General features: G+C 42.9%; 50 protein-coding genes and 1 other annotated feature (1 of these 51 running past the window's edge). Of the genes, 6 read left to right on the forward strand and 44 right to left on the reverse strand.

Features of this window, described 5'->3' with window-relative positions; genetic code table 11:
• Positions 1-25 precede the first annotated feature (25 nt).
• The 23 genes from glmM to LJD61_RS18575 all read right to left on the reverse strand — a co-directional run bounded on the left by glmM (position 26) and on the right by LJD61_RS18575 (position 27,612).
• Entirely contained in the window at positions 26-1,375 is a 1,350-nt protein-coding gene (glmM, locus tag LJD61_RS18465; protein ID WP_255229043.1) for a phosphoglucosamine mutase, read from the reverse strand.
• 261 nt (positions 1,376-1,636) lie between these two features.
• Positions 1,637-3,328: an arginine--tRNA ligase gene (gene argS / locus LJD61_RS18470; RefSeq protein ID WP_255229044.1), complete on the reverse strand. Its 1,692-nt coding sequence runs from the start codon at positions 3,326-3,328 to the stop codon at positions 1,637-1,639.
• Positions 3,329-3,745: 417 nt separating this feature from the next.
• Positions 3,746-3,928: a binding site (T-box leader), on the reverse strand.
• Positions 3,929-4,064: 136 nt separating this feature from the next.
• The gene (locus LJD61_RS18475) at positions 4,065-5,753 is read right to left on the reverse strand and encodes an OPT/YSL family transporter (protein ID WP_255229045.1); all 1,689 of its coding nucleotides are present in this window, start codon (positions 5,751-5,753) and stop codon (positions 4,065-4,067) included.
• Between the two features lie 21 nt (positions 5,754-5,774).
• Positions 5,775-7,955, reverse strand: coding sequence for a CocE/NonD family hydrolase (locus tag LJD61_RS18480; protein ID WP_255229046.1), 2,181 nt, complete (start codon positions 7,953-7,955; stop codon positions 5,775-5,777).
• A 33-nt stretch (positions 7,956-7,988) separates the two neighbouring features.
• Positions 7,989-9,053 (reverse strand): mandelate racemase/muconate lactonizing enzyme family protein, encoded by a 1,065-nt coding sequence (locus LJD61_RS18485; RefSeq protein ID WP_255229047.1) that lies wholly within the window; start codon positions 9,051-9,053, stop codon positions 7,989-7,991.
• A gap of 208 nt (positions 9,054-9,261) precedes the next feature.
• Entirely contained in the window at positions 9,262-9,813 is a 552-nt protein-coding gene (locus LJD61_RS18490; RefSeq protein WP_255229048.1) for a helix-turn-helix domain-containing protein, read from the reverse strand.
• A gap of 226 nt (positions 9,814-10,039) precedes the next feature.
• Complete coding sequence (locus tag LJD61_RS18495; RefSeq protein WP_255229049.1) at positions 10,040-10,576, reverse strand: 2-oxoacid:acceptor oxidoreductase family protein; 537 nt, start codon at positions 10,574-10,576, stop codon at positions 10,040-10,042.
• Positions 10,577-11,323: a thiamine pyrophosphate-dependent enzyme gene (locus LJD61_RS18500; RefSeq protein WP_255229050.1), complete on the reverse strand. Its 747-nt coding sequence runs from the start codon at positions 11,321-11,323 to the stop codon at positions 10,577-10,579.
• Positions 11,323-12,390, reverse strand: a complete 1,068-nt coding sequence (locus LJD61_RS18505; RefSeq protein WP_255229051.1) for a 3-methyl-2-oxobutanoate dehydrogenase subunit VorB — start codon at positions 12,388-12,390, stop codon at positions 11,323-11,325. The genes LJD61_RS18500 and LJD61_RS18505 overlap by 1 nt, the downstream gene beginning before the upstream one ends.
• 19 nt (positions 12,391-12,409) lie before the next feature.
• Positions 12,410-12,622, reverse strand: a complete 213-nt coding sequence (locus tag LJD61_RS18510) for a 4Fe-4S binding protein (RefSeq protein ID WP_255229052.1) — start codon at positions 12,620-12,622, stop codon at positions 12,410-12,412.
• A 13-nt stretch (positions 12,623-12,635) separates the two neighbouring features.
• Positions 12,636-13,313 carry a P-loop NTPase family protein gene (locus tag LJD61_RS18515; RefSeq protein WP_255229053.1) on the reverse strand — a complete coding sequence of 226 codons (678 nt, stop codon included), beginning with the start codon at positions 13,311-13,313 and terminating at the stop codon, positions 12,636-12,638.
• Between the two features lie 107 nt (positions 13,314-13,420).
• Positions 13,421-14,500 (reverse strand): butyrate kinase, encoded by a 1,080-nt coding sequence (buk, locus tag LJD61_RS18520; protein WP_255229054.1) that lies wholly within the window; start codon positions 14,498-14,500, stop codon positions 13,421-13,423.
• Between the two features lie 266 nt (positions 14,501-14,766).
• Positions 14,767-15,663 (reverse strand): phosphate butyryltransferase, encoded by an 897-nt coding sequence (gene ptb, locus LJD61_RS18525; protein ID WP_255229055.1) that lies wholly within the window; start codon positions 15,661-15,663, stop codon positions 14,767-14,769.
• Positions 15,664-15,668: 5 nt separating this feature from the next.
• Positions 15,669-16,751 (reverse strand): butyrate kinase, encoded by a 1,083-nt coding sequence (buk, locus tag LJD61_RS18530; protein WP_255229056.1) that lies wholly within the window; start codon positions 16,749-16,751, stop codon positions 15,669-15,671.
• A gap of 186 nt (positions 16,752-16,937) precedes the next feature.
• Positions 16,938-18,335 carry a sigma-54 interaction domain-containing protein gene (locus LJD61_RS18535; RefSeq protein ID WP_255229057.1) on the reverse strand — a complete coding sequence of 466 codons (1,398 nt, stop codon included), beginning with the start codon at positions 18,333-18,335 and terminating at the stop codon, positions 16,938-16,940.
• Positions 18,320-19,951, reverse strand: coding sequence for an NAD(P)/FAD-dependent oxidoreductase (locus LJD61_RS18540; protein ID WP_255229058.1), 1,632 nt, complete (start codon positions 19,949-19,951; stop codon positions 18,320-18,322). The genes LJD61_RS18535 and LJD61_RS18540 overlap by 16 nt, the downstream gene beginning before the upstream one ends.
• A 9-nt stretch (positions 19,952-19,960) precedes the next feature.
• The gene (locus LJD61_RS18545) at positions 19,961-21,166 is read right to left on the reverse strand and encodes a CdaR family protein (protein ID WP_255229059.1); all 1,206 of its coding nucleotides are present in this window, start codon (positions 21,164-21,166) and stop codon (positions 19,961-19,963) included.
• The gene (cdaA, locus tag LJD61_RS18550) at positions 21,159-21,980 is read right to left on the reverse strand and encodes a diadenylate cyclase CdaA (protein WP_255229060.1); all 822 of its coding nucleotides are present in this window, start codon (positions 21,978-21,980) and stop codon (positions 21,159-21,161) included. The genes LJD61_RS18545 and cdaA overlap by 8 nt, the downstream gene beginning before the upstream one ends.
• Positions 21,981-22,185: 205 nt before the next feature.
• Complete coding sequence (locus tag LJD61_RS18555) at positions 22,186-22,518, reverse strand: hypothetical protein (protein WP_255229061.1); 333 nt, start codon at positions 22,516-22,518, stop codon at positions 22,186-22,188.
• A gap of 16 nt (positions 22,519-22,534) precedes the next feature.
• Complete coding sequence (locus tag LJD61_RS18560) at positions 22,535-22,792, reverse strand: hypothetical protein (RefSeq protein ID WP_255229062.1); 258 nt, start codon at positions 22,790-22,792, stop codon at positions 22,535-22,537.
• Between the two features lie 463 nt (positions 22,793-23,255).
• On the reverse strand, positions 23,256-25,346 hold the full coding sequence (locus LJD61_RS18565) for a CocE/NonD family hydrolase (protein ID WP_255229064.1): 2,091 nt from the start codon (positions 25,344-25,346) through the stop codon (positions 23,256-23,258).
• Between the two features lie 14 nt (positions 25,347-25,360).
• A complete protein-coding gene (locus LJD61_RS18570) occupies positions 25,361-26,521 on the reverse strand; it encodes a DUF819 family protein (RefSeq protein WP_255229065.1) in 1,161 nt (386 codons plus the stop codon).
• Between the two features lie 23 nt (positions 26,522-26,544).
• Positions 26,545-27,612: a mandelate racemase/muconate lactonizing enzyme family protein gene (locus tag LJD61_RS18575; protein WP_255229066.1), complete on the reverse strand. Its 1,068-nt coding sequence runs from the start codon at positions 27,610-27,612 to the stop codon at positions 26,545-26,547.
• Between the two features lie 208 nt (positions 27,613-27,820).
• Here LJD61_RS18575 and LJD61_RS18580 point away from each other — a divergent pair, with 208 nt between their 5' ends.
• Positions 27,821-28,381, forward strand: coding sequence for a helix-turn-helix domain-containing protein (locus LJD61_RS18580; RefSeq protein ID WP_255229067.1), 561 nt, complete (start codon positions 27,821-27,823; stop codon positions 28,379-28,381).
• Positions 28,382-28,552: 171 nt separating this feature from the next.
• Here LJD61_RS18580 and LJD61_RS18585 read toward each other — a convergent pair whose 3' ends face one another.
• The 4 genes from LJD61_RS18585 to LJD61_RS18600 all read right to left on the reverse strand — a co-directional run bounded on the left by LJD61_RS18585 (position 28,553) and on the right by LJD61_RS18600 (position 32,145).
• Complete coding sequence (locus tag LJD61_RS18585; RefSeq protein ID WP_255229068.1) at positions 28,553-29,182, reverse strand: DUF1847 domain-containing protein; 630 nt, start codon at positions 29,180-29,182, stop codon at positions 28,553-28,555.
• Positions 29,183-29,207: 25 nt separating this feature from the next.
• Positions 29,208-30,011 carry an ABC transporter ATP-binding protein gene (locus tag LJD61_RS18590; protein WP_255229069.1) on the reverse strand — a complete coding sequence of 268 codons (804 nt, stop codon included), beginning with the start codon at positions 30,009-30,011 and terminating at the stop codon, positions 29,208-29,210.
• A 56-nt stretch (positions 30,012-30,067) separates the two neighbouring features.
• Positions 30,068-30,913, reverse strand: a complete 846-nt coding sequence (locus tag LJD61_RS18595) for an ABC transporter permease (RefSeq protein WP_255229070.1) — start codon at positions 30,911-30,913, stop codon at positions 30,068-30,070.
• 89 nt (positions 30,914-31,002) lie between these two features.
• Complete coding sequence (locus LJD61_RS18600; protein ID WP_255229071.1) at positions 31,003-32,145, reverse strand: ABC transporter substrate-binding protein; 1,143 nt, start codon at positions 32,143-32,145, stop codon at positions 31,003-31,005.
• A gap of 319 nt (positions 32,146-32,464) precedes the next feature.
• Between LJD61_RS18600 and LJD61_RS18605 the strand changes: the two genes are divergently transcribed.
• Positions 32,465-32,878, forward strand: a complete 414-nt coding sequence (locus LJD61_RS18605) for a hypothetical protein (protein WP_255229072.1) — start codon at positions 32,465-32,467, stop codon at positions 32,876-32,878.
• 2 nt (positions 32,879-32,880) lie between these two features.
• Here LJD61_RS18605 and aroD read toward each other — a convergent pair whose 3' ends face one another.
• From aroD to LJD61_RS18640, 7 genes are all read right to left on the reverse strand, one after another.
• Complete coding sequence (gene aroD / locus LJD61_RS18610) at positions 32,881-33,654, reverse strand: type I 3-dehydroquinate dehydratase (RefSeq protein WP_255229073.1); 774 nt, start codon at positions 33,652-33,654, stop codon at positions 32,881-32,883.
• A gap of 23 nt (positions 33,655-33,677) precedes the next feature.
• Positions 33,678-34,859 carry an NAD(P)-dependent malic enzyme gene (locus LJD61_RS18615; protein ID WP_255229074.1) on the reverse strand — a complete coding sequence of 394 codons (1,182 nt, stop codon included), beginning with the start codon at positions 34,857-34,859 and terminating at the stop codon, positions 33,678-33,680.
• Between the two features lie 5 nt (positions 34,860-34,864).
• Positions 34,865-35,422 carry a Fe-S-containing hydro-lyase gene (locus tag LJD61_RS18620; RefSeq protein WP_255229075.1) on the reverse strand — a complete coding sequence of 186 codons (558 nt, stop codon included), beginning with the start codon at positions 35,420-35,422 and terminating at the stop codon, positions 34,865-34,867.
• 22 nt (positions 35,423-35,444) lie between these two features.
• Positions 35,445-36,290: a fumarate hydratase gene (locus LJD61_RS18625; protein WP_255229076.1), complete on the reverse strand. Its 846-nt coding sequence runs from the start codon at positions 36,288-36,290 to the stop codon at positions 35,445-35,447.
• Between the two features lie 120 nt (positions 36,291-36,410).
• Entirely contained in the window at positions 36,411-37,682 is a 1,272-nt protein-coding gene (locus LJD61_RS18630; RefSeq protein WP_255229077.1) for a M14 family metallopeptidase, read from the reverse strand.
• Positions 37,683-37,993: 311 nt separating this feature from the next.
• Positions 37,994-39,469, reverse strand: a complete 1,476-nt coding sequence (locus LJD61_RS18635; protein ID WP_255229078.1) for a Na+/H+ antiporter NhaC family protein — start codon at positions 39,467-39,469, stop codon at positions 37,994-37,996.
• 52 nt (positions 39,470-39,521) lie between these two features.
• On the reverse strand, positions 39,522-40,265 hold the full coding sequence (locus LJD61_RS18640) for an SDR family NAD(P)-dependent oxidoreductase (RefSeq protein WP_255229079.1): 744 nt from the start codon (positions 40,263-40,265) through the stop codon (positions 39,522-39,524).
• Between the two features lie 269 nt (positions 40,266-40,534).
• Here LJD61_RS18640 and alr point away from each other — a divergent pair, with 269 nt between their 5' ends.
• Positions 40,535-41,614 carry an alanine racemase gene (gene alr / locus LJD61_RS18645; RefSeq protein WP_255229080.1) on the forward strand — a complete coding sequence of 360 codons (1,080 nt, stop codon included), beginning with the start codon at positions 40,535-40,537 and terminating at the stop codon, positions 41,612-41,614.
• 72 nt (positions 41,615-41,686) lie between these two features.
• Here the strand turns inward: alr and LJD61_RS18650 are convergent, their stop codons facing one another.
• The 3 genes from LJD61_RS18650 to nhaC form a co-directional block, all read right to left on the reverse strand.
• Positions 41,687-43,312 carry an amidohydrolase gene (locus tag LJD61_RS18650; RefSeq protein ID WP_255229081.1) on the reverse strand — a complete coding sequence of 542 codons (1,626 nt, stop codon included), beginning with the start codon at positions 43,310-43,312 and terminating at the stop codon, positions 41,687-41,689.
• A 12-nt stretch (positions 43,313-43,324) separates the two neighbouring features.
• Complete coding sequence (locus LJD61_RS18655) at positions 43,325-44,926, reverse strand: amidohydrolase (RefSeq protein WP_255229082.1); 1,602 nt, start codon at positions 44,924-44,926, stop codon at positions 43,325-43,327.
• A gap of 163 nt (positions 44,927-45,089) precedes the next feature.
• Positions 45,090-46,526: a Na+/H+ antiporter NhaC gene (gene nhaC / locus LJD61_RS18660; RefSeq protein WP_255229083.1), complete on the reverse strand. Its 1,437-nt coding sequence runs from the start codon at positions 46,524-46,526 to the stop codon at positions 45,090-45,092.
• Positions 46,527-47,009: 483 nt separating this feature from the next.
• Here nhaC and LJD61_RS18665 point away from each other — a divergent pair, with 483 nt between their 5' ends.
• On the forward strand, positions 47,010-47,504 hold the full coding sequence (locus tag LJD61_RS18665; RefSeq protein ID WP_255229084.1) for a hypothetical protein: 495 nt from the start codon (positions 47,010-47,012) through the stop codon (positions 47,502-47,504).
• Positions 47,505-47,590: 86 nt separating this feature from the next.
• The gene (locus LJD61_RS18670; RefSeq protein ID WP_255229085.1) at positions 47,591-49,225 is read left to right on the forward strand and encodes a carbon starvation CstA family protein; all 1,635 of its coding nucleotides are present in this window, start codon (positions 47,591-47,593) and stop codon (positions 49,223-49,225) included.
• Positions 49,226-49,255: 30 nt separating this feature from the next.
• Here LJD61_RS18670 and LJD61_RS18675 read toward each other — a convergent pair whose 3' ends face one another.
• The 6 genes from LJD61_RS18675 to LJD61_RS18700 all read right to left on the reverse strand — a co-directional run bounded on the left by LJD61_RS18675 (position 49,256) and on the right by LJD61_RS18700 (position 55,790).
• The gene (locus tag LJD61_RS18675) at positions 49,256-50,041 is read right to left on the reverse strand and encodes an undecaprenyl-diphosphate phosphatase (RefSeq protein ID WP_255229086.1); all 786 of its coding nucleotides are present in this window, start codon (positions 50,039-50,041) and stop codon (positions 49,256-49,258) included.
• 191 nt (positions 50,042-50,232) lie between these two features.
• The gene (locus tag LJD61_RS18680) at positions 50,233-51,750 is read right to left on the reverse strand and encodes an SH3 domain-containing protein (protein WP_255229087.1); all 1,518 of its coding nucleotides are present in this window, start codon (positions 51,748-51,750) and stop codon (positions 50,233-50,235) included.
• Between the two features lie 128 nt (positions 51,751-51,878).
• Positions 51,879-52,829, reverse strand: coding sequence for a polyprenyl synthetase family protein (locus tag LJD61_RS18685; RefSeq protein WP_255229088.1), 951 nt, complete (start codon positions 52,827-52,829; stop codon positions 51,879-51,881).
• A 3-nt stretch (positions 52,830-52,832) separates the two neighbouring features.
• Positions 52,833-53,357, reverse strand: coding sequence for a Gx transporter family protein (locus LJD61_RS18690; RefSeq protein WP_408615865.1), 525 nt, complete (start codon positions 53,355-53,357; stop codon positions 52,833-52,835).
• Positions 53,358-53,360: 3 nt separating this feature from the next.
• Positions 53,361-53,750, reverse strand: coding sequence for a NusG domain II-containing protein (locus LJD61_RS18695; protein ID WP_255229097.1), 390 nt, complete (start codon positions 53,748-53,750; stop codon positions 53,361-53,363).
• A gap of 270 nt (positions 53,751-54,020) precedes the next feature.
• Positions 54,021-55,790 carry an FAD-dependent oxidoreductase gene (locus LJD61_RS18700; protein WP_255229090.1) on the reverse strand — a complete coding sequence of 590 codons (1,770 nt, stop codon included), beginning with the start codon at positions 55,788-55,790 and terminating at the stop codon, positions 54,021-54,023.
• 545 nt (positions 55,791-56,335) lie between these two features.
• Here LJD61_RS18700 and LJD61_RS18705 point away from each other — a divergent pair.
• Positions 56,336-57,385, forward strand: coding sequence for an FAD:protein FMN transferase (locus LJD61_RS18705; protein WP_255229091.1), 1,050 nt, complete (start codon positions 56,336-56,338; stop codon positions 57,383-57,385).
• A 250-nt stretch (positions 57,386-57,635) separates the two neighbouring features.
• Here LJD61_RS18705 and spoVAE read toward each other — a convergent pair whose 3' ends face one another.
• Positions 57,636-57,671 carry the 3' end of a stage V sporulation protein AE gene (gene spoVAE / locus LJD61_RS18710; protein WP_255229092.1) on the reverse strand. It continues 318 nt past the right edge of the window, so the window shows 36 of its 354 coding nt (coding positions 319-354); its start codon lies off the right edge, out of view; the stop codon is at positions 57,636-57,638.

Consider the following 57,671-nt stretch of genomic DNA (forward strand, 5'->3'; position numbering starts at 1 on the left):
TGAAAAGGGCGCCCCTTGAGGCACCCTATGACAATTTCCTTTCTATCAATGCTGCCAAGTCTTCGGCCATTTTCTGTATGACATTCTGATCCTCGCCCTCCAGCATAACCCTTACCAGGGGTTCTGTCCCCGAGGGCCTGATCACCACTCTGCCCGCATTCTTCATTTGGGCTTCGATGTTTTCTATGGCTGCTTTTATTTCCGCATCTTCCATATATTTAGTCTTATACTCATTTTTTATTCTGGCATTTACCAGAACCTGAGGCAGCTCTGTCATGATGCTTTTCAGTTCGGACAGTCTCTTTCTCGTCTCCTTTACTACGGATACCAGCTGCAGGGCCGTCAGGAGACCGTCACCGGTGGTATTGTGATCAAGGAAGATTATGTGTCCCGATTGTTCACCACCCAGGTTATAGCCGCTTTTCATCATTTCCTCCAGCACATATCTGTCTCCGACCTTTGTCCTGACTATATTGCACTGTTCATTCCTGCAGGCTATCTCCAGGCCCATATTGCTCATTATGGTGGCTACCACCGTATCCTTTTTGAGCTTGCCCTTTGACTTCAGGTGCTTTGCGATTATCGCCATCACATGGTCGCCGTTGACTATTTCGCCTTTATCATCTACAGCGATGAGTCTGTCTGCATCTCCGTCGAAAGCCAGGCCCAGATGGGAGCCGGATTCTACAACCATCCTTTGAAGGCTCTCGGGATGGGTGGAGCCGCAGCTTTTGTTTATATTTATGCCGTCAGGGCTGTTATTGATGACCAGTATTTCGGCTCCCAGCTCTGCAAAGGCAGTGGGTGCCGCAATGTATGATGCGCCGTTGGCACAGTCCAGCACGATCTTCAGTCCTTTGAGGTCTGCTTCTATAGTGCTTTTCAGGAAGTCTACATATGTATGGACTGCATTCTTGATTTCGGTTCTTTTGCCTATGCATTCACCCGTTGGGTTGGGCAAGGCTTCCATATTCTTCTCTATAATTTCTTGTATTTTATCTTCCAATTCATCCGACAGCTTATATCCCTTGCCGTTGAAAAACTTGATTCCATTGTATTCAAAAGGATTGTGAGAAGCGGATATCACTACGCCTGCATCCAAACCCATCTGTCTGGTCAAATAAGCTACGGCAGGAGTGGGCATCACGTCCAATACCACAGCCTCTCCGCCCATAGAGCATATGCCTGCTACCAGAGCTGCTTCCAGCATGTCGCCGGATATCCTCGTGTCCTTTCCCACAGCTATCCTTGGCTTGTGCTTGTTTTCCTGGGTCAATACATAGGCCCCGGCTCTGCCAAGCTTATATGCCAGGCTGGAATTCAATTCACTGTTGGCTATGCCTCTTACGCCATCAGTTCCGAATAGTCGGCTCATATTTTGTCCCCCTTCTATTTTAGGCTTACTTTACAATAATACCACAAAACCATATATAACGCATTAAATATTCCACATAGCTGTTATGCTGACTGATAACGATTGCAGAGTTCCGAAGCAAGACTTTGTGATGCACTCTTATATCAGTCAGGATAACATTATTGTTGTAAAATCTTTTTCACGTTATATATTTAAGTTCGCAATCAACAATTTTGCATAACCTTCATTCCTAATTCCTAACTCCTCATTCCTCATTCCCTTTTACATGCTTTCAGGTGTTTGTATTCCCAATAAGCCCAATCCTGTGGACAGTACGCTGCATACTGCTTTTGTCAATGCCAGCCTGGCTTCCTTTACCTTTTCGTCGGCGGTCAATATGGGATGGGTATTGTAGAATTTGTTGTAAGCCTTAGCAAGGTCGGTCACATACCTGGTTATTACAAAGGGCTCATACCTGTCTCCCGCTTGTTCTACGGTTCCCTTAAAGAAGCCCAGCAGCTTCACCATATTATATTCGTCTTCGGTCTTCAGGTAAGATAAATCCGGATTTTCTCCGATATTTCCCGCTTTTTTCAGTATGCTCTTTCCCCGGACATAGCTGTAGAGCACATAGGGCCCTGACTCGCCTTCAAAGCTGAGCATGTCTTCCCAGGAGAATATTATATCCCTGTCCATATTGTTCTTCAGGAATGTATAGATTATTGCCCCCATGCCTACTTTTTTGGCTACTTCTTCCTTGTCCTCCAGGTTGGGATTCTTGCTGTTTATTATCTCCAGAGTCTTTTCTACGGCTTCATCCACAACTTCCTTGGCATATATTACATCGCCCTTCCTTGAAGCAAGCTTGCGGTCTGCAAACTTTACCAAGGAGGTTCCCACATGCACGCAGTTTTGGGCCCATTCAAAGCCTGCAAGCTGGAGTACGGAGAAAAACTGCTTGAAATGGAGGGCCTGGGTGTTTCCTACCACATAGAGGGATTTATAGAAATCATAGGTCCTCTTCCTGTATATAGCCGCTGCCAGATCCCTTGTAGCATATATGGTAGCTCCGTCGGATTTCAGTATCAGGCAGGGAGGCAGATTGAATTGCTCCAGATCAACAATCTGAGCTCCGTTGCTTTCCTTGAGCAGATTCTTGTCCTTGAGTATCTGCACGACCTCTGGCATCTTATCGCTGTAGAAACTTTCCCCGGCATAGGAGTCAAATTCTATATTGAAGTCTTTATACAGCTTCCTGAATTCCGTGAGGCTCAGCTCCCTGAACTTTTCCCACAGCGCTACGGCTTCCGGTTCTCCGTCTTCAAGCTGCTTGAAATATGCCCTTGCCTCATCCTCCAGTGAAGGGTCTTTTTCGGCTTCTTCATGGAACTTTACATAAATCTTCAGAAGCTCGTTTATGGGGTCCTTCGCTATCACTTCATCTACGCCCCATCGTTTATAGGCGGAGATGAGCTTGCCGAATTGGGTTCCGTAGTCCCCCAAGTGATTCAGCTTTACTGTGTTGTATCCCAGGTGCTTGAATATCTTTTCTATAGAGTTTCCCGTTATGGTGTTTACCAGATGTCCGATATGGAAAGGCTTTGCAATGTTGGGGGATGAGAATTCCACCAGCACCGTCTTGCCCTCTCCTTTATCGGAGCTGCCGTATTTCTCTCCCTGCTCCAGTATCTGGGCTATCGTATGCTTGATGAACCCTTCCTTGTTTATGAAAAAGTTCAGGTATCCTCCTGCAGCCTCGGCCTTTTCCAATGTATCGTCCTTTTCCACCTTTTCGGCCAGTTCTCTGGCTATCATATTGGGCGCTTTCCTCATGACCTTTGCCAGCTGAAAGCATGGAAAGGCATAGTCTCCCATGTTTGGCTGAGGCGGGATCTCCATCAGTTCCAATATTTTTTCTGTTTCCATTTCTGTCATGCTGCTGATTTTCTTTGCTATTTCTAATTTAAAATCCATATTGCTTCCTCCTTATTTTCTATGGTGTATTCCTTTGGGGTCAGTCTATGGTCTCTGGTCGCCTGTCTCCGGTATTAGAGTATTTCTTTGGGGTCTTGAGGGATGCTGTTTTGCTGACTGATAACGACTACAAAAGTTGCGGGACTAAGACTTTGTAAGCTTGCATAGGGTTGCGTCAAAACTAACAAACTCTAGGCCCCTTCACATTGAACGAGACTTCATTCAGTGGAGTTTTAACTCCACTGAATGTTAGTCGAGTCCATGCTGGACTTAGTCGCCCTTAGGCACACGCCGCCTATAGCGGTGTGAGTCTTAGGGCGAGTTAGTTCAGTGCTGCACTCTTTTATCAGTCAGCACAACAGATGCACCAATGAGTTATTAGTAAAATCAATAAAAATTAAAAGTCCTCCGTCTCAATAAAGAGACGGAGGATCCGCGGTACCACTCTAATTGGCATAAATGCCCACCTTATTCCATAACGCCGGATTGCGATTTCATCTCCACGGCTCTTTTCATTAACGTCTGACTGCCCGGCTTCCACTCTGTCCGGACTCGCTTAAGTCCTTTACGTCGATTACTTTTCCGATTCATAGATTTGTGCATATATTATTAACTATTTTATTTAATTATATCTAAATAGTCAACATTCAATCTATAATATTGCAACAAATCTGCTGTTTTTTATCAAAAAATCATTTTTATCCGGCTAGTTCATCCGATAATTTGCGGCAGCAGCTTATTTTATCAGAAGCAGTATGGTTGTGACTATGATGACCAATCCTTCTCCCACCATCATTCCGGAAGCGGCATTAGTCCATGTTTCACCGATTTCCCTGCCGTATTTTTTGTCTGTAAAACCTCTTATAAACCCGCCTATGGCAGTGATAATAAAAAATCCCGGATTCAGATAGGTGGTCAATGCCAAAGCTGTTGCAGGCAAACCAAGAAGAGCCAGAGCCCCGCCAACGATTCCGCCTATTCCCATTCTGGGAAGGCTGATCACCGAGCCCAGCCCATCCCCGGTGACGGCATTAGCCAACCCGTAATACATATGGGCAAAGGGGAAGGGTGCTTCAGCCGTACCTATTCCTCGTGTGGTTATGAATGTATATATTATTACCGAACCTATTAAAATGCCTGGAATAAAGCCTATGAACTGGCATATAGCCTGCTTTCTCACCGAGGCGCCGATCAGCTGGCCGGTTTTGAAGTCGCTTATCGTATCGCCGCCCAGAGATGTCATGCATGTACCTAGGCCTACCAGAAGCAAGGCTGCCACAGGCTTGTTGACCAATGTTACGATGGTAAGTATGAGGAACATATCAAATACTTCGGCAAAATTTATGCCTGCTTCGGCTGTTGCCCTGATGCTTACCACAGACATTATCAGCATGCACAAAACAGTGACCAGCACAAAGATGGGGTTTACCTTGAATTCCATATAGTAAAAAATCATGGCCGCTATGACAGCGCAGATGATTATTATCATGAGCGTTCTGACAGGCAATTCGTTATCGCTCCCCCTGATGTCGGAGGTTTTTATCTTAAAGGAGTTGATGAGCGATTTGCGCTGCTTTATGACCGGAACCAAAGAGCCCACAATCGCCATTCCCAGCACCAGAGACAAATTGAAGTCCTGCATGGATTTGTAGTTGACTTGAGGGTCTAAAAACCAGCCCAGGCTTGTCCCTATCGGAGCGAGGATCAGGTGAGCCGCAAGCGCACCGATGAGCAGCAGTGAAGTCATTTTCATGCTCAATATGTATCCCATGCCAAGCGCCATAGGCATTATGATCAAGTCAAGATAACAGCCTTTGGGCAAAAATTTCGACAAATCCACTTGAGCAGGAATCATATTGAACACCTTTTGGCAAAGAGAAAAAACGAAAATAAATATCATGAATATGATGAACAGCTTTAATTCATACTTGGGAGGATTTTCTGCTTTTTCTACTATATCCTTCGTTATTATCGAGCCGGGAAACTTTAAAGACGGATCTTCCACCAGTTGTTTCCTCAGTATGGAAATAAAGCACAATCCTATGATGTTTCCAAGAAACAATATCGTCAGGAAAACTCTCCAATTGAACTCATAGCCGGAAATAATGGCAGCGGTAAAGGTACCGATAAGCGCTGTGGAAGACAATGCAACCGCAGAAGCAATGGTATGGACCATATTTACTTCATACTTGGTCGCCTTTCCGCCGAAGAGAGGCATCAGTATTATCCCCATCAAAGCTGCGACAGGGCCAGCCGGGAAATTGATACCCGTCATCATAAGCATGTACAGCGCAATGGCAAGCATAAGTATTCCGATCAATATCCCCCAGATGATCGCCCTTGGAGTCAGCTCTTTTCTGTTTCTCGGCTCCTGCTCCTGAGGAGGCCGGAGTTCGTTATCCACTTGTCTCCTAGTTTCATCCATTGTTTTTCCCTCCTTCTAAATCTATAAACTAAAGCTATCTATGAAGTTTTCATTGAGTACAGGTATTTCAATACGGCTGCGATACTCCCCGGAGTGGTATATCTTCTGATTTGCAACGATGTATTCCGTATCTTTCCCCGCTTCGCTGCCTGTATTGTGATTCGGGAAAGTGAGATACTTGGCGCTTGAAGTCACCTGCACTCTTATCCGATGTCCCTTCTTAAAGGTATAGGCAGTCTTTAAAAGGCCTATCCTGTATTCATAGACCTTATCCGGGCAGAGCAGCTCCGGCTTTTCAAAAGAATCTCTGTATTTTGCCTTGATCAATCCATCCGATATCCTCATCGAGTTTCCTTCCTCGTCTACATCAGTGACCCTTACGACCCAATCGGTATCCTTTGCGCTGCTTGATGCATAGATGACCGCACACATATCTCCCGCAACCGTCAAATCTTTTTTCATAGGTGCAGAAGAATATGTCAGGACATCGCTTCTTTTTTCAACTTCTCTGTAGTTGGCGGGAAGAGAGAACTCATTTTCAGACAGATCTGCCATATGGACTGCAGGGTCCTTCGGATCATATGCATACTCATCATATTGCTTTTGGCTTCTCCCATGCTCCGGATTCAGCCTGCCGTCGTCTATATCCTGCCCTGCATTGCCCGAGCTTCCGAAATACAGGTTTACGCTTTGTACGTCCTGAGGCGGCCATGTCTCCGACTTTATCCATTTATTGTCTCCCAGGATATAGTAGTCAACTGCCGGCTCCTTTTCTATTCCGTTTTTTATTCCCTTGAGGTACCTGTCAAACCATTTGACCACCAGCAAGTCCATATCATATCTTATTGCATCGATTCCCAGCGGCATACCCTTCAGGTTCCTGGCCGTGTTGAATTGATGCCTCCAGGGGCCAAGGATGAGCTTTTGATTTTCCCTTTTGTATTTTTTTACAACATTCCAGCCTTGGGTCGAACCTGCACTGTCGTCATCAAACCACCCCGAAACAGACAAGGTCGGTACGTTAATCTTTTCTCCTTTGCTTTCCCAATCTGCTTTTTTCCAGTATTCATCATTGCTTTCATGCTCAATCCACTCATCCCAGTATCCGACCTTTGCTCCGAAGACCTTCTCAGGGATATCCTTGATAGGCCTGATATTGATGATTTCATCCCAGTCGCTTCTATTGGCTGCATTAATGTTTGCCGTCTTCCCGCTTGTCAATGCTATCCAGGCCAAAATTCCCGACATATAGCAGCCGCCTTTGCGGATGCAATCTACAAATGGAGTACCTGCCGTGACAAAGCTTACCATGGCCTTTAGGTTAGGATTTCCGCTTGCGGCGGCAGCCCATTGTACGAAGCCTCCATAAGAGCCTCCGATAGTGCCGACGCCTCCATCCGACCAGGGCTGCTCGGATATCCACGTTATGGCTGCATCTCCGTCTTCCATTTCATTTATGAAGGGCTGGAACATCCCTTCCGAGTCTCCCCTGCCCCTGACATCCTGTATCACCAAAGCATACCCCATCTGCACATACTTGATGGAAGCCTTCATAAACAGCATTCTTCCATATGGAGTTCTGATAAAGATGGCCGGCACTTTCTTTTTCCCGTATATTTCGGAAGGCATCCAGATATCAGTAGACAGCTTGATGCCATCCTTCATCGGGACCATAAAGCTTCCCAGGTGCTTAACCGTATATACCGGCTTTGATATCAGCTCTTCATTCCAATAGCTTAAAGGAGACAATTGTTCACAGCCATGCTTTACAAGTATGGAGCTTCTATCACCTGCCATACATATGAAGCCGATCACTCTGCCATTTTCAATCATTAAATCGAGAGGAGGATCGCCGTCACATTCAGCCCATACAAAAGCTTCTTTGTTCAGCCCCTCTGCTTTTCCCTGGAAGCTTTTATATCTTTCATATCTCTTTCCATTTTTTAATGTGATGGAGTTACTGCCGCTCCAATTGACGGAACCCAGCTCTCCAAGAATGCTGTTGATTTCGTAAATCGGAATATCTCCGGCTATCGACCCCATAGCCGTATCTTTGTCCGTAAGAGCTTCATATTCTGACCATTCACCCGAATAGACATCCTTTTCCCTGCGCATGATGTTATCCTCTGCAAAGACCACGTCCCAGACATGGATACCGCTTTTGTATAATGCAAACTCATTGCTATTATTACAGTTTTTCATGAATGTCACCTCTCTTACCGTTATTTTTATATATTACATATTCACCCTTATGCCCAGCCCGGGTTCATCAGGCAAATAGATAATACCGTCTTTGACCTTTACCCCGCCTTCTATGTTTGACTCCTTGATCATCAAGAAGCTGTCCACATCGGCCCTCGTGATGTTCTTGTTTGCAGCTACAAAGCTGGCTGCAGCCGTAATGCCTATGCTGCTTTCCGCCATGCAGCCCACCATGCATTCACATCCGGCAGCCTCTGCGATTGCGTTGATCCTCCGGGCCTTAAATATTCCCCCGCATTTCATCAGCTTGATATTCATAGCGTCTACGGCATTTTCCTTTATCAGCTTGATGGCATCCTCAGGGGAAAAAACACTTTCATCAGCCATTATGGGCACTCTGACCTTGTTTCTCACGGCAGCAAGCCCTTCGATATTCCAATGCTTTATGGGCTGTTCAACGACATCTATGTTGAAGCCTTCCATCTTGTTGATCGCCGTGACAGCTTCAGGAACATTCCAGCCCTGGTTTGCATCCAGCCTGATTTTTATATCCTTTCCTGCTGCCTCTCTTATGGCTTTTATCCTGTCCACATCTTTCTCGAAGTCGGTGCCGACTTTGATCTTCAAAGTCCTATATCCTTCCTTGACCAAAGCTGCTGCTTCACCCGCCATCACTTCAGGCTCATCAATGCTGATGGTCATATCGGTTTCAAAGCTGTCCCGGTACCCGCCAAGCACTTTGTAAAGCGGCATTCCCATCCTTTTTCCCATGATATCATGGAGAGCTATGTCAATGGCCGCCTTAGCGCAGGTATTCCCTACCAATAAGCGATCCATAATTCCGTGTATCTTCCCTAATTCTATGGGATTCAATCCTATAATCGCTTTTCCCAACATATTGACCATGGGTATTAAAGTCTCTGCAGTATCCCCGGTGACAAATGCAGTAGGATTGCCTTCACCAAACCCAACCAGCCCCTCGTCGGTCTCAACCTTTACTATAACCGCTTCACAGCTCTCGATGCAACCCAATGCAATCTTAAACGGTTTTTTTAACTCCAGCCTGATTTTTTCTGCTGTGACCTTTGTTATTTTCATAGCCAGTCCCTCCAAGCAAATTAATTATAACTTAATTAATAAATAGTTAAATTATTGCCTATATTTTATCATTTGTTAATTAAACAATCAATAAGATATTTGAAAATATTCTAATAATTAAGAATTAAAAAAAGCAGGCCTGCATCTGTTAAGACGCTCACCCGCTTTTTCCAACCTGTTAATTTCAGTGCCCAACTTTCATAAGTACTTAAAAAATAGCCGGACTGACCGTTGAAATTCCTTTGACCACATCTTTCCCATCATTATAAATATTGTGGGGGATATTTTGCTTGATATAGAGGCTGTCTCCCTCGTTAAGGGTATATTTGTTCTGCATGAGATAGATATCCGCGCTGCCCTGTATTATGTATATGAATTCATCTGCCTTGTGCACAAGGTATTCAGTGCTCAGCCAGCATTTGGGCTCCATTTCGAAATACATGCTGACCATATTCATATCGTCCTTTGACTCATTTGACATGGGCGACAGCATCTCATATACGATGGAGCTATTCGGAAGCTTAAGCTTTTTACGCTCGTTTGCTTTTACCAATATATGCTGCCCGTCATCCTCTGCGAGAAAAATATATATCGGCACTTCCAATGCCTGGGCTATCTTCCTGAGAGAGCTCAGCGAGGGATCGATGATATTTCTTTCGATCTGCGATAAATAGCTTGGTGTAAAACCCGTTATCCTTGCCACATCATTTAATGTCAATCCCTTGTTTTTTCTTTCCTCCCGAATATTTCTGCCAAGCAAATCATTTGCCTCCTCATCCGAAATCATTCACAATACCTTTCGCTCTGTCTGTAATGCCTCTGAAATGCCGCTGTATTTAAGTAATAGTGAAATATTTCTTGTTTTTTTATAGTTTAATATCTATTATTGGAAAAGTCAAGCTATGGGATCCATTGCATAAAAAAACCATCCCGGGGCTGGAGGATGGATGACGGGAGTTTTGCCCCGGGACGGTTTATTGTTATTTTTACTTTATGCAGTCTGCGCCTCTCTTTAAGGCTTCCTTGTTCATGGGTACCACAGAGGCTTTTTTGCCTGAGAATACCTCTGAAATATATTCCATTATCGTGTCTTCCTTGGCTGCGTTAGTAACCTTGAGATAAGCGCCCAGCATCACCATATTGGCGATCTTGCCCGAGCCCATATCATTGGCTATTTCATTTGCAGGCACATAGTATACGTTGATATCGGTCCTTTCAGCCTTCTTGTCTATCAGTGAGCTGTTGATGAACAGATTGCCTCCGGGTATTACATCCTTTTCAAATTTGTCCAAAGAGGGCCTGTTCATTACTATGGCTGCTGTAGCCTCCGTAACAGTGGGTGCACCTACAGGTTCTTCCGAGATTATTACGCTGCAGTTGGCCGTACCTCCGCGCATTTCAGGTCCATAGGATGGCAGCCATGACACATTCTTGCCTTCCTTCAAGCCTGCCTCTGCGAGTATTTTCCCCATGGACATAACGCCTTGTCCTCCAAAGCCTGCCATTATGATCTGATGTGTCATTTATTTCACCTCCTCAGGAGTTCTGAAGTTTTGTACAGGATAATAAGGAATCATATTTTCCTTGAGCCATTTCAGTGCTTCAACAGGAGTCTTTCCCCAGTTGGTAGGGCAGGTGGAAAGCACTTCTACTATGCTGAAGCCCAAGCCCTTCATCTGTATTTCAAAGGCCTTCTTTATGGCCTTTTTGGCTTTCAATATATTGGGCACATCATGTACCGATACCCTCTCAACAAACACAGCCTTGGGTATGGTTGCCAGCATCTCGCTGATCCTTAAAGGCATGCCGCAATGGTTTTCATCTCTGCCCAAGGGAGCTGTGGTAGCCTTCTGGCCTACCAGAGTGGTGGGCGCCATCTGGCCGCCTGTCATGCCGTATATGGCGTTGTTGACAAATATTGTAGTGACCTTTTCGCCTCTCATGGCTGCATGTACTATTTCCGCAGCACCTATGGAAGCCAAATCGCCGTCACCTTGATAGGTGAATACTGCCGAGTCAGGATGTACTCTCTTTATTCCTGTTGCGCAAGCCGGTGCTCTGCCGTGAGCGGCTTCTTGCATATCGCAGGAGAAATAATCATAGGCGAATACAGCGCAGCCTACAGGAGCCACGCCTACCGCTTTGTCCAAAAGGCCCAATTCTTCCAGAGACTCTGCTACAAGTCTGTGGATTATTCCATGGGTGCAGCCCGGACAATAATGAGTAGGTTTTTCTGTTAAACCCTTGGTTTTTTCAAATACAACTGCCATTATTTTGCACCCCCTAATATCTTCTTGGCTTCTTCCACTATTGCTTTCGGAGTGGGAATCATGCCTCCGGTCCTGCCGTAGAAGTAAACCGGCCTCTTCCCCTTTACCGACAATTCAACATCCTCTACCATCTGGCCCATGCTCATCTCTACGCTCATAAATGCTTTAACGCTTGGCATATCGGCAGCTTTGAGGAAGTTAGCCTTCGGGAAAGGCCATAGAGTTATAGGTCTTATAAGGCCTGCTTTTATGCCTTCCTTTTCAAGAGCCTTTATAGCATTCTTGACTATCCTGGACACTGTGCCATAGGCTGCAAATACTATTTCCGCGCCTTCAAGATTGTATTCTTCCACTTTTATTTCATTCTTTTCTATCTCGGCATATTTCTTGAAAAGCCTTTGGTTATGGGTTTCACATACTGCCGGATCTATGAAAAGAGAATTTATTATATTGTGATGATCTCTTCCTCTCAAGCCTGTTGTAGCCCATGTTTTCTCCGGAAGCTGCCTTTTGGGGATTCCTGTGAATTCCACAGGCTCCATCATCTGGCCTATCATTCCGTCTCCCAGTATCATTACCGGATTTCTGTATGCATCCGCTATGTCAAAGGCTTCCTGAACCAGGTTTACTGCCTCCTGTATAGAGTCCGGAGCCAGCACCACCAGATGGTAGTCGCCGTGTCCGCCGCCCTTGGTAGCCTGGAAATAGTCTGATTGAGCAGGCTGGATTCCGCCAAGGCCCGGGCCTCCTCTGACTATGTTTACTACTACGCATGGGAGCTCTGCCCCTGCAATATAGCTGATGCCTTCCTGCTTCAAGCTTATTCCCGGGCTGGATGAGGATGTCATAACCCTGGCCCCTGCTCCTGCTGCTCCATATACCATGTTTATGGCAGCCACCTCGGATTCGGCCTGCAGGAAGCATCCGCCTTCCTGGGGAAGCCTCAAGGACATGTATTCCGGTATTTCATTTTGCGGTGTGATGGGATAGCCGAAGAAGAACCTGCAGCCGGCCTTAATAGCGGCTTCAGCTATTGCTTCGTTTCCCTTCCATAATTCTCTTGCCATAAGTATCCCTCCTCACAAATTACAGTTTTTCAACTTTGATAACAACATCAGGGCACATTCTTGCGCATGAGCCGCAGGCTATGCATTTATCCATCTCTTTTACTGTTGCCGGATGGTATCCTCTGATATTGATCTTGTCTTTGTCCATCACCACTATCTTTACCGGACAAACTGTTGTGCAAAGTTCGCAGCCCTTGCATCTGTTTTCGTCAAACGTAACCTTTCCTGCCATTTTTAAACCTCCTTTATTCCATTTCCCAGGGTTTTTTCATAAAAATATCTATAGGAAATATTTCTCCACAGATGTCATCAGGTAGATCACCTATGAGCTTTTTATGGACCACAGTATATTTTATCGGCAGGCCCAGCTCTTGCGATACTTGCAGGCAGAGCTCCTGTCCCTTCATTATATCGCCTATTTCAGTGTCTCCGCAGAGGTGAGTATTGTTCACCAGTGCTGTCACCTTCTGCCTGGAGCCTTGCTCTATGGATCTCAAGTATCTTATGGCGCTTTGCTTGTCAGCGGTCAATGGCCTGTTGGCATTGAGCACAAAGAACATATCGCATTCGTCTTTGTCCAGACGGTCATGATAACGTCCTAGTGCTGTTGCTCCTGCCTTATCGCCTCCCATGTCTATAACTGCTTCGTAGCTTTTATCCTCCATCACCGTATATATTTCCGGCGACAGGGCAGGCAGGTCTCCTGCCAGCCCTTTTATTGAGGAGGATATCACCCTTATGCCTTTTTCTTCAAACAAGGGCTCTATCTGTCTGGATCTGAAATATGGATTTACTATGTCCAGATCCACTATGGCTGTCTTTTTGCCTGATTTTGCGAGGTTCAATGTATAATTGGCAGCAAATTCAGTTTTGCCGCTGCCGTAATGCCCTGTTATTATTCTTATCCTTTTATCTTTTACCATATAATCATCCTTTTTTTTTGCTTCTGGCTTCTAGCCGCTAGCCTCTAGCATTAGGGTAGGGCTCTGGGGTCTTGTGGAGTTCCGTGCAAATCCGTGTTCTCCGTCTCCTATGCTTTATACTCCTTGGCTTCTTCTTCTTTCCGAAGAATTCGGAGTCCGCCCTGAGCCAGAGCTATCATCTCGTCTTCTCCGGGATAGAAAAGGACCTTAGCTATGAATTCCACCTTTTCCTTTATCCAGCCTGTGAGAAGCTTATCGTATGCAAGGCCTCCCGTGAGACATATCGCATCGACCTTGCCTTCCAGAACTGCGGCACAGCTGCCTATTTCTTTGGCTACCTGATAGGCCATGGCGTAATATATAAGCTCCGCATGCTTGTCTCCCGCTTCTATCCTCTTTACTACCTCCCGGCCGTCATTGGTGCCGAGATGGGCCACCAGGCCGCCCTTGCCTACAATCTTCTTTTTCATTTCATCCAATGTATATTTGCCCGAGAAGCACAGCTTTGCAAGGCCTACCACAGAAAGGGTCCCCGCCCTCTCCGGCGACATGGGTCCCTCTCCGTCCAAAGCGTTATTGACTTCAACTATTCTTCCTTTTTTATGAGCGCCTACGGAAATCCCGCCGCCCATATGAGCCACTATGAGATTGACTTCATCATACGCTTTGCCCAGATCCTTAGAGGCCCTCCTGGCCACCGCTTTCTGATTCAGTGCATGGACTATGCTGACTCTGGGTATTTCGGGCATACCGGATATTCTCGCCACATCCTCCAGCTCATCTACCACTACCGGATCTACTATATAAGCCGGTATATGGAGCGAGGAAGCTATCTCGTGGGCAATGATTCCTCCCAGATTGGAAGCATGCTGCCCCATGACCCCCACTTTCAAGTCCTTGAGCATAGCTTCATTTACAACATAGGTACCGCCCTCCATGGGCTTTAGGAGTCCGCCTCTGCCTACAACCGCACTCAGCTTGGTGATATTGATGCCTTTTGCATTCAGAGTGTCCAGTATCACATTTTTTCTGAATTCATGCTGGTCATAGATTGCGGCATAGGGGGCCAGCTCATCATTAGAATGTCTCAGCGTTTCTTCGAAAACCGGCTTTTCATTATCATATATGGCTATTTTGGTAGAGGTTGAACCCGGATTTATTATCAAAAGCCTGTATATTTCCTGCATATAAAATTCCTCCCTATAATTCTTTTTTGGGAACGGAGAACACGGAAAGACACGGATTTTTACACTGATTAACACGGTGGATTTTTTATTATTCTCTGGTTTCTAACCACTAGATATTATTATAGCGCATAAAATGATCCTTCATTTACGCTCGAAATTACAGTTATATAGAATACTTAGTGTTTTATATAATATTATCAACCCTTCCGTGTAAATCCGTGAAAGATTCTGTGATAACCTGTGTTCCCCGTCTCCTCTTATATTCGTTAGGACATCAAAACGCCGATAGCTATGGAATTCAGCTTGGCTATATCACTGTCGGCTCTCGAGGTCAGAACTATAGGAACCTTTGCTCCCACAATTATGCCTGCATTCTGAGCTTTTGCGAAAAATACCATGGATTTGTACAGCATATTTCCGGCTTCTATCTGGGGCACCATCAGTATGTCCGCATGGCCTGCCACGGGATGGTCTATGCCCTTATGCCTCGCAGCCTCTGCGGATACTGCGTTATCCAATGCAAAAGGTCCTGCGATTTGGCAGCCTCGAATCTCTCCCTTGCTATTCATCTCTGTCAGCGCATCCGCATCCAGGGTTGCCTGCATCTTGGGATTAACCTTCTCCACTGCAGCCAGCACAGCTACCTTAGGCTCCTCATTGCCCATGGCATGGGCTACCTTGACCGCGTTTTCTATTATCTGTTTTTTCTGCTCCAGGTTTGGAGCTATGTTCATGGCCGCATCGGTTACTATGAAAAGCCTGTCATAGCCGTTTACCTCAAATACAGCCACGTGGGACAGCACATTCCCTGTCCTCAGGCCTGCTTCTTCTGCCAGCACAGCCTTGAGTATTATGGCGGTATCGACCAATCCCTTCATCACGATATGAGCCTTGCCTTCGTCTATCAGGCTCACAGCCTTCCTGCAGGCTTCCGTTTTATCCTTTTCATCTATTATTGTGAACTTTGCAAGCTCAACTCCGCAATTCCCTGCTGCTTTCAGGATCTCTCCCTTGTCACCTACCAGTATCGCTTCAGCAATGCCCAGATCCTTGGCCGTATTCACCGCAGTGAGCACCTCTGCATCTTGCGCTACTGCGACTGCAAGGGTTTTGGGCCCCTTGTTCTTAGCGGATTTTACGATTTCATCAAAGGCTTTTATCATAAGCTTTATTTCACCTCTTCTTCATAGATTTTTGGTTTTTCTTCTCCCGAGAGCGTCCTCGCTGCGCCTTCAGCCAAGGCCAGCATTTCATCCTCTCCGGGATATACCATAAAGGGTGCAATGAATTTGACCCTTCTTTCTATTCTCTCGCACAAAAGCTTTGAATAGGCGAGGCCTCCGGTTAATACTACGGCTTGGACATCACCGCTTAACACCACCGCCATGGCTCCTATCTCTTTTGATATTTGATATGTCATGGCATCATGCATCAGGTCCGCTTTTTTGTCGCCATTGGCAATCATTTTTTCAACTTCTCTGCCGTCATTGGTGCCAAGATAAGCTATCAAGCCGCCTTTGCCGGATATCTTTTTCTTCAATTCATCCAGCGTATACTTGCCCGAATAGCACATCCTTATGAGATCTCCCACAGGAAGGGTCCCCGTCCTGTCCGGCGACAACGGGCCTCCCTCGCTGGCATTGTTTACGTCTATTATCCTGCCCTTCTTCATGGGTGCAACGGATATGCCCCCTCCAAGATGGGCTATGATCATATTTATTTCGTCGATAGCCTTTCCCATATCCCCGGCGGCCCTTCTTGCCACAGCCTTGATATTCAAGGCATGGACCAAAGACCTTCTCGGCAGCTCGGGCATGCCCGATATCCTTGCCACCTCTTCAAACTCATCTACTGCAACAGGGTCTACAATATAAGAGGGTATGCCCTGTGAGTCACCTATGCTTTTTGCAATGATGCCGCCGAGGTTGGAAGCGTGCTCGCCTTGAACACCGATCTTCAGATCCTCTATCATGGCATCTGTGACTATATATGTACCACCGGGTATGGATCTTAGAAGCCCCCCCCTGGCGACAACCGCAGCCAGGCTTTGGAGTTCAGCTCCCTCTTCTTTCAGCCAGTCCAGTATTATGTCTTTTCTGTAATCATATTGATCCGTAACTTTTGCGAATTTCTCCAGCTCTTCGTTTGGATGAGAAAGGTTCTTCTGCTTTACCGGAAGGCCGTCTTTGAACAGCGCAACCTTGGTAGAAGTAGAGCCGGGATTAATGACCAGAATGTATTCCCTATTCAAGCTTGAACACCCCTTGCATATAGATTTGATAATATTCTCTCTTTATAATACATGCAATATGTATGCCAGTTTTTCATGGATAGAAAAAAACCGACATTCCAGTGTCAGTTTTTTCACAATCTTCCAGTATGCAAATTATTGCATGCAATTCCTTGCAATGCATTTTTATGTGCAATTTCTTGCATATCACTCTATCATATATTTCTCCAGCTTATAGTAGAGATTCCTCAGCGAAATCTGCAGCAGCTTAGCCGCCTGAGTCTTGTTATTGCCGCAAAGCCTCAGCACATGGGCGATATACTCCTTCTCGATTTTTTCAGTCAATTGCTCCAAGGTCATGGTTCCTCCTTCAGAAAAATCAACCTCCGCAGGTGCATTTATTTTTTCGTCGCCGAGCTCAAATTTGGGCAAATGCCTCTTTTGTATGGTTTTCTCCGTCATCTTCATATTGATTATGGCCCTGCCGATGATATTTTCCAGTTCTCTCACATTGCCCGGCCATTGATATTCCGTGAGTTTTTGCAGCGCGTCCTCATTTATGCCCTCTATATTTCTGCCGTATTCCTGATTGAATTTTTTTATAAAAAATCTTGCAAGGCATCCTATGTCTCCCTTCCTCTCCTTCAGAGGAGGTATCCTTATGGGGAACATATTGATCCTGTAGTACAAGTCCTTTCTGAACTTGCCCTGCTTGACCGCATTTTCGATATCAATATTCGATGCGGCTATGACCCTGACATCTATACTTACGGGCTTTATGCCGCCTACCTTCATTATCTCCTTTTCCTGAAGGACCCGCAGCAGCTTTGCCTGAGTTTCCACATTTATCTCGCCTATTTCATCAAGAAAAATAGTGCCCCCATTGGCTTCTTCAAATAGTCCCTTCTTGCCGCCCTTTTTGGCTCCGGTAAAGGCCCCCTCTTCATAGCCGAAAAGCTCGGATTCCAGGAGGCTCTGGGGTATGGCGGCACAATTCACGCGGACAAATTGCCTGTATTTTCTCTCGCTGGAGTTGTGAATGGCATGGGCGAATATTTCCTTGCCCGTACCGCTTTCCCCCATTAAGAGCACAGTTGCAGGCGTGTTTGCAGCCTTTTTGGCCTTTTCTACGGCATTTTGCAGCTCGACATCATTGCCCTCTATATCATCAAAGGTATACTTGGCCTCCAGCTTCCTTATTATCTGCTTGGCTTGTCTCAGTTCTTCGGACAGCTTGTTCATCTCCGTAATATCATGAAGCACTCCTACGCTGCCGATAAGCTCTCCGTCCACGATTATCGGAGCCGCATTCACCAGCACTTCCTTCCTGTTGGGGCCTACTCTGAGCAAGGCTCCCTTTACAGGCTTTTTCGTTGCCAGGACCTGCATGTGAACGCTTTCTCCTTCTGCAATATCCACTGTGGCCAGCTTGCCCAGCACATCCCCTTCAGACAGGCCGGTAATCTTTGTATAGGCGGGATTGATCATGATGCCTATACCATCTTTGTCCACTACGGATATGGCATCTTGAGTAGCATTAAAGACCGCACCCAGCATGCTTTGGACCTCTTTGAGATTTTCAACGGTAATCACTGCATCCCGCATTTTATCACCTCATCCTTCCCGGGGGACCTGAAGCGTTTGATCACTGCCTCCGCAGCCTTTATGCCATCCACGGCCGAGCTCATTATGCCTCCGGCATAGCCGGCACCTTCTCCTGCCGGATAGAAGTTCTTCAGATTTTCGCTCTCCATGCCGGGTTTCCTCACAAGGCGCACAGGTGAAGAAGTCCTGGTCTCTATGGCCGTCAATATGCCTTCCGGATGGGCAAAGCTTTTCAGCTTTTTATCAAATCCGGTGATGGCATCCTTTAATGCCGCAGCCACAAAATCCGGCAGGCAGTTCTTCAATTCTGCCATTTCCACTCCCGGTCTGTAGGTGGGCTTAACCGCACCAAAAGCCTTTGAAGGTCTGTCCTGCAAAAAATCTCCTACCAGCTGAACAGGTGCTATGTATCCTCCCCCGCCGAGGTCGTACGCTTTTCCCTCCCAGCGTCTTTGAAAGCTTATTCCCGCCAGGGGATGGCAGTCGCCGAAATCCTCCGGGTGAACACTGACAACAACGGCGCTGTTGGCATTCTGCCCGGCTCTGTTATGATAGCTCATTCCGTTTGTAACAAGCCTTCCTTTTTCTGAAGCCGCAGGCACCACATAGCCGCCGGGGCACATGCAGAAGGTATACGCAGATCTGCCTGTGCTCTCGCTCCTGTGAGTCAGCATATAGTCCGCAGCGCCCAGTCTGGGATGCCCTGCAAGGCTGCCGTATTGGGCTCTGTCTATCATTTCCTGCAAATGCTCGATCCTGACTCCTATGGCGATAGGCTTCGATTCCATTGAAAGGCCTTTGCCGAACAGCATTTCATAGGTATCCCTGGCGCTGTGACCGATGGCTCCTATTATCGCATTGGAGATGATGCTCCCCGCACCGGCCGCATGGATACCTACGGCCTCATCATCCTTTATCAGTATTTCATCCACAAGATGGTTGAATCTGAATTCTCCGCCCAATGCCTCTATGTACTTTCTCATATTCTTTATTACAGCTTTCAATATATCTGTGCCTATATGAGGCTTGTATTCATAAAGTATTTCTTCTGGTGCTCCAAAATCCACAAATCTTCTGAGCACCAGCTTTATTCTGGAATCCTTTATTCTGGTGGTGAGCTTTCCGTCTGAAAATGTGCCGGCCCCGCCTTCCCCGAATTGGATATTCGATCTCTCGGAAAAGGCTACATGGGACATGAGGGATTGGATATCCTTCGTACGGCTGTCCACATCCGCTCCCCTTTCCAGGATCAGGGGCCTGAAGCCGCTCTCCGCCAGGATGAGGGCCGCAAAAAGGCCTGAAGGCCCGGCGCCTATTATCACCGGCCTTCCCTCCAGCTTTTCTTCACCAAAATCAGGCAGGGCATACTGGAATTCTTCGTATTCCAGTATGTCCTTATGGTTTATCAATCTTTTGCAGCTTTTGCTGTCGGCAAGCTCAACCGCAGCATTGTATACAAAATATATGTCCTTCTTCCTCGCATCTATGGATTTTTTCAATATCCTGTATCCTTCAATGCTCCGGGCATCTATCCTCAATCTCCTGCTGATGGCTCTCGCCAGTTCTTCTTCGTTTTCTTCTATATGGAGCTTCAAATCCTTTATTTCAAGAAGCATTAATATTATCTACTCCCTTTTCTTCAGTGTTACGCTTATCACGCTCGGGTTCAATCCCATCATTTCCAGTTCGGCCGGTTTATCATAGAACACATGCATCTCATGAGTGCCTTCTCCCAGGCCCGATACATCGATATAGAAAGCATTGTTTACATCCCAGGCATTCACTATGCTTTCGGGGCCCCTCACAAATGCCTGTATAGAGGTCTCAGGGAACTCGGCCGCAAGATCATCCGGCAGGTTCCTGACAGCAATATTATTGACCTCAATAGGGGTTTCTACTATCTTCTCAATGTTCACATTGAGCCTTACCACCTCTGATCTGTTTGCCAGCTCCACACCGGGCGGCAGCACCAATGACACTTCCTTATCTATAAAAGCCTTCACATCCGTCAGATCTATCCTTTGAGTCTTGACTGATTCAAGAGAATCAAGCAATTCTTTTTTGCCCGCGATGTGTATTTCTTTAGGGCTGATGGAAATACCCGTCACTATATAGCCCGGCGCAGGCTTAACTGCAATATCCGGGTCCAGCAGCACAATCTTTGTGTATTCTATGGGAATATCTATATCCACCGACCTTGGATTTACCTCCACATCTTCGACTGCCTTCCCGTCGGCATCCAGTATCTTTACTGCTATATTCTTCTTTATCTCGGCAGATGAGCTGCTTATGTCTATATCAACCAGAGCCGTTTTTACAAGGTTTACTAATGATTCGGCGCCTTTGATGGTTACCTCCGACGGGGACACCACAGGAGTCATGGCCGCCATACCCTGGAGCGGATTACCCGTAACCTTTATTTCCACAGGCATTGTAACTGCAATTACATTATCCAGCTTGACCCTGATTGAAACGGCGGACATGGATGTAATATCCACACCGGCGGGAACTCCGCTTATTTGTATAGGTATTTGGAATTCTCCTTTGACTTTTTGATCCCGCAGGTCTGCCGATGCACTGATCGTAGAATTGCTGATCCTGTCCAAGGTGTTCTTGTTTCCTTTCAGCTTCAAGGATACTTTATACCCGTTATTCTCTATGATGGTAATGTTATTGGCAGCAAGGCTTTCAATATTCATAAGCTTTACAGGCAAGGATATGTCTTTGTAAACTACCGGGTTTTGCTCCGTTATCACATAAAGCCACAGCATGGTAGCCAAAAGCACTGACAGTATTCTGGCTGTGATTTTTTTGTCCAAAAAGTTATTCATTTTTTGCACCCCATTTCGACCAGACGGGCTGTTTCTTGGTTTCAATTTTTATATAGTTATTTTTCAGAATTTCTTTAAGGGATTTGGTGTCTAAGTATCTGGAAAGCTTGCCTTCCCTGGCAAAGGATATGACTCCGGTTTCCTCGGATACTATTACTACCAGACTGTCAGATATCTCCGTGAGCCCCAGGGCAGCCCTGTGCCTGGTGCCCAGCTGCTTGCTGAGGTTCTGGCTCTCTGTGAGAGGCAGGAAACAGCCTGCGGCAGCTATCCTGTTTTTCCTTATTATAACCGCACCATCATGAAGAGGTGTGTTGGGTTCAAATATATTTATCAAAAGCCCGGCAGAAATCACCCCATCGATTCTGACGCCGGTCTCGATATATTCATTGAGTCCTGTGTCCTGCTCCATAGCTATTATAGCTCCGGTCCTATTTTTAGAAAGTTCGCTGACCGCTAAGATGATCTCATCCAGCATGGTTTCCAGCTCCTTTTCCTGGAGCTCATTCTTTGCAAAGAATTTGCCTCTTCCGATGTGCTCCAGCGCTCTCCTAAGCTCCGGCTGGAATATTATTAGTATGGCTATAGCTCCTACAGTCATGGCATTTTTAAGCAACCAATACATGGTATGCAGCTGCATGACATCGCTTAATTTTGTAATAACGAGTAAAATTATAATTCCTTTTATCAGCTGTTCCGCTCTTGTTTCCTTTATAAGCTGCATAAGCTTATATATTATGAAAGCTACAATCCCTATATCCAGATAGGTACTCCAAAGCTTCAGATAAGGCAGAAGCTCTTTAAATTCATTCATGCCATCACTCTCCCGCCGTGCAATATTTTTCATATTAATTATACACCAAATTCAATGGTAATTTACATAGTTAATTATAAAAATATAATTTTTTTCCTATTTCTCTGGGTTTATTCCTTCATCAATGGTTTTATATAGCAAGGCTTTTTATTTGATTCGCTATATTCTCAGCTTCCCTCAGCATTTGACTCTTATACACCTATGTTTATTCATAGTCTATGTAATATATCTTTGCATCTTTATGACTGATATACACAATAACTTCATTATCGTTCTTATCTTTGCCTTTGATTACATAGAACATAGGATTCATAAACTCGCCATTTTTGTTGAAAGGAAATGTTTTCGTACTTATTTCCTTGAATTCCGTATTATCAACAGTAACAATAGGAGTATACTTTTTTGCTACTTTAATCGCATAGCTTGGACCCGGAAACCCAATTAAAATAGTTGCACTCATCATAGATAAGTATAATATGAGAAATAAGAGAGCAAATGGCCATATGGTTGAGCAAAGCCGTTTGATAATATTTTTCATAAATTATCATTCCTTTTTATTTCACTTCGCCCCAAGTTTTTTTGTCCATCAAATTCAAAGCAAAAATTACCGAAATTGATTGCATAAAGCGATATAAATAGGCATTACCTATTTTAAAAAAACCTGGCAGTATAATTAACAAAATAAAAATCAGTAAAGAAATTGGTTTCCCAAGCTTTCTAAATGAAGTTTTCTTCAAAAATTTATCATATATATAGAAAAATATAAGTAATAGGAAAGCACCCCAAATACTACTTAGATTGAAAGCATTCATCTTATTCACCTCATAATAAGTTCAGAATCTAAATTACGCCTTCCCATATAGCATCAATTCATCCGTGCTATTTAATAATTACTTTCTACCTTCATTTTACAGTTTAAATCTTATTAATCAATAGCTTCGGTATGAACTGCATTATTTTAGGTATGAATTGCAACAAAAGCATGATTTATATGGAGAGGCGGTCTAGTGTATAGCTTGACCTTTTATTCACGGTCCTTTGACAGTTGTCCTTCAGAAGAAATGAGTGCATGAAAAAAGCCGTAGAACCTATTGCAGAAAAACAAAAGAGACTATATAAAGCTTGTGTTTAATTTACACCAAACTTTGCATAGTCTCTAAAATATAATTTTTTCAATGAATATAAATTTATGGTAAGATCCTATTCAAATTATCAGAGATATTTTTCATCACTTTCCGGACGCTTCACTATTAATTTTATAACCAATAAGCCTTATTATCCTTCAATAGGAAGTATTATTTTAGAAGGATATTTTTCTCCATGATAGATGGTATTTTCAGCTATTACTATTTTTGTGCTATTGAAGGACTTTTTCGTGTTGCTATGAGGGAATATAAAGTTCTTAGCACTGGATGTTATAGTAAATCTGATTTTATGACCTTTTTTAAAGGTGTTTGATATCTTAGAAGTCCTTATTATAAAGTTATACACTTCATCAGCTTTCATAAACTCCGGCTTTGCAAAGCTGTTTCTATATTTTGCTGTTAGCAATCCGTCTGCTAATTTAATCGAATTGCCCTCTTCATCAACATCAAGGATTTTAACAACCCAGTCAGTATCAGGAGCAGTACTGGAAGCATAAAATTCGGCAATTATATCTCCTGTTATTGTCAAATCTGCTTCTAATTCTTCAGAAGTATAGCAAAGAATATCTTTTCTCTTTTCCTCATCCTTATAGTTGCCCGGTACTGCTACTTCGTTTTCAGAAACATCTATAAGCTGTACTGCCGGATCTTCTGGATTATAAATATAAGTATCCTTTTTATTCTCTTTCGAAGCATTAAAATTCAGTCTTCCATCACCGTAGGAGCTGTTTGCATTGCCAAAGCTTTGAAGATACATATCAACATATTTAGTATCAGGCAAAGGCCAGTTCGAAGAAGTTTTCCATTGATTGCTTCCTACTGTATAATATTCTACTGGGGCGCCTTCATTTATTCCGTTCTTTATTCCCTTCAGATGGCAATCAAACCACGCTAAATAAGAATAGTCAAGATCATAGCGCAAAGCATTGTCACCAAAAGCTACACCATGCAAATCTCTTATTGAGTTGCCGCTGTGCATCCATGGACCTAATATTGCTTTTCTTTTTTCCTTGTCAAAGCTATTTATAACATCCAAGGCTTCTGTTGTCCCAGTTCCATTATCATCATACCAACCGGATAAAACCAAGATAGCTATATCCTTAATGTTGTTCTTCTTTGAATACCAATCTGTCTTTTCCCAGTACTCATCATAATCGTCTCTATTCAGCCATTGATCAATAAACTCAACAGGATATCCCAGGGCTTTTGGTACAACATCCTGTAAAGGTCTTATATTTAGAACCTCATCCCAATCATCCCTTGCCATAAGCTCCGGCATGAACTTTTTCCTTGATACAGAAAATGCCCAAGCCAGCATACCTGAAGTAAAGGCTCCTCCTTTTCTCGGCATGTCGGTAAATGGTCCTCCTGCAGTGACTATGCTGACCATAGCTTTAAGATATGGATTCCCTGTGGATGCAAGTGCCCATTGCACATAGCCCCCATAGGAGCCTCCTATCATACCAATTTTCTGGTTTGACCAGGCTTGCTTCGCAATCCAGTTTGCCGTATCATTTCCATCATCCGCTTCATAATACATTGGCAGCCATTTGCCTTCCGATTCATTTCTGCCTCTTACATCCTGTATTACAACTGCATATCCTCTTTGTACATATTTATAATGATTTTGAGAAAAAATTTCCTTGCCATAAGGTGTTCTGACAAGAATAACAGGCAGCTTTTCATCTATTCCTTTTGGTAAAAAAACATTGGTTGAGAGCTTAACTCCATCTCTCATTTCTACCATGAATTCTCCCAGAAATTTTACAGGATGCAGCTTCTCTCCCTTTTTCTTTTCATTCCATACCTTTAGTGATGTTCTTAATTCATAGCCCTCCTCAACGAGGCAAGTACATATCTCTCTGGCAGGGCAATTAAAGCCAACTATTTTATTATCTGCAACTATGATATCCAAAGGAAATTTCTTGTTTCTTTGAACCCAAATATCATTATATTTTGAGTATATTTCCCCAAATGGCGTCTCTATTTTGTCTCCCTCTGCTTTGGTGAATATTTCCTCGTAGGCTGCTAATCTTTCATTCAACAGCATCAGATTTATTTTTGTAAAGTCATTGTAGAAAGCATGATCCTCTTTTGTAAGCTCCTTTCGCTCTTCTAATTCATTGCTGAATACATTAAGCTTTTCATGAAGCACATTATCACCATTAAAATATATAAAACCATAATTGATGCCGGATTGATATAATGCAAACTTTCTCAAATCTCCATCACTCCTTACATCCCCAATACTGCTTTAATTGCATAAGCAACAGTTATACCAACATAATTCCCCACAAGGCCTCCTATTACACCAAGTACAACTGATATGCTGACTAAGGATTTCCACTCCGCCGAAGCAGCTACCAATGCTGCTGTAGGTCCATCTGCTATAGCTGCTACAATTCCTAAAAGCACATATTGATATTTTATCTTGAATAGTCTTGTTAAGCTAAGGTGCAGAATCAAGCTTCCGCAAACAACAATAAAGCAGAACAAACTAATCATAAGAGTAGAACCGAAAAATTCCTTTAAATCTACTGCAAAGCCTATAATCGACAAGAATATTAATGCTACATACAAACCTAAATCAAGGTTTCCTTTAAGCTTTTGAACTTGTTTGAATTGAGCTACTATAACTGCTATTGTGGTTATAAGCAGTATTCTTACTGCACTCTTGTAGGCCGCAGGTGCAAAGCCTGCTAAAAATGTTGAGGCTGCAGTTATTGCAAAGCCTAATGCAAACAACCAAGCTATGTCCTTTATGCTCCATTCCTTAGAACCCATAAGCTCTACATGATCATCTGTATCCAGTTCACTGTCAGGCACTGAATAAGGCCAAAACTTTTGAAAAGCCTTTGATTTTTTTATAATTGCCGGTGCTGCAAACAAGAATATAAGTGATGGCATTCCTATAACATAATCAGCCGCATTAGCTGCCGCTATAGTTTTACTGCTGGCTTCAAGTCCTGATGCAATGGCATTTAGATTACTGCTGCCCCCTGTATAGGTTCCAACAAACATTCCTGCTACCTTCCAGCCTTCATCAATTTTAGGTGCAAAGAAAAGTCCAGCCAAGAAAGCTACAAAGCTTACGCTGAATACTGCTATAGCGATTGATATCAACGGCTGTTTTGATATTTTCATCAATCCTCTTAAATCAACTCCGAGGATCATTATAGCAACAGAAACAGGTATAGCATAATACATAATAGTTCCATAAAGCTCTGTACTGACAGGTACTATTTTAAAGTTAGAAAGTATAATACCTAGAATGATTACTGTCAATGCAGGTCCAAGACTTTTAAAGAGCTTAACTTTCTGAAGATAAAATGCCGCTGCAACCATACAGGTTATTACTGCAAGCAAGGCGGGTGTACTTGAAAATAAAGTTGTCATAATAGATTCCTCCTTTAATATTATCACATATTTACTTCTATTCCTAATCCGGGTTTATCTAGTAGTGTCAGTATATCGCAGTCCCTTTCAAATCCGCCTTTTATTAATTCTGATTCCTGACAATACATAAAAGTATCCAAATCTGCTTCTGTTATATTTCTTTTTGCTGCAACCAAGCTTGCTGCCGCTGTTATCGCAATCCTTGCTTCAAGCATGCAGCCTACCATGCAATTGATGCCTGCGGCTTCTGCAACAGCATTTATTTTTTCTGCTTTATAAAGCCCACAGCTTTTCATCAGTTTTATGTTCAGCAGATCCGCAGATTGGGTTTTAACGGCTTTCAATGCATCAACATGATCATGTATAGCTTCGTCAAGCATAACCTTTACAGAGGTTCTTTTCCTTATAATAGCTGCGCCTTCTATATTCCAATAGGGCAAAGCCTGTTCTATAGCATCTACCTTGTATTCCTCAAGTGCCTGAGATACTCGTATAGCGTCATTAACATTCCAGCCTTGATTGGCATCCATTCTAAGTCTTATCTTGTATCCTACAGCTTCTCTTATAAGTCTTATAACTTCTATGTCATTTTCCGGTGATATTCCTGCCTTTATCTTTAGTATTCGAAAGCCTTCTGATACCCTTTGTTTTGCCTCTTCTGCCATTTCTTCCGGTGATGCTATTCCAATGGTCATATCTGTCTGAACCTTATTGTCAAAGCCTCCAAGTATTTTGTAAAGAGGGGCATTCATAACCTTACCTTTGATATCATGAAGAGCGATGTCTATGGCGGCTTTAGCAGCGGTATTTCCTATTATTGTCCTATCCATGATGTAATGTATTCTCTCAATAGCCAAGGGGTCTTGTCCAATCAAAAGACCTTTGAAAGTTTCCAGAGTAAATAAAACTGTATCAAGACTTTCTCCCGTAACCGGTGAAAACGGTGCCCCTTCTCCATATCCGCAATAGCCTTCGTCTGTTGAAATTTTTACTATTACTGTTTCACAATATTCTACAACTCCTAAGGCTACTACAAATGGTTTTTTCAGTTTGACTTTAATTTTTTCATACTTCAGGTCTATGATTTTCACGCTAATTCCTCCTTGTTTTTATGCACACTAAAATATATGCTAATAATTTTATTTTTAATAATATTTTAATATATACGAAATTATTAGTCAATACAATATATTTTTAGTATTTATTAAAGAATGCAAAAGAATCTGTACAATGCTATGGAAAAATTATATGATATAATGTAATCTATAAAATAAGATTTACTTTCAAAGGAGATTTTTCATGTTAGGCGAAAATATAAGAAATATAAGAAAATCAAATAATATGACAATAAGCGAACTGGCAGAATTGACCGGATTATCAGTAGGATATATCTCTCAACTGGAAAGAAATCTTATTGAACCGTCACTTTCTTCTCTAAGGAAGGTTGCAAAGGCTTTGGAGGTTCCTACTTATATTTTCATGGAAGATGACTGTAATGCTGATGTTCTAACAAAAATGAACAACAGACTTATAATGAGTTTTCCTAAAAGCCCTGTTATATACGAGCTGATTTCACCGCTTCCCACCAATACATTTAATCCTTCTATGCTGGGTATGTTTTTTGAAGTTAAACCACACAAGGCTGACACAGAAGATTTTATAACGCATACCTCTGAAGAACTAATAATAATCCTTGAAGGCGAAGCCGATATAATATTAGGCAGTGAAACCTTTAATCTGAGCCCCGGCGATTCATTATATATTCAAAAAAGCGTGCCCCATAAAATAATAAACAGCAAAAACGTACCGATAAAAGGTCTTTCCGTAGTATCTCCCCCAATGTATCCAAAGCAGAAGTAGAAATATAAATTCATATCTGATGCGGGAGATTCATCATTGATGGTAGATATAATACCACTGACATATTCCCCACTGCACTTGGCACGATATGCTTGTGCTGTGAGATTAGCGATTTCAGTCAGAGGAATCACATAGAGCAATAAAAGCTGAGAATTTCTTCTCAGCTTCATCTTATTTATCTCCATACAGCTTCTTCTTGTAATAGCCCTGAGCCATATAAATTGCTGCCAAAGGATTGTGTCCTGTTACTCTGTCTTTAACTCCAAGAGTGGTTATAGGGGCTTCAAGATATTTCATCACCAATGTATCATGCCCTACACACAACCCTAATATAACATTGAGGTCTGTCTTTTGGTCATTGAGCAGAAGAGCTTGTCCGATGGGATTGCACATTATTTCGTCGCAATCTCCTTGTATTTTATCTTCATCCTTGATTCCAATGAAATCCTTTCTTAAGCCGCCATTTTTGCAAAGGACAGAAACCACTTCAAAATCATGATACTCTAAAATGTTTTGAAATTCTCTGGTTTCCCTTGCCAAGCCTAAGCAAAAAGCCAAGCCTATCTTATGATATCCGCATTTTTTTGCAAAGAGAATGATTTCTTCTACCCTAGTCATATTCCCATATCCGTGAGCTTCTACCAAGGCAGCATTATATGAAATTTTATGATTTTCTTCCTCTAGATATAGCTTTTCAGCTTGCTCTTGAATTTGGCTGCTGTCATTAGGACAAACAGGCAGCGATTTTTCAAGCTCTCCTTTAGAACAGCCCTGCAAAACGCATTTTGCACAATTATACATAATATCACCCTTATCTTTTATAATTTTAAAAATCTTGCATCTCTATTTTATAATTGTTACCCTTATTGATCTCATCATCCAGCATATTTAATATTTCATTTGACATGGCTCCATATAGAACATTGCTGCGATCTCTTGGTCTCGGCATATCTACATCTATAACTTTTTTTATTGTCCCCGGCCTGCTGGACATAACGATGATTTTATCCGCCAAGTAAATAGCTTCATCAACACTATGGGTTACAAATAGTATAGTTTTGCGGTTATCCCTCCAAATCCGGAGCAGTTCTCTTTGCATAAGTATACGGGTGTGGGCATCCAGCGCACCAAAGGGTTCATCCATGAGCAGCACCTTCGGATCATTGGCTAAGGCTCTGGCTATTGCAACTCTTTGCTGCATGCCTCCGGATAATTCGAAAGGATAGGCATTGCGGAATTCTCCCATTCCTATGATGTTTAAAAATTTCTCTGCCGCTTCTTTTTTTATTGCATTTGATTCCTTTCTGAATTCCAATCCCAATACTATATTATCCTCCACGGTTCTCCAGGGCAATAACGAATACTGCTGGAATATCATACCAATGTCACGGGTAGGCTCCTTTAATTCCTTCCCATAAAAAAATACTTTACCGGTAGTCGCTGCTTCCAAGCCTGCAATTATCCGCAAAAGCGTAGATTTTCCGCAGCCTGAGGGTCCTACGATACATACAAAATCATTTTCCTTTATATCAATTGTCGTGCTGCCCAGTGCGTGTACAACTTTGTCTTTTTCCGATACATATTTCTTGCTCAGATTTTCTATTCTTAAACAATTGCTTGCAATATTCATATCATATTCTCCTTGAATCCCTCTGTCATCCATATTTTAAAATCAACTGATATTATCTATCGGTCAATCTTTGTTTCTCTTTGCCAGATGAACCTCTTCTTCCCGGCGAGGCGGATGCTGAAATCAAGCAAAGAACCTATCAGCCCGATGCTGATCATACCGACCATAACTAAATCAATTTTGGCCAACTCATAGGCATGGGTTATGAGATAGCCTACTCCCGATATGCTTCCCGGCATCATTTCTGCGGATACAAGGCTAGTCCATGCACTGCCCAAGCCTATGCGCATCCCGTTCATAATGGTAGGTCCCGCGGCAGGTATCAAAATTTTAAAGAATATATTCGATTCTTTAGCTCCTAAAACACGAGCAGACTCTATCAATGTATTAGGCACCTGTGATATGCCGTGAATACAACTGGTTATAACCGGGAAGAAAGTACCGAGAAAAATAATAAACATCATCGACAGCTTGAAGTTGCTCAGATATATATACCAGGTCCCTTGATTTAGCCCTAAAATAGTCGCAAAGCTCGTTATCCCGAACCATGCCAATACCAGAGGTACCCATGCAATGGGCGGAATGGGCCTGAATAGTCCTATTACGGGATTTGCCAATTGGTATGCCGTCTTGCTGTATCCCATGATAATACCCAAGGGAAGAGCAATCAGCAAAGCTACTATATATCCCAGCATGACCCGGATAAGACTGATTACGATGTTTACAGCAAGGGAACCTAAACCTATCACGTTTTCCGTAGGTGCGAGAAAATGTTTGAGCACCGAACCAAGCTGCGGCAGGATTAAACGGTTATCTATAGCCTTTGCCCCAAACGTCCATAGCAGCAGAACTATAGCCGGACCTATAAGAGATTTCCCTGTTGATAATATAAATTTTTTCAATTATATCTCTCCATTTATAAGAAAAAATTCTGAATCAAAATATGCTCAGAACTTTTTCTGTTATTGTATAGATATTGCCTTTGATGCAGCTAATTATTTAAAAAGGTGAAATTATAAAACTCTTTTTTAACTTCTACAAAATCTCTTTCTTTTAAATCTCCGTCAAGTTTATCCAATTGCTTCAGCAAATCGTAATAAAGGTCGACTCCCTCCAGCCATTTATCAGAAACTTGAGTTGTAAAAACTATAGAGGCGGATTTGACCGCATCCTCAGATACTCCGATTATTTCTGAAAGCAAAGCCGATGTTTCTTCTTTGTTTTCTCCCATCCATTTTGCAGTGTTAGTGAACAAATCAACAAGAGCGTCAAAAACTTCAGGATGCTTGGATATCACTTCTCCCCGGGCAGCCAGCACACAGCAGGGAAAGTCATACCATTGTCCTTCGGGGGGAAATTCATTCAGCTTCAGAGCGATGGAGCCGATCCCTTCTGCTTCTGCAGCTTCCGGATAATGTGAGGGAGCCACCCATGCATCGACCAGATTGCCGGTGAAGGCGGAAAGCAGGTTTTTCGACCCTTTCAGGTCGACCAACAGCACATCGGCACTGTTATCATTGGGATCTTCCGTGACTTTTAGATTTGCTTGTCTGAGGGATGTTTCTATTACGACTCTCGGAGCGCTTGTCGGAGAGTGGTAGCCGATTTTCACGGGATTCTCAGACTTTTTTATGTACTCAGCCACTTGATTCCAGCCCTTTATCTCACTTCCCGAAGGAAATACCAAACAGATCCCGTCTACGTGAATGGGGCATAAGACTTGGATATCCGTACCCTGATCCTTTGCGGACATCATACCTGTTACAGAGTTCACTGCACAGTCCAGCTGCTTTTGTCCCAGCATGACCGCGGATTCAGAGCTTCCTTTGGTCAATATGGTATTTATTACGGCAAGCTTTTTCCCATCTTTATAAAGCTCATATTGCTCCTTTTCAACGATAGGTTTTAACCATATTCCGGTATCTTTAAATCCCTCCCCCTTAGAAGCTGCCGTCAACATGATGCCCGCATGCAAATCAAAGCCCCAGGCCATATTTATAACCGTTGTCTCAGCTTCACCTGGTTTTTCTGTCCCCGAAGCGGCTGCTTCCTGTTTTGCATTGCTGTTGCATGCAGTAGTAAACACCAAAGATACGATTAAAACCAATAGAAACATACTCCTTCTTTTACTCATAATATCCTTCCTCCTTACTGCAGTAACTTCAACAAATGAAATTGAGCAAAAATGCTGTTTTAACATACTGCCATATACATTTAATACTATAGAAGCTGCCAAATTTAAGCAAATTGAATTTTTCTATGCTTTAAATCCTTAATATACAAATTATGAATAGCATTTTGAGTATTGTTTATCTATAAATATAAATATGAATTGCAATAATAGCTTGTTTTTTATGGAAAATTATTTCAGTATTGGATATAATGATAATATAAGGAGAAGGAATAATTATAGAGGCGTAATAATATAGAGGATTATAAGGGAGGTATTAAATATGCTCAAGCACATCCTCATTATAGTATTGAGCTTAACTTTTATTATTGCCAGCTTTGTATATATCATAAAAAATTACTTGATAGGCTTCAAAGGGAGTGACAGCGGCTTCAAAAACTTTATGGTCTATATTCCAATAGTTGCTGCTGAGATATGTTTTATCACGTCTGCGATCACCGGATACATTGCATTGAATTTATACAATCACATAAGACATGAGATCAATATTCCGGCTGAGGAATTGGAAATGCTGAAGCACTCATTGGCCCATAGAACAAATGAAGCTTCTATTATACTTATTGCAGGGTTCATATGTGTTTGCATATCAAGGTTTGCTTTTAAACACATACAAAAGGAGATTCAAAAAGAGCTGGAAAAGCCGAAGAAGCTTTGGAATTTGGATAAATATCAATGATGTTATAATCTTTTCATCAAAGCATCAATAAACTTCCTCATTTCTCCTATTGGCATTTGTCCCGGTGCTGATGCATTCACTCCCGAAGCAAAAGTCATATCGGAGCCGAACATCCATCCTGCCAATCGTGCAAGGGTGCCAGCAGGCCCCATGGATATAGCAATAACGGGGCTTGATATTTCTTTTCTTGCTTTATGGGTTGCATTGAAAAGCTGCAAAACATCTCCTTGCTCCTTAGCCATGACTGCTATTTTACCTATGTCTCCGCCTGAATCTATTTCTTCTTTTATCTTGTCTATCATAAATTCCTCGGAAGGGGTCTCTGCAAAATTATGATAGGACAGGATCAATTTTACTCCGGTCTTCACCGCCAAGGCTTTTATTGGTTCAATATTATCCCTCCCAAAAGAAAGCTCCACATCAATGACATCGATGCATCCCGATAATATTGCATTTTTATAAAGTTCCGCTCTTATTTCGTCTTCAATCCTTCTGAATCCGCCTTCGCTATGGCTTCTGCAAGTGAATATTGCAGGGATTTCTCCCGCTTTAGCCCGGAGGCACCTTAATATATTATAGACCTTAGAATGATCCATATATTTTTCAAAATAATCTGCGCGCCATTCAATCATATCGGGAGATAAGCTTATCACTTCATCGATTTCACTCATAAGGTCTGTTTCACCCACGGATGTCAAGGGTATGCAAATAAGAGGCTTATCGCCTCCCAGCACTTTATTCTTGAGCGCAATAGGCTTTAGAGCTTCTGTTCTCATGCTTATCCCCCCACTGTATGACTCTATTTGCTGATACTTGCAGCTCCTGTATCCCTGGCAGCCTGGGCCACTGCCTTTGCAACTGCCTGCACCACTCTCTCGTCAAAGGGCTTTGGTATTACATATTCTGAGCTAAGTTCTTCATCGGAGACAAGTCCTGCCAAGGCATATGCAGCAGCCAGCTTCATCTCTTCATTTATCCCGGCTGCCCTTACATCAAAAGCACCCTTGAATATTCCGGGAAAAGCCAGGACATTATTTATCTGATTGGGATAATCCGATCTGCCGGTCCCCACTACAGTTGCACCCGCTTTTTTAGCAAGCTCCGGCTCAATTTCCGGTACCGGATTTGCCATCGCAAATATTATCGCATCCTTATTCATGGACCTTACCATCTCTTCTGTAACAATGTTTGCGGCTGATACTCCGATAAACACATCAGCTCCGGCAAGGGCATCGGCAAGGCTTCCCGATTTCCTCTCCTTATTGGTGACTTCTGCAATCTCTTCTTTTGCCCAGTTCATGCCGGTTTTTCTTCCTTTATATACTATACCGCTTCTATCACAGAGCAGCAAGTCCGCGACTCCCACATTCAGTATCATTTTAGCGATGGCAATGCCGGCAGCCCCCGTGCCGTTTATGACGACCACCAGATCCTTCATCCGCTTTTTGCTTATCCTCAGAGCGTTCATGAGGGCGGCTAATGTGACAACGGCGGTTCCATGCTGGTCATCATGGAAAACCGGGATCAACATTTTCTCCTTCAATCTTCGTTCAACCTCAAAGCACCTTGGAGCCGAAATATCCTCAAGGTTTATTCCGCCGAAGGATGGTTCTATCAGCAATATGGTATTGACTATCTCATCAACGTCAGTAGTATTCAGGCATATGGGAAATGCATCCACACCGCCGAATTCTTTAAACAGCACTGCTTTTCCCTCCATTACGGGGAGTGCCGCATGGGGGCCTATGTCTCCAAGGCCCAAAACAGCAGTGCCGTCAGATACTATCGCCACCATATTGCCCTTTGAGGTATATTCATAAACCTTATCCGCATCATTATTTATTTCCTTGCACGGTTCGGCCACTCCGGGCGTATACGCCAGGCTCAAAGATGACCTATCCTTTATAGGAACCTTGCTTTTTACTTCCAGCTTGCCCTTATTATCTCTATGGAGCTTCAATGCTTCTTCTCTTATCGACATATTATCTACCTGCCTTGCCTTTCATAGTTTTTTCTTCCCGATTTGTATATATCTGTTCCCTTAGCATCTATTGCTACCGTAAGGGGAAAGTTTTCAACCTTCAATCTATATACGGCTTCCGGCCCCAGCTCGGGAAAGGCTATGACTTCGGCCTCCTTTACAGCCTCAGCCAAAAGCGCTCCGGCTCCGCCTACGGCTGCAAAATATACTGCCCTGCTCCTGATCATCGAATCTATTACCTCCCAGTTCCTCTCGCCTTTCCCTATCATGCCCTTTAAGCCTCTTTCCAGAAGAGCGTCGGTATAGGCATCCATCCTCCCGCTTGTGGTGGGCCCGGCTGAGCCTATGACCTCATCAGGCTTGGCCGGGCACGGGCCCACATAGTATATGACCTGGCCTTTAAGGTCCAGGGGGAGCTCTTCACCTCTATCAATCATATCGACCAACCTTTTGTGGGCCGCATCGCGGGCAGTATATATGATGCCGCTCAGCATCACCCTGTCTCCGGCCTTTAATCCATCAATCTCATCATCAGTCAAAGGGGTGTAAATAAACTTGGTCATTCGTTTTACCTCCCGCATATCGCTATATCACTGCTTCTTTATGCCTTGCAGCATGGCACTGGATATTTACGGCTACAGGCAAACTGGCTATATGGGCAGGAAAGGTCTCTATATGCACAGCCAGAGCGGTGATCCTGCCCCCAAAGCCCTGAGGACCGATCCCCAGATCGTTTATTTCCTCAAGCAGCTCTCTTTCCAGTTCTGCTGTCTGAGGGTGGGAGCTGTGTTCTCCTACCGTGCGCAAAAGCGCTTTCTTGGCTATCAAAGCAGCCTTTTCCATAGTTCCTCCTATGCCCACTCCCACTATTATCGGCGGGCAGGGGTTGGGACCTGCTTTATCCACCGTGTCCAGGACAAAACGCTTTATGCCCTCGATTCCGTCAGAGGGCTTTAACATGGCCAGAGCGCTCATATTTTCACTGCCTCCGCCCTTTGGAGCCATTATGATCCTTACCTTATCCCCTTTTATAATGGCAGCATGGATTATTGCAGGTGTGTTGTCCCCTGTGTTTTTCCTTGATAAAATGGGATCGTCAACACAGGATTTCCTCAGATACCCTTCTTTATATCCCCGCCTGACTCCTTCGTTTATGGCTTCGTTGATGTCTCCGCCTGTAAGCCTCACATCCTGGCCTATTTCTATGAAGACCACCGCCAATCCGGTATCCTGGCAGATTGGAACATGCTTGCTGCGCGCAATTTCCTGATTATCTAAGATATCCCTGAGTATTTCTTTGCCCAAGGGAGATTCCTCTTTTGCCGCTGCATCCTGCAGCGCCTTCTTCACATCATCCGGAAGATAATAGTTGGAATCTATGCATAATCTTTCTACAGCATTTGTAATTATTTCAACGCTTATTTCTCTCATTGGCCTCTCTCACCTCAGCATATATAGCATTAACGGTTGATATCATATATATTTATTATATATGATCAAAGATTCAAATTATATATAATTATACAAAAAAACCGCTGGATGATCCAACGGTTATTGTATTACTGAAGCTAAAAGCAGCAGGCCTTCATTGTCATTATAGATTGCCGGAAGCTGGGAGATAGGAAGCGGATTTGTTCCCCTGCCTACTTCTATGGTGTAGCCCGGCCTTCTATAATCCTGTATGAACCAATCCTTATAGCCTGCATAGGATGCTATGCCCGTGGTTTGATCCAGTGCATAGCCGCTGGCACTCGACAATGCCCGGCCGATCCTCAATGCTTCCGGCGGAGCCAAATTCATGAAATTCCAATAGATTACCTCACCTTGACTATGATATGCCAATACAAGCCTGGGATCAATCGCCAGCGTAAAGTCTCTTACTGCTCTCGTTTCCGGTTCCGAAAACGGTCCCGGGCCGGAATATCTGGTCGGCCCTGGGCCATATACCCCGTACAATGGTTCAGCGTCCTTTGATTGCTGCCAAGCTGCGTCATAGTTATGGTTAAGATCCACTCCCCTTATATTTGCCTGCCAAACCTGAGAAAAAGGCCTTCCTGTATTGTTCCATTGAAGCAATTGGTTATAATAGGGATTATCTCTCTGCAGTCCGTTCAGCACCAGGTCTACTCCGTCGGGATTTACCATTGGCAGGATGTATATGGTGCTCCTGTCAAACAGTCTCCTTATATCATAGCCTCTTATGGCACGGCTCTCTGCATAAGCTTTTGCATAGTTTTCAACAAACTTCATCAGCAGAGGAGTTGTGATCCATTCCAATGCGTGGTGGGCCCCATTATAAAACACTCTATTGGGCCCGTTGCCAAGCTTTATATAGTACAGTTCCTTGCCAAGGACGCTTTGCCCGGCAGAACCGGTTTCCAAGAACGGATATAGCCGCGTTAGTCCGGTTATATCTCTTTCAAGTATATCATAGGTATAGTCTATACGGGTGTCCACCACATCAAGCCATGGCACCAGGATTCTTCTCCCAATCTGGAGGCTTTCCGGTATCAGTCCCGGATTTGCGGTCAGTATTCTGTCAACACTGGTCCCGTAGTTAAGCGCGATGCGGTATAATGTATCACCGGATCTTATGGTATATACGGAATAGCCCATAAGCAAAGGCTCCATCACACTGAAGGTCATAGGACCGACTATTCCGTCAGGTGTAAGGCCGTAAGCTCTCTGGAAGGCCATTACGGCATTTGCTGTTCCATAGCCAAATATGCCATCTATTGCGCCGGTATAGTATCCCAATCTTTGGAGCAAGGATTGAACTTCCTTTACATCTGTCCCACGGGAACCTATTCTCAACGTTCTCACAACATCACCTCACAAAAACTGCATAGAACCTGTTTAGTATCTGTGGGTGCTTGAGATTTTGAGCAGATTTTTCGTCAGACAAGACAAATTTTCGCAGGAATACTTGGGGTATTCCAAGAAAATTTATCGCAGTATGGCGGAAAATCCGCCAAAAGATCAAGTGCAAGTAGATACTAAACAGGTTCTTAATACTATTATCAGTTTATGCAGGATACAGCTTAAAGTGATATAATTTTTTCACAATAAAATGCTGCATAAAATGTTATTGCCATTTTATGCAGCACGGTGTGATTTATGAGGTTTTATAGATATTATCCTTGAACATTCCCTGTTTTTACAGAGGTTGATTTTTTCTTCAACCTGACCTGAGGCTCTGAGGGCAGCTTGAACAGCGGTATAAACCTATCCCATCCGGTTATGGTCAATATCAAAATAGAGAATACGGCTACAAATGCCATAAAATTATATTTCATAATATCAAAAGGAGTAAATGCATGAAGCGGATATACAGCCATACATACGGCTACATAGAATCCCATATAGCAGTGCCATGGAACCAGCTGGGAGCCGAAAACACCCATAGCATCCGAGAATGTTGAGTTTCTGAGCCTTAATTTATACATATCCTCTTCGCTCGCTTCTACATTTTCATCTGTCATTTCTTTTATGATCGGGCCTATTGTTACAATCTGCGCCATTTCGTCAGCCAGTGCAGCATTGCCTATCAAGCACATAATTCCATTGTAAAACATCAGTTGCCTTACGCTTCTAGAAATTTTCAGCACAAAATTTGATATAGGTTCAAAGGCTTTAATGCTCCTCATTATGCCTCCAAAGGCACCGATCCAGAGCATCATTACAACAGACCAGCTTCCGGCACTTTCAAAGCCTGCCTGCACCAATTCCAAAAAGCTGCCGACGGACTCTACAGTACCTGCAAACAATCCAAATATAAGGGCTGATACGATACCGGTACCAAGGCATATCATCGTAGGAACTCCCTTAAATGCAACAGCTATTACTATGATCATAGGAATTACCATAAAATATGGGACTCCTGACCTTACCTGCTCCAGCAATGTTACTGCTGCAGGCCTTACTTCTGCCAATCGCTCGAACACGTCCGGGGTTATTTGATTTATGGCTTCTGCTGCATTGCCCACTTCTGAAGGCAATCCCATAGCCAGCCCTACTACATAGAAAAGGATTCCGGCAATCACCAAACAAGTTGCAGACCACACTCCCTGGTGTCTGACCCTGTCAGTAACATTAACCTTTTGCAATCCGGAGCTTACCACAGTTGTATCAGATATCAGTCCGATATTGTCTCCGAAGCAGGAGCCGCCTGCGATTGCAGCAACTGTAAGCAATATATTGCCTCCGACTATATGATTAAGCCATAGGAATACAGGCGCACAGGATGCAAAGGTGCCCCAGGAAGTACCTGTTGCAATTGATAGGAAAGCAGTAACCATAAATCCGACAACAGCCACGGATTTAGCCGTTACTCCAAGCTTCAAAGATATAATAATGATAGAGGCTCCTACCCCTGTAGCCATAAAGGTTTCTGCAACTGCATAAGCAAACATCAATATGAAAAATACCACAATCATTTCCTTTACGGCAGTAAAACCATTTTCCATTATTTCATCATATTTATGCTTTTCTGTTATAGCGGCTACAACTGCTGCATAAATTGTGGCCAATGGAGCCGCCATAACCAAATCCATCCCTGAAATCATCAAACCTGCCAGTAGAAAAATAGGAGTAATCTTAAAAAATGCCATTTTATAACCTCCTCATTATTGTTAGTAATTTCGGTATCATTGCAATTACTTTTTAGGCAGTTTCTCCGCCGTCAATGGGTATGTGCTGACCGGTGATGTAGCTTGCTTCGTCTGATGCCAGGAATGCGAACAACGCGGCTACCTCTTCGGGAGCGGCATGTCTCTTCATGGGTATGCCCTGATTTACTTTTTCAAGCATTTCTTCCGTATATTCCGCCTTCTGCATCGGGGTCAGAACATAACCCGGGCATATGGAGTTTACTCTGATATAAGGCGCATATTCCAATGCCAGAGTCCTTCCCAGGAGTATGACTCCTGCCTTTGAAGCATTATAGTCGGCATAATATGGGTGAGCCTCCATGCCATTGGTTGATGCGGTAAACAAAATCACGCCGGATTTTTGCTTTTCCATCCTGTTCAGCGCTTCCTTGGAGCAAAGGAACATTCCTCCGAGATTGATGCCCATAACCTTTGACCACTGTTCAAAATCTGTGTCTTTCACGAGATTTCTCACGCTTATTCCCGCATTGGATATCAGCACGTCTATGCCGCCGATGATTTCATCCACCTTCAAAAATCCTTCCTTTACGCTTGCAGGATCGCTTACATCGACTCTCACTCCTCCTGTTAAGTCCGGGTTGTCTTTCAAAACCTTCTTCAGAGCGTCTTCATTCCAATCGAATATGACAACTTTTGCTCCCTCTTTGGCAAAACGTTTGGCTGTTGCAAAGCCTATGCCGCTTGCTCCGCCGGTGACTACAACCCTTTTCCCTTGAAATTCATCATACTTAGCCATTATGATCCCCCTTTCTTAACTTTATTTAGTTTACGATGTTGCATAAAACATGCCAAATCTATTATATCATAGTCATAAGCATATTTAAGCATTTTCAGGCTGTCTTTATTGAATATTCCGCAAATTCATGCCATATATGGCAAACTATTTGTCATGCAATTCACAATTTATGCAATATTAATGCCCATTTCTCGGCTTGATTCCAGTATAAGCCTTGGCATGATGATTGCAATAATTATATATATTTATTGATATAGGAGGAAATAAGCATGAGCGATCATTCTCGCCCGACATGGATGGAAATAAATCTGGGCAACCTTGCATACAACTGCAGAGAAGTCAGGAAGCTGGTAAGACCTGAGACCATGATAATGGGAATAGTAAAAGGGAATGCCCAGGGGCACGGAGCAGTAAAGGCAGGGGAGGTTATGCTGAAAAACGGTATTGACCGGTTTGGAGTAGCCATGTTATCAGAGGCTGTCGAGCTCAGAAAAGCATATAAGGAAGTTCCTATCCTGATACTTGGCTATACACCGGCATACCAGGCCAAAGAAGTGATAGAAAATGAAATAACTCAGACAATCTATTCCTACGAGTCGGCAGAAGCTTTTTCCAGGGCAGCCGCAGAGCTTGGGAAAACTGCAATATTCCACATCAAGCTTGATACCGGGATGAACAGGATCGGCATGAAGGCTGATGAAGAATCGATCGATGAAATAATTAAGATATCAAAACTTCCCAATATATTCATAGAAGGCATATTTACACATTTTGCCGTTGCAGATGAAGACAGAGCCTTCACATATAAACAAGCGGAAAGATTTAATCATGTAGTGGAGGAGTTAAAAGTAAGGGGCCTGAAAATTCCCATAAAACATGTGTCAAATAGTGCCGCCATAATGGATATGCCCGGATTGAACTATGATATGGTAAGGGCGGGCAGAATCCTGTTAGGCTATTGCCTTGAGCATGAGGCCAAAAAGAATGGTATAGGATTGAAAAGGGTCATGTCCTTATATACTGAGATATGCCATGTCAAAGAAATAGAAGCAGGTGAGGGCATCAGCTACGGTTTGAGATACAAAGCCGGCAAGAGAACAAAAGTGGCCACCCTTCCCATAGGGTATGGGGACGGATTTACCGGTACAGGAAGGATATTGATTTTGGTAAAAGGCCATCCTGTGAAAGTTATAGGAAGAATAACCATGGATATGACTATGGTCGATGTATCCGGGCTTGATGCTGCAGTCGGCGACAATGTAGAAATATGCCCGGAGCAATGGGAGGATTTTATGACTTTGGACATATTGATGTGGATCAGCCCCAGAATACCCAGGGAATATATTTGAAGAAAAATATATGCTGCATAAAATACTATCAACATTTTATGCAGCATATATGGCTTATGAAATGGTAAAATATCAGGCTTGAGCGAACACGACTTTGCCGCCGACAATTGTCATTTCAACTTTTATATTTTGAATATCGTCAGGATTTATAGCATATATATCCTCTGAAATAATTACCATGTCTGCATACTTGCCCGGTTCAATGGAACCTTTCACATTTTCTTCAAAGGACGCATAAGCCGAACCCATTGTAAATCCATAAAGAGCCTGGTCGATCGTCAGCCTCTGTTCAGGCAGCCAGCCGTCCTCCGGATATCCTTCATAATCCTTTCTTGTGACTGCAACATAAATGTTCTTCATCGGATTCAGCGAATCCACAGGGCAATCTGATGATATGGCTACATGGACACCATTATCAGCTAAATACCTATAATTATATGTGGTTTTTGACCTTTCCTTTCCCACCCTGTCTTCAATCATATGCAGATCATTATTCAAGCATATGGGTTCGGCATAAGCTATGACATTTTGTTCTTTGAATTTCTCGAGCAGCACTTCATCTGTGATCTGCAAGTGTATAATTCCAAATCTCGGATCCTCTTTTGGGTTTTGTTCCTGAGCCTTCTTGAAGGCCTCAAAGCACATATACATCGCTCCATCGCCTATTGCATGTGTTGCTATCTGCATTCCGCCATTGTGGGCAGTTATGACCAATTCATTCAACTCGTCCTGAGTGAACACGCTTATTCCCTTTGTCGAGGGGTCATCTGCATAGGGGTTGCATAGGTATGCTGTTCTTGCTCCCAACGACCCGTCCGTCAATAGCTTTAAGGGGCCGATTTTGAAATATTCATCACCCTGGCCGGTTTTATATCCAAGGCTCAAGAATTGTTTTAATCTTTCGATCTGGGGCAGCAGGCATTGCTCATATACTCTAACCGGCAAGGCCCCTTCTTTTGCAAGCTCCTTATATGCCTTTATTATCTTTTGATAATCCTTGCTTGCAAAGGTTTCAAAATCATCGGTCTGAATCGAAGTCACCCCATAACCGGCAGCTATCCGGGCAGCATCCTTCAGCATTGCTTTCATATCTTCCACGCTGGCATCCGGTATGATTTCATATATCATATATCTTGCCGTCTCTCTGAACATCCCCAGAGGTTCACCCTTTTCATCCACATCAAAATGTCCGCCCAACGGCTGAGGCGTTTTGCTTGTGACACCCGCTCGCTCTATTGCCATGGTATTTGCCGCCACGGCATGTTCGCAGATTCTTGTAAAGCATATGGGATGTTCAGTGGAGATCCTATCCAGATCATGCCTGGTGAGTTCTCTTTTTTCTTCAAATAAAATTTGATTCCATCCTCTTCCCAAAATCCATTCTCCTGGTTTTGGTTTATTTTCTTTTATAAAGCTCTTCGCTCTCTCAATAATTTCATCAATTGATTTGGCACCGCTGCAATCAACCTTTTTCAAGCTGTATGCATAATTCAACAAGTGCATATGACTTTCATTAAAACCCGGCAATACCATTTTACCCTTCAAGTCGATGACTCTTGTATCATCGCTCCTTAAAGAAAATATTTCATCATCTTTTCCGGCTTTAACAATCCTTCCATCCTCTATAGCCACAGCTTCCGCAATTGTTCTCGAAGAATCCATGGTAACAACTTTGCCGTTCATTAAAATCAGATCCATACAATCACCTTCTTATTTATTGTCCTTTTTGTCAGCATCATAGACCAGTTTGCCATCAATATATGTCTTTAGAACTGTGACATCTTTTATCTCATCAGGATCGATTTCAAATAGATCCTCAGATGATATAATAAAATCAGCTAATTTCCCTTTCTCTATTGAACCTTTAATATTTTCCTCGAAAGAAGCATATGCTGCACCTTCAGTAAAGCCACTGACAGCCTGTTTTACAGTTAGCTTTTCATCAGGATACCAGCCGCCTTCAGGATGTCCATTCAGATCCTTCCTTGTGACTGCAGAATAAATTCCATATACAGTATCCGGCAATTCTACCGGACTATCTGAACCTAATGCCACTTTTATGCCTTTTTCTAAGAGAGTCCTCCAATTATATGATCTTATGACTCTGCTATGCCCGAGCCTTGCCTCAGCCATATGTATGTCATAATTTAAGAATATTGGCTGTACATTAGCAATGATATCCAGTTTCTTAAACTTATCAATAATCTCATCATCAGTAATTTGGCAATGAATTATGTTGCAACGCAAATCCTTACCTTTTAATGTTTGAGGCAGCTTTTCTATAGATTCTATAAGCATATGAGTAGATTTATCACCTATTGAATGTGCTGCAATTTGCATTCCTGATTCAGCCGCAAATTTGATCAGATCATCCAGCTTCTCTTGTGTATATTGAGGAATTCCGGTTTTAGTTTCATCATCACTGTATGGTTCTTTTAAGTATGCTGTTCTCGTGCCTAAATTTCCATCTGCAAGTATCTTCAGCGGACCTATTTTGAAATGTTCATTCCCTTTGCCTGTCCTGTAGCCTTTATTGGTAAAAACCTTCAGCTCTTCCACGGATGGAAGCAAGCATTGTTCGTATATTCTAATAGATAACTTTCCTTCATCGTTCATTTCTGTGTAAGCATCGATAACATCCTGCCATTTTACTCCCGGAAGCATAAAATCGTCAGTTTGTGCAGAAGTTATTCCTCTTGATAATAAATATTTTGATGCTATTTCTATATATTTCTTAATAGTATCTTTGGTCACAGCAGGGAGTTGGGCATAAACATATTTCATAGCACTTTCTCTGCAGATTCCAGTAGGTATTCCATTTTCATCTATATCAAATATCCCATTTTCTATTTTATTATTATCCTTGTTAATACCGATGCTATCCAGTGCTCTGCTGTTTATGACGCACATGTGATAGCAGCCTCTTGTCAGGCATATATTATGCTTGGCAGAAATCTTATCTAAATCACTGCGTGAAGGGAGCTCCTTAACGTCAAAATAATCCTCATTCCATCCTTTTCCGGTGACCCATGCTCCGGATGGGATACTATTTTCAGAAATATAGCGCTTTACTTTACCGATCAACTCTTCTTTTGATTTTACTCCTGCAAGGTTGCATTCGTATAAATTAGCTCCAAGCATGGCTAAATGCATATGGCTATCTATAAATCCCGGATACACCGCTTTATTTTCTAAATCTATAATACTGTCAGCCTCGTTTATATAATCGGACATCTCCTCATTTGCGCCAATCTTCTCAAACTTCCCATCTTTGATATACATGGCTTCAGCTACCATATCATCTTTATTCATCGTATATATTTTCCCGTTTAGTAGTATTAACTTCAATATGATCACGTCCTTACAAATATAAACTATATTAGCAAGAATAGCTCTTACCTTCATATGGCATAAAGCATCCCTAAAGATAAGGAGCTATCCCTCCTATATAGTATAATCAAATTATTTCTTAAGGCTAATTATCAGCTATTCCCTCTTTAGCATCAATAGGTCTATACGTCTTATTGCTATATATCGCCCCAGTCTTCCATTGGAACAAACCCAGCCATGCAAATATAATAGCGACCAATGGGGAAATCCAATTCAAGAAAGCATAGGGCAGATAAGATATGGTAGGTACGCCTAAAGCGCCTGCAAAGAACAATGCGCATAGATTCCACGGAACTAAAGGTGAAGTCATGGTTGCCGAATCCTCCAATGTTCTGGATAGAGTCTGAGGCAGCATATCCTTATCTTTGTATGCCTGAAGATACATCCTTCCTGTCAGAACAAGAGACATATATTGGCTTGAGGTGACTATATTCAGACCAATTGCGGTGAGCACTGTTGAAGTAACCAATGAACCCACGCTCTTTGTTAGAACTTTGAATTTTTCAAGAAGTACGCTGAGCACCTGTGTTTTTTCAAGTATGGCACCATAAGGCATAACAATCAAGGTCAATGTAACTGTATAAGCCATATTTTGCAGTCCGCCTCTGCTAAGCAATTTATCTACGGAGGCTATACCCACATTTGATGCGAATCCGGTATCCATTATCGTGGTGATTGATGATATCGTTTCTCCTTGAACGAAAACAGCAATGAGAGCTGCTATTATGGCTGAAAAAAGTAAACTGATCAGTGCAGGGACTTTTTTAATCGCAAGGATGATTACTAATATTGGTGGGATCCACACAAGGAAATTTAAATTAAAGGTTTGTTTTATCACTTCCAAGGTTGTATTTATTGAAGAAACATCCAAAGTATCGCTGCTGTACTTAGCACCTATTATCCCATATAATATCAATGCTATTATTAACGAAGGGGTGGTTGTATAAAGCATAGATTTAATATGATCGAACAGATCGCCTTCGGCAATAGCAGGTGATAAGTTAGTCGTATCGGACAAAGGCGACATCTTATCTCCAAAATATGCCCCTGATACGATTGCACCGGCAGTGATCGCAGGATTAATTCCCAGCCCTTCTCCTACAGCTATTAATGCCACCCCGATGGTTCCGCCCGTAGACCAGGAGCTTCCTGTAGAAATTGATACTACGCAGCATACAAGACATGCTGTTACCAAGAATATTTTTGGGTTTATTAATTTTAATCCCCAGTATATTATAGCCGGTACAGTTCCGCTGGCCATCCATGATCCCATGACCATACCTATAATAAACAATATCAGTACTGTTGTTATAGCCATTTTCCCGCCATCTTCAATAGAAGATATTATGAAATCCCATTTTACACCACTATATAAAAGCGCCGCTATGGCTACAGCCATTGAAATTGACATAGCTATATGGACCGGAATCCCTAAAAATCCTAGAGAAGCACCCATTATAACCAAAAGAGAAATTACAATAAATAAACATATACCAAAACTCGGACTGTTGTTTTCTTTCATTTTTAATCCTCCTCTGAGAGCATATAATAGCTCATTTTTTATAAATCTTTCGAATCATTCATTTTGTTTAAGTATAGCCGCGAAATCCTTACATCAAATCTCCTGCTCTCATTTCTGACAAAGCCAGCTATGGGAATCCTGTTTCGTCTGCAACTGCAACCCTTTTTCCTTGAAGTTCTTCATATTCAGCCACTATAATTCTCCTTTCCTGATTCTATTCAACTTATAATGTTGCACAAAACATGCCAAATCTATTACGTCATAGCCAACAGCATATTTAAGGGTTTTCAAGGATGTTTTTATTGTATAGCACATAAATCCATGCCATATATGTCAAAGTTGTTGTCATGCAATTCATAATTTATGCAATATTATGCACAGTCTTCGATATATTTGATCATGCTCATATCGATAAAAGAAGGAATTTTGAAAGAAATGGAGAAAATTTATGTAAGAGCATAATAATGTCTGGAGATGTATTAAATGGATATGATATCGTATATTGGAAATTTGTGCGAAAGGTATAGCATATATTATAATATGAGTAGAGATGTGATTATTCTAAATGAATCTATCGATATTATGGCTAAATTCAAGGATGTGCACGGAAGAACCTTCCTTGGACCTAAGGATGTGATAGATTCCTATGAAATCAATGAAATATGCTATGTTAAGCATATAGAAAACATAAATGTCATATCCCTTTCAGATTTCACCGACTTTCTGAAAAAAGCAGTTGAAAATTATGTTGAACCTAAAAGAGATCATATGTGCACATATATAACAGGCGTCGCAGTCACACAAAGCAATATCAATGATGAGCTCATACATATCATTAAGAGATTTAAATACAGCAAATCTTATTTATTCTCCCTCCACGGTTGGAGTGAAATCAGGCTTTTGGTTATTAACCCCGACAAAGAACAAATTATTACTAATAAACCTGGTAAGAAGGTAATCAAGTTCTATAGCTTTTGATGGAGGCTTGAATCAGTTTACCTGATAATATTCTCAACTCCCAATGGAGCTGGGTTTATTATAATAAAATCTTAGGGGGGTATTTTATGAACTCATTAGTACTTCTTTTATTAGGCTTGGCTTTGTTCTTCATCGCCTATGTCAGTTATGGCGCCTTCCTGGCAAAGTCCTGGGGCATCGATCCCTCCAGAAAGACACCTGCCAATGCTTTGAGGGACGATGTTGACTACTGTCCTGCCAACCCTAATGTTCTCCTGGGCCATCACTTTTCATCCATTGCAGGCGCAGGCCCTATAACCGGACCTATTCTGGCATCTGTATTCGGTTGGCTTCCGGTTTATCTTTGGATAGTGATCGGAAGCATATTCGTAGGCGGCGTCCATGACTGGGGTTCTCTATTCGCATCAATAAGGCACGAAGGAAAATCCATTGGTGAAATAATAAGAGTCAACCTCGGTCAAAAGGGAAAAATGCTTTTCAACATCTTTGCATGGCTGACACTCGTACTTGTGGTAGCAGCATTTACAGACATATGTGCAGGCACCTTTGCTTTTGATCCTGCCAAAGGGGATTTGACCGGAGCAAGGGCTGGTACTGCATCGGTTCTATTTATTTTCTTAGCAATGGGCTTTGGTTATTTTGTTTACAGAAAAGGAGCAAGGCTCAGTGTTTCTTCGGTTATCGGCGTAGCTCTTTTATTCTTCTGTATTTTCTTAGGCTATAGCTTCCCTGTTCTCAAGCTTTCCAAATTGGCCTGGAATGTGATCCTCATAATTTACATCTTTGCCGCATCGACATTGCCCGTATGGCTTCTCCTTCAGCCAAGAGATTATTTATGTTCCTTCTTGCTTTATGCGATGCTGATAGGGGGAGTAATAGGAGTATTTCTCGTCAGACCGGAAATAGTCATATCAGCTTCCAACGGCTTCACAATCGGCGAAGGCAGCAAGGCCCAGTATCTGTTCCCCATGCTGTTTGTAACGGTCGCTTGCGGTGCTATATCAGGCTTTCATTCCCTCGTAGGCTCGGGAACAACCTCAAAGCAGATAAACAATGAAAAGGATTCCAAGCTCATTGGCTACGGCGGAATGCTTATAGAGGGAGTAGTCGCTATTTTGGCATTGATTTCAGTAGCTGCATTTAAAGATGCAGCCGGAACCCCGGCAATCATATTCTCCTCGGGGATTGCCACCTTTATGAATAGCTTCGGCCTTCCCGTTGAAGTAGGAAAAGTATTTGTAATCCTTGCCTTCTCAGCCTTTGCTTTGACCAGCCTTGATACGGCAACCAGAATCGGAAGATATGTTTTCCAGGAATTCTTTGATAAACCGGATGGAACCACAGAAAAGACCAACGGCTCAAATATGTATGTTGCTACTGCCGTCACAGTTGCTGCTTCATGCCTTCTTCTCCTTTACGGCTACTCCAAGATCTGGCCTATTTTCGGATCGGCAAATCAGCTTCTGGCCGGGCTATCCTTGCTGGCACTGACAGTCTGGTTTGCAAACACCGGAAAGGATTACATGATGACTATGATACCCATGATATTCATGTTTGCAGTCACATTGTCCGCCCTGGTAATACTCGTTAAAAACTTCTTTGCAGCAGGGAATATCATACTTGGCGTTCTTGCCGTTGTCCTGTTTGTGCTGGCTGTATACTTGATCTACACTGCGGCACATACAATGAAGGAAAAGAAGTCCAAGAACTTAAGCGCATAATAAATGGGGGCTGCTGCCCCCATTTATATTTTAAAAGAATATATGTGTCAAATACTGATCTATCAATATCAATGCGCCTAATGCAAATACATAATAAGAAAAATATCTCATCTTGCCCTTCTTTAATACATTCAACATATATCTGATGGATATGTATCCGAATATAACCGCAAATATGAAGCCTGCTCCCAAGCTCATAGAATCCAGGTTTCCTACCCCTGCTTCCAGCACATCCTTCATATCAAATACCGCTGCCCCAAGTATGGCAGGTATTGACAGCAGAAATGAAAATCTGGCTGCAAAATCCCTGTCCATATGCCGGAATAATGCTCCCGATATGGTAAGGCCCGATCGTGATACAGCCGGCAGTATTGCCGCCCCCTGCATCAAGCCGACAAAAGCCGCATCCAGCAAGCTGGTTTCTTCCGCATCCTTATATCCCTTTCTCAAGCTGTCTGCAAAGTACAGCACCAGTCCGGTTATAAAAAATTCAAAGCCTAATGTGTTGCCGCTGGCAAACACCTTCTCAAAAAAGTCCTTGAAGGCCACTCCAATGATAGCTGTAGGTATAGTCCCCGCAATAAGCAGCAGTGTGAGCCTTTGGAAGGGTCTTCTCAGTATTGAGGCTATATCTTTCCAAAAAACCGCAAATACTGCCGCAAGAGTCCCCAGATGAACCACTATGCCGAAGGTCAGTGAGGGCTCAGCCACTCCAAATATCTTTTGAAAAAGCACCAGATGGCCGGAGCTGCTGATAGGCAAAAACTCTGTAATACCTTGTATGATCCCGAGCAATATGGCTTGAATGAAAGTCATTTCGTCAACCCCTCTTCCTTATGATTTTTGTTGTCTTAACTGATAACAATTGCAAATGCCCTGGGGCACTGGACTTAGTCGCCCTTGGACACTCACTGCCTATAGCGGTGGGAGTCTTAGGGCGAGTTAGTTCAGTGCTGCACTCTTATATCAGTTAAGACAACTACGCCTAATTAAATTTATTGCACAAATCAATCTTTTTTTAGCAGTACTCCTGCGATATAGCCTTCCGTTTCTTTATCCAAAAGTCTCACCTTATACCATCTGTATCCCGATGAAAGGCCTCCGTCTTCGAGTATACGGACCCTTTCGCCCGCAGCCAGCTTGGTTATCACACCGTCGGAAGAAAGGTTGGGGGAGTTCCTCAATTTGCTGCCTTCCACCTTTACAGCAGCCTCATCACCTGCATTCAACTCGTATCCGGTGGTTTGTCTAACAGAAAGCTTATCCCCTAATTCATATATCTTGCCTCTGGCGGGCAGGCCGTCGCTGTCGAAGCCATGGGCTGAAATTTTATCCGCTGTAAAATATTCTTTATTGAAGCCTTTGATATTGTTAAACACTCTTTCTTGATAAGCTCCCTTCCAGGATGATCCGGGCATATTGACCTTGCTATATCCGTTGTAAGCCATAACAGCAAAATACCAGTTTTCCAGCACATCCGGATTCATATCCGATACTTTGGGCAAAGCTCCGCCGAAGCTGGAAAGCCATTTATCATAAAGTATCTTAGCCCCGACACGTATATCGAATTCGGCGTCGGTTTTCATCCTTTCAATATTCTCCGGGCCAAAGGTTTCCCCCGTGTATTGTATGGTTATAGAACCGTTCATAGGGGTTACCTGCATAATACCGATTCCGCCGTCAAAGGATATGACGGGTTCGCCCCAGACAAACTGCTGTCCCCGGCTTTCTATGTAGGCAATAGAGCTTATTATCTCATAGGGAACGCCTTCCTCTGCAGATATTTTTTTCAACAGCTTGTCGGTTTCTTCCTTGCTTATGCCATAGTATTTAAAAGGCCCCTCTGAGGCTTTATATGAGTATTTTCCGTCTTCTATAGCAAAATAAGCCTTTGTGTAGCTTACGGCTTCTCCCGCTTCATCATATGAAACGGACTTTTTCATTATTCTTCCGTCCTCAGTTATTCTAAGCTCGCCTATGTTATAGCCCTGAAGGCCTTCACCCAATACTTCTTTAATTTTATTCTGGCTTACCTCCAATATATACCATCTGTTTATGAAGCCGCTTTCCTTTTCCTTGAAAATAGGTATCATTTCCATTATCCCGTTCTTGTTTATATCTGAATTCAATATGTAGGATATATCCAGCGATTCACCCTTCAGCGGCTTCTTCCAGGATGAAAATAATCGCATTTTTTCCTTCTCCATACCAAACAGCAGGAATTGAACCTCATCAGCATTTTTATCCAAATTTACGAGCAAAGCTTCCTTTTTCCCGTCTCCATTAAAATCTGAAATGGAGCATTGGAATAATCCTTCATATGCTTTGTCTCCAAGCTTTACATTGATTCCTTTTCCCTTTGCCACTTCTATCTTCAGGTCTGCCGCCCCATCATCATTTAAATCCCGCTCGGCATAAACCTCCGTCTCCCGGTTCCATACCTCTGCAGTATTATCACAAAACATGGGAGTATACAGCATTGCCGATAGTATTGCTGCAAAAGCTGCAAATTTAATCTTTTCCATTTTTACCTCCTCTATACTATCCTTTGATTCCTGCTAATGTGTATTATACCATTTTTAGACGTGTACAGCCTTATAATTGATTCAAAAATTTAAAAGGGGCAGGTGCGAGACCTGCCCATACATAAGTCCTAAAACTTTCTTTCAAGCTGTTTCCCTATTATGTCCGTTATGGCATCCTTTCCAAAGCCGTCAGGCAAAGAATCCTTGAGCTTTATAGCCCTGCTTATATACTTCATCGCAAGGCCTTTCGTCCTATCAAGGCCCCCGCTTATCTTTACACATTCCAGGAGGCTTTCGCCGCCATCTTCTTCAATAGCTTCGATGGCTCTGACGGTGCGTTCCTTGTATGCGCTTTGCAAGGAGTATATTATCGGCAAGGTGAATATCCCCTGCTTTGCATCGCTGAGCAATGGCTTGCCCACAGTTTTTTCATCACCCGTAAAGTCCAAAATATCATCTACGATTTGAAAGGCCATGCCGATATTGCTTCCGATCTTAGATAGCTTTGAGGTCATTTTTTTATCGCAGCCCGCCTTGTGAGCACCTACGCCGATGCTCAGCGAGAAAAGAGCAGCCGTCTTCCCGCCTATTCTCTTGAGATATTTTCTCACATCCACGGTTTGATCGAATTTTTGTTCATTTTGATCTATCTCGCTGTCGCATATGAAAGCAATCGCTTTTGACAGATCCTTCATCATTTCCACCTCAGCCATATCCGCTACCAGCATAAAAGCTCTGGTAAACAGAAAATCTCCGCAATATACTGCGGTGTTTTTACCCAATGCGGATTGCATGGTTTTGGTGCCTCTTCTTGTCTCTGCGTCATCTACTATGTCATCATGTATCAAGGTGGCCATATGCATTATTTCTATGGAGGTGGCAAGGGGCACGACCGTTTCGCTTTTATAATCGCCGAATGTAGATCCTATTATAGTAAGGGCAGGCCTGAGCCTTTTGCCTCCGCTTTTTACAAAGTCCTTTAAGGATGCCTCCACCATCTTGCTTCTCGTCTTTAAAGTTTTTAAAAGATGCTCCTCAACCTTATTGAGTTCCATCGCCAAAAAGTCCTTGTTCCCCAAGGCCTATGCACCCCCTATCTTCAGAATCCTCTTTACCGGCTCCACGGTAAATTCAACAGTAAAGCCTATCAAAATTCCTGTTATAACTCCTGATATCAACAGCACCGGGAGATAATAAAAAAGATGAATATTTGATATAACCAGACTTGCAACTCCAATTTGACCTATATTATGAAATACTGCTCCAACGGTGCTTATAGTAGGTATGCTGAAAATATTCTTATGCTTCAGATACATATATGCCATCACAGAGCTGCTCAGAATACCGCCTGCCAAGCTGTAGAGAAAGCTTGAAAGCCCTCCTCCGAAAAGAGAGCTCAGCAATGTCCGCAATACAACTACTATAACAGCCTCCTTGAACCCAAAAAGCATTATGGTAATGAGGCTTATTATATTTGCAAGGCCAAGCTTAACACCCGGCACAGGGACAGGCACAGGTATAACCCTCTCAATGACATGAAGAACCAAAGCCTGAGATATTAAAATGCTCAATAAAACCATTTTTCTTGTTTTGGTCAAAAATAACACTTCCTATTGAGAAACACCATCTACATCGGCTTTTTCATTGCCTTCGATGAATACCTGAACTTTATTGGGCAGGCATACGATGCTCTGACCAACCCTATCGATGACACCGGTTTTCTGGCATATTTTATCCGGGCATACTACATCAGATACATAGGCTCCTTTGCTGTCCGCCTTTATATCTATATATCTCCCCTCTTCCAGTTCAATGTGAATCAGCTTTTCACTGCTTAGGTTTCTCATGTCGACCCTTTCATATTCCTTGCCGTTTACTGAAATCACCACTGTTTTGTTCCCGGTATCCTTATATAACAGCTTCAGTCCAAAATATGATATACCCGCTATCAGTACTATCAAAAGCAGCAATATATCCCCTTTTTTCAACTTCACAATCATCACCGACCTATGTTTCTCTTTATTTAAAGCCTTATATAATTTTATTTTAATATAAGGAAAATTTCAACATTTTCTGTATATTATTCATATATCATCTGAAAAATCCCGTTACCCATTCGACACTAAACTAAACCGCCCTAAGCCCCCGCCCCTATAGGCGGCGGGTATCAAAGGGCGGTTAAGTCCAATATGGACTCGGCTAACATTTTGTGAGGGTTCCCATCCCCCACAAAATGAAGTCTCGTTCAAGGTAACGGGATAAAATCAAGATCAGTCAAAGTACCAATATCGTTCTCTTGCAAATTTTGTATTGGTCCACCATTTCTTTATCCACGGTATGACGTAATGATCCAATCCGAAGGTCCTTCCGGCTCCGCCCATCAATGTTATGGCAGCAAATACATACCAAAGTATGTCATAACCGGCCATAGCGGATAGTACGAAGTTGGCAGTCAGTCCTATGGATGCTATTGATGCAAGGAAAGTGAACAGTCCTGCTATCAAAGCCAAACCGATGAGTATTTCCATGATCACTACGGAAGTCTGGAACAGCATTGCATTTGGTGCAACCACTGTGTCCATGAACCACTGATATATTGCAGGAGGAGCCGATAATATCGGTGCCGGTCCCGCCGCTGCCTGGGAGGCTGCTGAATTTCCCGCTACTTGTATGATCTTAATATTTCCGGGCTGCAGCCATCCTTCATTGACCTTATTAATGCCTTCAATAAGCCATAGTATGCCTACATATAGTCTCAGCGGGATAAGCCACAAGGATTGAGTCCTTTGTGCCAAGTGTCCGCCGACGAAGGATCTGCGGTCTTCCATATGGAAGAATTCATGTCTCAAATAGTTCCAGATAAGTCTCAGCCCGCCTACACCCCAGAGGTAGTGCATATTTACCAGATGCTTCATCATCATGGCGAAGAAACCGGACATCTGAACTCCCATAACCTCTGCAACACAATAATGGCTGCCTACGGAAACCATAAAGCCATGAGTATTCAGCTGGAATTTTTCTTTTTCCTTCTTTTCAATGTCTGCAATTATATTCTTGGCTGCACATGCACCTGTCTGAATTGCAGTTTCAACTATCTGAGGTATGGGTCTGCCGTTTATCTCATAGTAGGCATTGTCGCCTACAGCATATACATTCTCTTTGTCAGCCGTCTGCAAATAATCATTTACTTGAACCCTGTTTCTCTTCCCTTCAGTAAAGCCTGTTTCCATGTTGAAAGAGTTGCCCTGTACTCCGCAAGTCCAGATCAATGTATCGGTTTCCATCCTGGTGCCGTCTTTAAGCTCGATACCATTTTCATCAGCTTTGACGATGGCGGCGCCTGTGAGAACCTTAACACCCTTTTTCTCCATAAACCTCTTGGCTTTCGCCTGAAGATTCGGCTTTAAAATGGGAAGTATGTTGGGCATAGCCTCAACATTGTATAAGGAAACTTCGGATTCGGGAATGTCGTGCTGCGCACAGAGAAGCTTTTTCCACTCCATGAGCTCCCCTACGACTTCTACGCCTGTGAATCCTGAGCCCGCAACGATTATAGTCAAAAGCTTCTTTCTCTTTGCAGGGTCTTTTTCTTCCCTTGCTCTCCTGAATACATCTTCAATATGCTGTCTGATTTTCAGCGCATCCTTCAAAGACCAGATGGTAAAAGCGTTCTCTTTTACTCCGGGGACACCGAAGAATGCAGGCTCACTGCCCACGCCCAAAACCAGGTAATCATATTCGTAGCTTGTCCTTTCAGAAACCACCGATTGTTTTTCATGGTCAACCTTTATTACTTCTTCAGTAACCAGTTCAACCTTTGTGGCTTTAAAAACCTGATACAGGTCTACCATAACACTTTCTTTCTGTGTTCTATGTCCTGCAATCTCATGAAGCTCAGTAAGAAGAGTGTGATATGGGTTTCGATCGATCATTGTTATTTTTACGCTGCTGTCATTCTTAAATCTTTTGTTTAAAACCTTAGCCGCTTCAACTCCGGCATACCCGGCGCCGAGAATAACAATTTTAGTTTTTGCTTCCATTTTACCCCTCCTAAGGTTAATTGATCACTGAACTAATCCGCCCTAAGACCCCCGCCTATAGAGGCGGCAGGTGCCCAAGGGCGGCTAAGTCCAGCATGGACTCGACTAACATTCAGTGGGGGCGGACCCCCTACCGAATGAAGTCTCATTCAATAAGAGATGAGACAATCCAAACCCAAATAATTCTAAAGTTAGTATAATGTCCTGGTGCAAATGTATGAGATTATAATTTCAAAATATTTTCTGTCCAAATTATATGCAGGAATTTACCATTTTCAGGTTTAAGTCTTTCTCTGTTCTCTTATTACCGGTTCTGCATGTTTGAGAATTATCTAACAACCAGAACCGCAATATCACTTGCCTACTCTACTATAGTATATAATTATTTCCGACATATTTCAATGCATATTTCTTTCAAAACAGAACTTTTTTCTATCCAAAATATATTCATGAGCAAACAAATAATATTCATTTGTCTATTGGCCGATACTATGATAAAATTCTATTGTGAAAATTTATTTTATCTCATATTTGGAGGTTTGCATATGAGGCTCAGAAACCATAGATTGGTTAAAATAATATTAATATTTTCTTTGACGGCTTCTCTATTGATCGGCTGCAGTCCCAAGGAGCAGGCCAAGGCTCCTTTAACAAAGTCCAATTATCTTTTGGGCACTTTGATAGAGATAACACTGTATGACCATCAGGATGAAAAAACTATTGATGCAGCTTTCGATCGGATCAGGGAAATCGAAACCAAAATGACAATAAACAGTGAGAATCCAAGCCAGATCACCAAGCTCAACGATGCCTCAGGCTCCCATGAGGTAGAGCTCAGCGAGGATACTTTTTATGTATTGGAAAAGGGCAAATATTATTCTGAAATTTCCGGAGGAGAATTTGATATCACCATAGGTCCTATAGTCAAGCTTTGGAATATAGGCACAGAGTATGCGGCGATTCCCGATCCTCAAATTTTGGCCGACAGCCTTAAGCTTGTAGATTACAATAAGCTTACGCTTAATAAGGATAAGCTCACTGCAAAGCTTGAGGCAGAAGCTATGAAGGTCGATCTGGGCGCCATAGCAAAGGGCTATGCCGCCGATGAGGTTGCATCCATACTCAGAGATCACGGTGTGAAGCATGCCATCATCAATTTGGGCGGAAACATCCTTACCATGGGAAGCAATGTCAGCGGCAATCCGTGGAAAATAGGAATACAGGACCCATATCATCCTCGCAATGATTATATAGGCATAGTGAATGTGACGGATAAAACCGTTGTAACTTCGGGAATATATGAGAGATATTTTGAACAGGACGGAAAGAGGTATCATCATATACTCGAACCAAAAACAGGCTATCCTGCTGACAACGGCTTGGCAGGAGTCTCAATCATTGCTGACAAATCCATCGACGGCGACGGGCTATCCACCTCCGTATTCGTGCTTGGCCTGGAAAAGGGCATGAAGCTGATAGAAAGCCTGGATAATGTGGAAGCCTTGTTTATCACGACAGATAAAAAGATTTATATGACCAAAGGCTTCAAAGCAGTGTTTACACAGACCAATAACGAATATAAAGTAATGGAATAGGGAACGGAAACCACGGAAGGTCACTGATTTTTACACAGATTAGCACGGCAAGGATTTTATATTATAAGGTTCTTCACAATCAATCCACAATTTTCAATAATCCTGCTATAATTGCCGCTCCGAGTGAAGGCAGAGGTTTTGCTAAAATTAGCATTGAGATATTGGAACGGATATTATTAAAAAGCAAGAATAATACCCTCCGTGAAAATCCGTGGTTTAATCCGTGCTAATCCGTGTTCCCCGTTCCCCTTCAACCTTTCGGCTTGAATACCAATGATGCTAAAAA

The organism is Lutispora saccharofermentans, assembly GCF_024363565.1.
GTDB lineage: Bacteria > Bacillota > Clostridia > Lutisporales > Lutisporaceae > Lutispora > Lutispora saccharofermentans.

What these genes read in the sequence shown, in the direction of transcription:
- glmM (WP_255229043.1), bottom strand. Translation starts at nt 1,375, where the DNA reads ATGAGCCGACTATTCGGAACTGATGGCGTAAGAGGCATAGCCAACAGT.
- argS (WP_255229044.1), bottom strand. Translation starts at nt 3,328, where the DNA reads ATGGATTTTAAATTAGAAATAGCAAAGAAAATCAGCAGCATGACAGAA.
- LJD61_RS18475 (WP_255229045.1), bottom strand. Translation starts at nt 5,753, where the DNA reads ATGGATGAAACTAGGAGACAAGTGGATAACGAACTCCGGCCTCCTCAG.
- LJD61_RS18480 (WP_255229046.1), bottom strand. Translation starts at nt 7,955, where the DNA reads ATGAAAAACTGTAATAATAGCAATGAGTTTGCATTATACAAAAGCGGT.
- LJD61_RS18485 (WP_255229047.1), bottom strand. Translation starts at nt 9,053, where the DNA reads ATGAAAATAACAAAGGTCACAGCAGAAAAAATCAGGCTGGAGTTAAAA.
- LJD61_RS18495 (WP_255229049.1), bottom strand. Translation starts at nt 10,576, where the DNA reads ATGACACATCAGATCATAATGGCAGGCTTTGGAGGACAAGGCGTTATG.
- LJD61_RS18500 (WP_255229050.1), bottom strand. Translation starts at nt 11,323, where the DNA reads ATGGCAGTTGTATTTGAAAAAACCAAGGGTTTAACAGAAAAACCTACT.
- LJD61_RS18505 (WP_255229051.1), bottom strand. Translation starts at nt 12,390, where the DNA reads ATGGCAAGAGAATTATGGAAGGGAAACGAAGCAATAGCTGAAGCCGCT.
- LJD61_RS18510 (WP_255229052.1), bottom strand. Translation starts at nt 12,622, where the DNA reads ATGGCAGGAAAGGTTACGTTTGACGAAAACAGATGCAAGGGCTGCGAA.
- LJD61_RS18515 (WP_255229053.1), bottom strand. Translation starts at nt 13,313, where the DNA reads ATGGTAAAAGATAAAAGGATAAGAATAATAACAGGGCATTACGGCAGC.
- buk (WP_255229054.1), bottom strand. Translation starts at nt 14,500, where the DNA reads ATGCAGGAAATATACAGGCTTTTGATAATAAATCCGGGTTCAACCTCT.
- ptb (WP_255229055.1), bottom strand. Translation starts at nt 15,663, where the DNA reads ATGATAAAAGCCTTTGATGAAATCGTAAAATCCGCTAAGAACAAGGGG.
- LJD61_RS18535 (WP_255229057.1), bottom strand. Translation starts at nt 18,335, where the DNA reads ATGCGGGATGCAGTGATTACCGTTGAAAATCTCAAAGAGGTCCAAAGC.
- LJD61_RS18540 (WP_255229058.1), bottom strand. Translation starts at nt 19,951, where the DNA reads ATGCTTCTTGAAATAAAGGATTTGAAGCTCCATATAGAAGAAAACGAA.
- LJD61_RS18545 (WP_255229059.1), bottom strand. Translation starts at nt 21,166, where the DNA reads ATGAATAACTTTTTGGACAAAAAAATCACAGCCAGAATACTGTCAGTG.
- cdaA (WP_255229060.1), bottom strand. Translation starts at nt 21,980, where the DNA reads ATGAATGAATTTAAAGAGCTTCTGCCTTATCTGAAGCTTTGGAGTACC.
- LJD61_RS18555 (WP_255229061.1), bottom strand. Translation starts at nt 22,518, where the DNA reads ATGAAAAATATTATCAAACGGCTTTGCTCAACCATATGGCCATTTGCT.
- LJD61_RS18560 (WP_255229062.1), bottom strand. Translation starts at nt 22,792, where the DNA reads ATGAATGCTTTCAATCTAAGTAGTATTTGGGGTGCTTTCCTATTACTT.
- LJD61_RS18570 (WP_255229065.1), bottom strand. Translation starts at nt 26,521, where the DNA reads ATGACAACTTTATTTTCAAGTACACCCGCCTTGCTTGCAGTAATAACC.
- LJD61_RS18580 (WP_255229067.1), top strand. Translation starts at nt 27,821, where the DNA reads ATGTTAGGCGAAAATATAAGAAATATAAGAAAATCAAATAATATGACA.
- LJD61_RS18585 (WP_255229068.1), bottom strand. Translation starts at nt 29,182, where the DNA reads ATGTATAATTGTGCAAAATGCGTTTTGCAGGGCTGTTCTAAAGGAGAG.
- LJD61_RS18590 (WP_255229069.1), bottom strand. Translation starts at nt 30,011, where the DNA reads ATGAATATTGCAAGCAATTGTTTAAGAATAGAAAATCTGAGCAAGAAA.
- LJD61_RS18600 (WP_255229071.1), bottom strand. Translation starts at nt 32,145, where the DNA reads ATGAGTAAAAGAAGGAGTATGTTTCTATTGGTTTTAATCGTATCTTTG.
- LJD61_RS18605 (WP_255229072.1), top strand. Translation starts at nt 32,465, where the DNA reads ATGCTCAAGCACATCCTCATTATAGTATTGAGCTTAACTTTTATTATT.
- aroD (WP_255229073.1), bottom strand. Translation starts at nt 33,654, where the DNA reads ATGAGAACAGAAGCTCTAAAGCCTATTGCGCTCAAGAATAAAGTGCTG.
- LJD61_RS18615 (WP_255229074.1), bottom strand. Translation starts at nt 34,859, where the DNA reads ATGTCGATAAGAGAAGAAGCATTGAAGCTCCATAGAGATAATAAGGGC.
- LJD61_RS18620 (WP_255229075.1), bottom strand. Translation starts at nt 35,422, where the DNA reads ATGACCAAGTTTATTTACACCCCTTTGACTGATGATGAGATTGATGGA.
- LJD61_RS18625 (WP_255229076.1), bottom strand. Translation starts at nt 36,290, where the DNA reads ATGAGAGAAATAAGCGTTGAAATAATTACAAATGCTGTAGAAAGATTA.
- LJD61_RS18635 (WP_255229078.1), bottom strand. Translation starts at nt 39,469, where the DNA reads ATGGCATTTTTTAAGATTACTCCTATTTTTCTACTGGCAGGTTTGATG.
- LJD61_RS18640 (WP_255229079.1), bottom strand. Translation starts at nt 40,265, where the DNA reads ATGGCTAAGTATGATGAATTTCAAGGGAAAAGGGTTGTAGTCACCGGC.
- alr (WP_255229080.1), top strand. Translation starts at nt 40,535, where the DNA reads ATGAGCGATCATTCTCGCCCGACATGGATGGAAATAAATCTGGGCAAC.
- LJD61_RS18650 (WP_255229081.1), bottom strand. Translation starts at nt 43,312, where the DNA reads ATGGATCTGATTTTAATGAACGGCAAAGTTGTTACCATGGATTCTTCG.
- LJD61_RS18655 (WP_255229082.1), bottom strand. Translation starts at nt 44,926, where the DNA reads ATGAATAAAGATGATATGGTAGCTGAAGCCATGTATATCAAAGATGGG.
- nhaC (WP_255229083.1), bottom strand. Translation starts at nt 46,526, where the DNA reads ATGAAAGAAAACAACAGTCCGAGTTTTGGTATATGTTTATTTATTGTA.
- LJD61_RS18665 (WP_255229084.1), top strand. Translation starts at nt 47,010, where the DNA reads ATGGATATGATATCGTATATTGGAAATTTGTGCGAAAGGTATAGCATA.
- LJD61_RS18670 (WP_255229085.1), top strand. Translation starts at nt 47,591, where the DNA reads ATGAACTCATTAGTACTTCTTTTATTAGGCTTGGCTTTGTTCTTCATC.
- LJD61_RS18675 (WP_255229086.1), bottom strand. Translation starts at nt 50,041, where the DNA reads ATGACTTTCATTCAAGCCATATTGCTCGGGATCATACAAGGTATTACA.
- LJD61_RS18680 (WP_255229087.1), bottom strand. Translation starts at nt 51,750, where the DNA reads ATGGAAAAGATTAAATTTGCAGCTTTTGCAGCAATACTATCGGCAATG.
- LJD61_RS18695 (WP_255229097.1), bottom strand. Translation starts at nt 53,750, where the DNA reads ATGATTGTGAAGTTGAAAAAAGGGGATATATTGCTGCTTTTGATAGTA.
- LJD61_RS18700 (WP_255229090.1), bottom strand. Translation starts at nt 55,790, where the DNA reads ATGGAAGCAAAAACTAAAATTGTTATTCTCGGCGCCGGGTATGCCGGA.
- LJD61_RS18705 (WP_255229091.1), top strand. Translation starts at nt 56,336, where the DNA reads ATGAGGCTCAGAAACCATAGATTGGTTAAAATAATATTAATATTTTCT.